The sequence below is a fragment of the Lysobacter sp. Soil_C_15 genome (assembly GCF_057657315.1).
Genome location: NZ_JBDGIR010000007.1, coordinates 171,769 through 227,256 on the forward strand (window position 1 = coordinate 171,769; position 55,488 = coordinate 227,256).

Here is a 55,488-nt window from a genome sequence, read left to right on the forward strand (position 1 = left end):
CCTGGGGCGCGCTGGTCGACGTGGCGGCCTATGCCGGCGTCGCCCTGCGCCGAGGCTGCAGCCTGCGCGAGGCGGCGACGCGCGATATCGAATGGGACGGCGAGGATCTGCCCGAGCTATGAGCGCGGCGACGACAGGCTCGGTGGATGAATTCAATCGCGCGTCGGCGGCGTTCGCGCAGTTGCACGTCGGCAGCGACTCGAAGCGCTATGTCGCCAATCTCGCCACCCGGGTCGAGATGGTGAATGTGGGCGAGCTGAGCCTGCCGGCGACGATCAACGAAGACGAGCCGGACAATGCCTGGGTCTGCTCGCCGCGCACCGCCTACGCCGATTACGCCGCCGAGGAAGCGATCCGCTACGCCCCGCGCTGGGCCGCGCCTCTGCTGCGCCGGCTGGGCCGGTTCGGCGCGCGCCGGCTGCAGCGAGCGCGGATCGACCGCGCGGTCGCGATCAACAACTGGCTGCTGTCGACCAACCTGTATCCGCCGCTGGCGGCGACGCCTTTGCCGCAGTTGCTCGATGCCGCACGCCAGCGCTGGCCGCAGCATGCGCTGTGGCTGCGCTCGCTCAACGAGCGCGAGCACGGCGACTGGCTGGCGCGGCTGCAAGCGCTGGGCTTCGAACTGATCGCCAGCCGCCAGGTGTATCTGTACCGCGACGTCGCCAGCCTGGCGCGGCGGCGCCACAACCTGGCGATGGACTTGCGCCTGACGGCCAAGCATCCGGGGCGCGCCGGCAACGGCGAGATCAGCGAGGCCGACTACGAACGCGTCGCCCACTTGTACCGGCGCCTGTACCTGGACAAGTATTCGGCCTGCAATCCGCACTATCGCGCCGAGTTCATGCGCCAATGGCACCGCCAGGGACTGCTGCATTTCGACGGCTTCCGCGACCGGGACGGGCAACTGCTGTGCGTGGCCGGGCAGTTCCGCCTCGGCGGCTGCCTGACCACGCCCATCGTCGGCTACGACACCGGCCGGCCGCAGCGCGAGGGGCTGTATCGGCTGGCCACCGCTTGCACCTTCGAGCACGCGCTGCGCAGCGGCGAGACGATCAACTTCAGCGCCGGCGCGGCGCACTTCAAGCGCCTGCGCGGCGGCGAGCCGGCGATCGAGTACAGCGCGGTGTATGCACGGCATCTGCCGCGCGCGACCCGACGCGCGATCGCCTTCCTGGCCGCGGCGACGCGGCACCTCGGCGTGCCGATCATGCGCCGGTTCGCGCTGTGAGCGGCGAGGGCGCGCGATGAGCGACTGGCACCCCAGCCATGCCTCGCGCTGGTTCGCCGCGCTGTGCGCCGAGCGGTTGCGGCGCACGCCGGTCGCGGTGCGCTTGCTCGACCGGCCGGTGGTGCTGGCGCGCACCGGCGATGGCCAGGCCTTCGCCCTGGAAGACCGCTGCCCGCACCGGCATGCGCCGTTGTCGGCCGGTTGCGCGACCGGCGAGGGGCTGGCCTGTCCGTACCACGGCTGGCGCTTCGACCGCGACGGCCGCCTGTGCGAGATCCCCGGCCTGCCGCCCGATGCCGGGTTGCCGGCGGTGCGCGTGCGCCGCATCGCCGTGCGCGAGCACGACGGCCTGATCTGGCTGCGCCTGGACGGCCGCGACGAGGGCGAGCTGGCGCCGTTGGTGCGCGAGTTCGGGCCCGGTTCGCGGCGCTTCCTGTGGCAAACCCGCTGGCCGGCGCACGTGGTCGATGCGGTCGAGAACTTCCTCGACCCGTTACATACGCATTGGATCCATCCCGGCCTGGTCCGGCGCGGCGGCGCGCGCAGCGAGGTGCTGGCGCGGTTCGCACCGAACGCGGACGGGTTCGAGGTGAGCTATCGCGGCCAGGCGCGGCAATCGGGCTTGTTGTACCGGCTGTTCGAGTCGCCGCGCGACAGCGAGCGCGCGCGTTTCGATGCGCCCGGCAGCGCGCAGATCGAGTACCGCTACCGCAACGGCGGCACGGTGCGGATCAGCCTGCATTTCAGCCCGGAAAGCGCGGCGTCCACGGCGGTGTTCGCCAGCCTGCACGTGGAGAACCGCTGGGCGCCGGCCTGGCTGGTGCGGCGGCTGGTGTGGCCGTTTCTGAAGCGGGTCAACGACCAGGACGCGCGCATGCTCGGTTTGCAGTCGGCCAATCTGCGCCGCTTTCCCGGCGTGCGCGGCGCCTCGACCGAGCTCGACCTGGTGCGGCCCTGGGTCGAAGCGTTCTGGAACGACGGCGCGGCGCCGCCGGCGGCGCCGCGCGAGGTGCGGATGCGGTTGTGACCGCGCCGCGGGTTCAGCGGCGCGGGACCTCCCGCAAACGCTGCAGCGCGGCCGGATCGATCGGTTCGCTGCGTTGGGGCGAGGTGTCTTCGTTCAGCGAGAACGGCTTGCCGTCGCCGAAGCGCAGCTCCGGCCAGCGCGGCGGCACCGCCTCGACCTTGCCGGCCCGCATCGCCGCTTCCAGCGCCTCGGTCCCGCGCTCGCGGGTGCCGATGAAGCTGCGCGCGGCCACGCCCCAGCGCCCGCCGTCGAGGGCGTAGAGGGCGCAGGTCGAGCCGTACTCCTGGATTTCGCACAGCAGGTATTCGCGCATGCCGTCGCGATCCAGGTCCGGCGCCATCAGCACGCAGCGCGCGTCCTCGCGCAGGCAATCGGGCGTGGACAGCTTGCGCTCCAGCACCGCTTGCAGCCAGACCGGTTCGACCGGGTCGACGCCGGGGGCGCGCGCGATCCTTCGCAAGGCGTTGGCGGCGGTGCGCGGCGCCTGTTCGCGCCGGTCTGCGGGGCTGTACCAGGGGCTGTCCATCGCGATCGCCTGGGCCAGCGCTTCGCGCGCGGCCGGGGCGGCGAACTTCGGCTCGCGACGCAACGCGAGCAAGGCCTGGTAGCCGCGGCGGCCGCTGTAGAAACGCAGATGCTTGAGGTCGAAATCGACGACCGTGGCGCGGCCGTCGCGCAGGCGCGCGAGCTGGTCGCCGACGCTGAGCCGGTGCGGGTCCAGCAGCAACGAATTGGCCGCGACCGCCAGCGCCAGCGCGATCAGCGAAACGATCACGTTGACCCGGGCGATGCCGTGCAGCCAGCCGCGTCGCGGGCGCAGCGCGGCCCAGGCGTAGCCGCAGGCGTAGGCGGCCAGCAGCACCGAGGCCAGCAGGGCCCAGAAGCGGTCGCCGGTCCAGCCGTACTGGACGATGCGCAGGCCGAGCGCATACAGGCCCAACCCGGCGTAGATCGGCAGGCTCAGCAACGCGGCGTCGACCACCCGGCGCAGCGCGCGCGGATAGGGCGGCTCGCCGCTGCCGTCCTGGAACACGGCATTGACGAACAGCACCAGCAGTGCGATCACGCACATCAGGATCAGCGTCGCCGCGCGCGTGCGCCATAGCGCCTCCAGGCCGGTGAACGGCAGGCTCAGCACGAACAGCACCGCGACCAGGGCCAGCAGCGGCAGCAGGCCCTTGAAGATCGCGAACAGCACCTGGCGCGCGATCTGCACCGGCTTTTGCTGGGTACGGCCGACCAGCAGGCCGAGGCCGGCCATCAAGCCGCTGACCGGCCAGGCGAAGCCCGGTTGCACGAACAGCTCGGCGAACATGCCGATGCCGATCAGCTTGAACAGCACCGCGCACAGGCCGAGCACGCCCCAGCAGATGGCGACGAAGACCCCGGTCAGGGCCAGGGTCAGCGCGTTCTGCCAGCCGTGCTCGAACAGCGCCTGATACGGCGCGCACCAGCGCCGGTGTTCGATCCGGCATTGCAGATAGGGCAGGGCGATGAACCAGGCGATGGCCAGGCTGACCGCGAACGGCGCCAGCACCGATTCGGTCTCGATCTGCGGCGCGCCGGTGGCGCTCCAGGCGGCCCAGGCCCCCAGCGCGCCGACCAGCAGGCTCAGGCCGACGGTCTGCTGCCAGAAGCGCGCATCGCGCAGGCCTTGCACGCTCAGCAGCATCGCCGTGGGCACCGCCAGCAGCAATGCGTACAGGGCGATCGGCAGACCGCTGCCATCGAGCGCGGCGGCGTAGCGGCCGGTGAGGTACAAGGCCAGGCCTTGCAGCACGGCGACGGCGACGATGAACCAGCGGGTGGCGCGGGGCAGTGCTGCGGGAGACGGATGCATCCTGGATCCTGGCGATGGCGCGGACGACGCACCGGTGCGCCGGCCTGGCGGCCGCTCGCGATGTCGTCCATGACGTGCGCGGCCATGGTAGATCAGTTCGGGCTGCGATCTTCGTTGCGCGGGGGCGGACGGGTTGGGGTGAGGGATGGTCGCTGGGCGGAAGCAGAGCAACCGCAAATCCCCCCTGGCCCCCTTTTCAACCGGGGAACGGCGTGTGGTCTCTGCAGGGAGGGGCGGTCTGCGGCGGGCGGTGCCGGTCGACCGCGATCGGGGCGGGAGCGGCTGGCGCGAAGCGGGAGGGTGCCTGGCCGGGTTCCTATTCCCCGCCGCCCGCATCGACCTGTTCGATCGCCAGGTCCTCGCGCCAGCGCTGGGTGTCCAGCGGCCGCTCGGCGACGGCGTCGCCGGGGCGGGTCTGCACCCACAGCATGCAGCAGCCGGCATAGGACTTCAGGTAGCTGCTGCGGAACGCGATCACCGTCGCCGCGTAGCAGGCGCGCGGCGTGCGCACGCGGGTGGTCGCGGCGAAGTCGAAGCTGTAGTGGCCGGCGCCGTGCCAGGGCCAGACGTCGTCTTCGGCGGGCGTGCCCGGCGGCGCCGGGCAGCGCGCCTCGGGGGCGGGCTGGCGCTGGCTGCCGTCGCGATTCAGGCGCACCTGCGCCAGGGCGCGATCGGCGGCGACGGCGAAATCCGGATCGGCGTCGAGCGCCGCCTGTTCGGCATCGTCGCGGCGCGCCTCCGCGCCGGCCGGCAGCACCCGGTGGCGGTAGCGGTAGCGCAACACCAGGGCCGGAGCGGTCGCGCCCGCGGGCGGCGCCGGCGACATGGCGCGTTGCAGGGTCAGGGTATCGCGCCCGTACACGCCGTCGCGGTAGGCGGCATAGCTGCGGCCGTCGATGCGCAGCCAGTACAGCGCCTGGTCGCCGCCGCGGCCGTTGATCGAAAAGCTCGCGCCGCGGTCGGCGTAGCCCGTCGCGGGATCGTTGCGCAGGGTCGAAATGTAGCTATACAGGCCGGTGCCGCCGACGTACTGATCGACGATCAGGTCGCGATGGCCGTCCTGGTCCAGGTCCAGAAAAGTCAGGCCGGCGCCGCCGTTCTCCGATTCGATCGCGATCGCGCCTGTCTTCCAGGCGGCGAGGAAGGCGCGCCACTCCGCATCGGACAGGCCCGGCGGGCGCTTGCGTTCCAGCGCGCCGGCCTCGTCGCCCGGTTCGACCCGCAGTTCGATCCCGCTGCGGTCGACGTAGCGCTCCAGCGCGCGATCGATCGGCATCGGCTCGTCGGCGGGCAGGGCGGCGATCTGCCCGGCCAGGCGTTCGAGCAGGCCGCGCGCATCGGCCGGAGGGGCGACGAGCGTCGGGCCGGCGACGGCGGCTGCGGCCACCCCGGCGGCGATCAGCGCGGCGGCGCGGGGGCCGCAGCTCATTCGGCTGCGGTCCGGCGCGGGGTCTTGGCCGAGGCGACGGTGGCGCCGCCGGCCAGGCGCTCGGCGCGGCGCCAATACGGGCCGATGGCTTCGATACGGCGATAGGCGGGGCAGCTGTCGCGGTGCGCGCCCGGCAGATAGCTCAGGCTCATCAGGAATTCGCCGGTGATCTCGCCGCCGGTGAAGCGGAAGCTGCGCTTGAACAGCTTGACCCAGCCGGCCTTGTCGCGCGGCCGGCCGTCGAGCAACTGGTGCGCGTCCAGCCACTGGGCGAAGCCGCCGTGGCTGGCGCGCAGGCCCTGCACCACCCCGGCGTTGTGGATCGCCGCGTCGACTTTGAGCCGGTTGCGGATGATGCCGGGGTCGTCGAGCAGACGCAGGCGGTCGGCTTCGCCGTAGGCGGCGACGCGGTCGACGTCGAAGCCGTGGTAGGCGCGGCGGAAGCCCTCGCGCTTGCGCAGGATGGTTTCCCAGCTCAGCCCGGCCTGGTTGATCTCCAGGATCAGGCGCTCGAACAGCTCGGTTTCGTCGCGCTGCGGGAAGCCGTACTCGCGATCGTGGTAATGGCCGTGGACCGGATGGCCCGGGGCGATGTCGCAATAGCCCGACATGGAAACCTCGTGGGGGAGCGCGGGCTTGGATTGTGGTGCGCCGCGCAAGCCGAATCCAGGGCCGTACCGCGGCGGCGGCCCGGGGCGGCGGCCGGGACGGCGCGGCCCACGGTCCGCCGGCGCGCCCGGATCGCCGAAACGTGCGCCGGCCAGCGCCGAATTCACCCCGGGCAGGCTAGAATGCGAGCCATGTCCGCCATGCCCACACCCCTCGCGAACCAGGTCCTGATCGCGCTGCCCGCGCTGGCCGACACCAATTTCTCGCGCAGCGTGGCCTTGATCTGCCAGCACGACACCGACGGCGCCATGGGCATCGTCGTCAACCGTCCGTCCGAGTACACCCTGGGCGAGGTGTTCGGCCAGATGGGCGTGGACGGCGGCGACGAGAAGCTGCGCGCGCAGATCGTCCTGGCCGGCGGCCCGGTGCATCCGGAGCGCGGTTTCGTTCTCCACGACGGCGGCACCCGCTGGGATTCGACTCTGGTGATCGGCAGCGACCTGTTCCTGACCACCTCGCGCGACATTCTCGAAGCGATGGCCAAGGGCGAGGGCCCGTCCAACGCGATCGTCGCCCTGGGCTGCGCCGGCTGGGGTTCGGGCCAGCTCGAGCACGAAATCACCGAGAACGACTGGCTGACCGCGCCGGCCGACGCCGAACTGCTGTTCCAACTGCCGCTGGACGCGCGCTGGCACGCCGCCGCCGGCCGCATCGGCGTCGATTTCGCCCACCTGGCCGACTACGCCGGGCACGCATGAGTTCGGCGGCGATTCGACGCGACGGCACCGTCCTGGGTTTCGATGTAGGCGCGCGGCGCATCGGCGTCGCGGTGGCCAGTGCGTTCGGCCACGGCGCGCGCGCGCTGGCGGTGATCGACGTGCACGGCGTCGGTCCGGACTGGAACGCGATCGACCGCCTGCACAAGGAATGGCGCCCCGACGGCCTGATCGTCGGCGACCCGATGACCCTGGAGGGCGGCGACCAGCCGGCCCGCGCCCGCGCCCACGCCTTCGCCCGCCAGTTGCGCGCCCGCTACCGCCTGCCGGTGGTGCTGGTCGACGAACGCTCCAGCTCGATCGAAGCCGCGCACCGCTTCGCCGCCGACCGCGCCGAGGGCCGCAAGCGCCGCCGCGACGCCGAGGCGCTGGACGCGGTGGCCGCCGCGGTCATCGTCGAACGCTGGCTGGCCGCTCCCGACGACGCCACCGATATCGAACACGTTTCCAACGCATGAACACGACCGCTCACGATTCCCCCGGCTCGCGCCACCTGCTGAGCCTGGCCGACGCCACGCGCGAATCGCTGGAGGCGCTGCTGATCCGCGCCCAGGCCTTCGCCGAAGGCCACTACGACAGCCGCGCCCTGGCCGGCATCGCGGTCTGCACCCTGTTCTTCGAGCCCTCGACCCGGACCCGGCTGAGCTTCCAGTTGGCGGCCCAGCAGCTCGGCGCGCACGTACTCAACTTCGACGCCTCGACCTCGTCGACCAGCAAGGGCGAAACCGCGCTCGACACGCTCAAGAACATCGAGGCGATGGGCGTGCGCGGCTTCGTGGTCCGCCATCGCGAGGACGGCGCGGTCGCCGCGCTGGCGCGGCAGGCGCGCGCGGGCAGCTGCCTGGTCAACGCCGGCGACGGCCGCAGCGCGCACCCGACCCAGGGCTTGCTCGACATGCTGACCCTGCGCCAAGCCAAGGGCCGCGATTTCTCCCGCCTGCGCGTGGCGATGGTCGGCGACGTCAAGCATTCGCGCGTCGCCCGCTCCGACCTGCAGGCCTTGCGCGCGCTCGGCGCCGGCGAAATCCGGGTCTGCGGCCCGGCCTCGCTGCTGCCCGACGACGGCACCCTGGACGGCTGCATCGTCACCGACGACCTCGACGCGGCGCTGGACGGCGTCGATGCGGCGATGATGCTGCGCCTGCAACGCGAGCGGATGGAAGAAGGGCTGGTGTCTTCGCTCGAGGACTACCATCGCGACTACGGCCTGACCGCGGCCCGACTCAAGCGCGCCGCCGCCGACGCGGTGGTCATGCACCCCGGCCCGATGAACCGCGGCGTGGAGATCACCGACGAGGTCGCCGACGGCCCGCAGTCGCTGATCCTGACCCAGGTCGCCAACGGCGTCGCCGTGCGCATGGCCGTGCTCGAAGCCCTGCTCAAGGGCTGAGCCGCGGCGCAGGATTTCGGTCGCGGCCGCGCCTCAGCGCGGCCGCGGCGTTTTTGCCCGAAGGAGAACGCAATGATCGTGAAAGACAGCAACGGCACCGCACTGGCCGACGGCGACTCGGTGCTGGTGATCAAGGACCTCAAGGTCAAGGGCACCTCGGTGACGCTCAAGCGCGGCACCTTGTGCAAGAACATCCGCCTGACCGACGACGAAGAACTGATCGAGTGCAACGTCGACAAGGTCAAGGGCCTGGTGCTGCGCACCGAGTTCGTCAAGAAGGCCTGAGCGGGCGGAGCTGGGGATTGGAGATCCGGGATTGCCCGCGCGCTGGCGCGGTGGCGTGAGCTTGCGCCGGACACGGTTCGCAATATCCGGGTCCGCTCTTGCGAATCCCGGGGCCCGAGTCCCGAATCACCCGTCCCGCCGCTGCAGCCACAGCCAGTCCCAGAACTCGGGCGTGGCGTAGGCGGGGTCCCAGGCGTTGTGTTCGGCGTCGGCGAATTCGGTGTAGCGGGCGCTGGAGCCCGCGCGATGCAGCGCTTCGACCATCTCGCGCGAGCGTTCCGGCCGCACGATGTCGTCGCGGGCGCCGTGGAAGATCCACAGCGGCGTCGAGGCCAGCCGCTGCGCCGCTTCGTCCAGCGTCGTCACCCCGCCGAGCGCGGCGATGCGGCGCGGATTCCAGCCGTGCGGCGGGTCGAAGCCGCCGCAGATCGGGGCGACCGCCGCGAACCGCTCGGGCCGCATCAGCGCCAGCTCGTAGCTCAGGAATCCGCCCATCGACAGGCCGGTCAGCAGGATGCGTTGCGGGTCGGGATCGAACTCGGCTTGGGCGTGGTCGAGGATCGCCAGCGCGGTGAACGCGTAATGGCCGGGGTCGTCGCGGTCGGCATGCATCTGCGGAAACACCGCGAGCGCCGGGAAATCGTCCATGCGCGCGCGGATCACCGGACCCAGTCCGACCTCGAGTTGGCGCCGGTTGTCGTCGCCGCGCTCGCCGGAACCGTGCAGGAACAGGATCAGCGGCGGCCGCTCGCCGCCGGCCCGGCGCGAGGGGACGAACACCTGATACCGATGCAGCGCGCCGTCGGCGAGCAGCAGTTCGCGTTCCAGGAAACAGCCGTGTTCGCGAAGATCGGGCATGGCGGCGGACTCGTGGGCGGCGGCGTCGAGCGCTTGGGTTCGCCGCTGCGGCGGGATACGGGCTGCGAGCATCATCGGCGCGTGCGGCCGGCCGATCCAGGACCTGCGTCGCGGCCTGCATCCATGAGGGGGCGCCGGAAAGGGGGCGTCCGCGTTGCGGCTGCCACGTTCGTCGAGGTAACACCGTTGTAGCCGCCACGCGGTCGCGACTTGCGTCGTTCCTACCCTGGTACGCGGCCTTGGGGTAGGAGCGGCGCAAGCCGCGACCCATCGCAGCGATGTACGCAGGCGCAGCACCAAGACCGGCCATGTGGTGGGTCGCGGCTCACGCCGCTGCTACAAGAAGCTGCGCCGCCCCTGTAGGAGCGGCGTGAGCCGCGACGGCGAAGCGGTGTGCGCCAGCGTCGCCTCGAAGCGTGCGCAGCCAGGACAGCACCAGCGCTTCGGCAGAACCCGATCGGCGCTGCTCGGCCGCCCGACGGCGATGCCGCGGTATCGGCGCAGGCGCATCGATCGGCCGCGTGAACGCGATCGCCTCAACGCAGCAAGATCAGCGTCGCCAGGCCGAGGAAGCTGAGGAAGCCCATGACGTCGGTGAGCGTGGTCAGGATCACGCCGCCGGCCAGGGCCGGGTCGAAGCCCAGGCGCTTGAGAGTCAGCGGCACCAGCACGCCGCCGGCGGCGGCGGTCAGCAGGTTGATGGTCAGTGCGGTGCCGATCACCAGCGACAGGCCGGGCTGGCGGAACCACAGCAGCACGATCAGGCCCAGGCCGACGCCGAGGCAGAGGCCGTTGATCAGGGCCACCGACAACTCCTTGCGCAGCAGGGTCCAGACGTTGGACGCGCCGATCTGGCCCAGGGCCAGGCCGCGGATCATCAGCGCCAGCACCTGGGTGCCGGCGTTGCCGCCCATGCCGGCGACGATCGGCATCAGCGCGGCCAGGGCGACCAGTTGGGCGATGGAGTCCTCGAACTGGCCGACCACGCTGGCGGCGAGGAAGGCGGTGCACAGGTTCACCGACAGCCAGATCAGGCGGCGCCGGAATGCGCGCCGGACCGGGCTGAACAGATCCTCGTCCTCGTCCAGGCCGGCCGCGCTCAGGGCCTGGTGCTCGGCCTCCTCGCGGATGATGTCGACCACGTCGTCGATGGTGATGCGGCCGAGCAGGATGTTGTTGTCGTCGACCACCGGCGCGCTGATCCAGTCGTGGTCGGAGAACTGCCGTGCGACTTCGCCGGCCGTCTCGCCGACGTCGATCGCCGGCTGCTCGTCGTCGACCAGCTTGTTGATCGCGGTGCCGGGCTCGTGGGTCAGCAGCGCGGCCAGGGCGATCCGGCCCAGGTACTGGTGGCGGCGGCTGACCACGTACAGATGATCGGTGTGCTCGGGCAGCTCGCCGCGCAGGCGCAGGTAGCGCAGCACGACCTCGATGGTGGTGTCGGCGCGCACCGTCACCACGTCGGGGTTCATCAGGCGGCCGGCGGTGTCCTCGGGATAGGACAGCACCTGCTCCAGGCGCTCGCGGTTCTCGCGGTCCATCGACTTGAGCACTTCGTCGATGACCGTATCGGGCAGATCCTCGACCAGGTCGGCGAGGTCGTCGATGTCGAGGTCTTCGACCGCGGCGACGATCTCGTCGGTGTCCATGTCCGCGAGCAGGCTTTCGCGCACCTCGTCGCCGACGTGGACCAGCACCTCGCCGTCGTCCTCGGGGTCGACCAGCCCCCACACCACCACGCGCTTGCCGGGCGGCAGCGATTCGAGCAGGTTGCCGATCTCGGCCGGCGAGAGGGTGTTGACCAGGCGCCGGACCGGGCCGAGGCGGCCGCTGTCGAGCGCATCGGACAGCAGGCGCAGCTGACGCGCGGTCTTGTCGTGGCGGACGGCTTCGGCCATGCGGTACTTCCTCGCAGGTGACGGACGCGGCCACGAAGCCGGCGAAAGTCAAACGTTCATGCGCGGATTATCGCCCCTCGTGCCGATAAAGCCCAGCCTTGAAGGCGGCCCGGAGCTCGCGCTCGCGTCGCCGGCCGGCGAACGCGGTCAGGCGTTCAGCCAGGCCTCGATGCCGGCGCGGTCGCGCGCGCGCATCAGCGCCGGCGCGCGCTTGCGCAGGCCGGCCAGGTCCAGGCCGCGGATCGCGCGGCGCACTTCCAGCAGGGTCGCCGGATGCAGGCTGAACTCTTCCAGCCCCAGCGCCAGCAGCAGCGGCGCGAAGGCCGCGTCGCCGGCCATTTCGCCGCATACCGCGACCGGCTTGCCGCGCGAACGGGCCAGCCGGATCACGTCGCGGATCACCCGCAGCACCGCCGGATGCAGCGGGGTGTACAGGTTGCCGAGCGCCTCGTTGTTGCGATCGACCGCGAGCAGGTACTGGACCAGGTCGTTGGTGCCGATCGACAGGAAGTCGACGTTGCCGATGAAGCCGGGCAGGGCGAGCGCCGCGGCCGGTACCTCGATCATCGCGCCGAGCGGAATCTGCTCGGCGACCTCGTGGCCCTGCTTGCGCAGGTCGGCGGCGACCTTCTGCATCAGCCGGCGCACGGTGCGCATTTCCTCGGCGCAGCTGACCATCGGCACCAGCACCCGGGTCGGGCCGTAGCCGGAGGCGCGCAGGATCGCGCGCAGCTGGGTCTCGAGCAGGCCGTCGCGCGCCATCGACAGGCGCACGCCGCGCACGCCCAGCGCCGGGTTGGGCTCGTCGCGCAGGGCCAGGCCGGTCTTGTCGGCCTTGTCCGCGCCCAGGTCGAGGGTGCGGATGGTGACGGTGCGGCCGGTCATGCCCAGCACGACGTCGCGATAGGCGCGGAACTGTTCGTCCTCGTCGGGCAGCTCGTTGCGCTGCAGGAACAGGAATTCGGTGCGGTACAGGCCGACCCCGGCCGCGCCCAGCGCATGCGCCTCGGCGACGTCGTCGCGCGATTCGGCGTTGGCGTAGAGCTTGATATCGACCCCGTCGGTGGTGCGGGTAGGCTCGCGGCGCAGCCGGTGCAATTGCTTGCGCTCGCGCGCCAGCTCGCGCGTCCGCGCGCGGTGCGCGCGCAGGTCGGCGGCGTCGGGCTCCAGGATCACCGCGCCGGTGCCGCCGTCGACCACCAGCGCATCGCCGTCGTTGATCTTCAGCAGCGCCTGGGCCGCGCCGACCACCAGCGGCAGGTGCAGGCTGCGGGCCAGGATCGCGCTGTGCGACAGCGCGCTGCCGGCCGCGGTCACGATCGCCATCACCCCCTGCGCCTGCAACTGGGCCAGCTCGGCCGGGGCGACGTTGTCGGTGACCAGGATCTCCCCGGCCACGCCCAGGGTGTCCTGGTCGCGCCGGTGCAGGGCGGCGTGGATGCGCCCGATCACCTGGTCGATGTCGTCGACGCGGCTGCGGAAGTAAGCGTCGTCCATCGCCTCGAACACCGAGGCGATGCGGTCGCGCTGCAGGCGCAGGGCGTAGTCGGCGGCGTAATGGCCGGTGCGGATCAGTTCGTCCAGGCCCTGCAGCAGTTCGGGGTCGTCCAGCAGCAGGGTGTGCAGGTCGAGGAATTCGCCGACTTCGTGGGCCAGGGCGCCGTGCAGGCGCTCGCGCAGTGCGTGCATCTGTTGGCGCACGCTGTCGATCGCGGCGTGCAGCCGGCGCAGTTCGGCCTCGACCTGGTCGTGGGCGATGCGCTCCTCGGCGACTTCCAGCGCATGCGGCAGGCGGACCCGGGCGCGCCCGAGCGCGCTGCCTCGCGAGGCGCCGTGTCCCTGGAATTCCTGCCGCATCCCGCGCCTCCTCAGCTGTCTTCGTCGAAACGGCGTTCGAACAGGGCGATCACGGCGTCGGCCGCGTTGCTTTCGTCCTCGCCTTCGACCCGCAGCTTGACCGCGGTGCCCTGGCCGGCGGCCAGCAGCATCACGCCCATGATGCTCTTGGCGTTGACCTCGCGGCCCTTGGCGGTGAGCGTGGCGTTGCTGCGGAAGGCCGACAGCACCTGGACCAGCTTGGCGGTGGCGCGGGCGTGCAGGCCGAGGCGATTGGAAACGGTGAGTTCGCGTTCGATCATGTCGGGGTCCTCAGGCAATGGTCAACGCGATTCGGGAAGCGGCGGCTGCGGCGGCGGCCGGCAACGCCTGGATGGACGAAGCGGAGTGCGATGGCGTCATGCGTTCAAGCGTCGTCCTGGATGACCCCGTTGCGGGCGCCGGCGGCGGCGACCACCGGCAGTTGGTCGAGTTCGAGTTCGGCGTAGTTCATTACCCGCAGCAGCATCGGCAGGTTCAGCGCCGCGACCCGCCGCACCGGCGTGCCCAGATGGGCCACGCGCGCGGCGAGGTTGCTCGGCGACGCGCCGTACAGATCGGTCAGCACCAGCACGCCGTCGCCGTCGTCGACCCGGCGCAGGGCGGCGCTGGCTTGCGGCAGCAGCGCGTCCAGGTCGGCGTCGAACGGCACTTCGAAGGCCTCGGTACGCAGCGGCAGCGGATTGAGCAGGCGGTTGGCCACCGCGACGAGCGCGCTGCCGATGCCGGTGTGAGTGATGAGAAGGACGCCTACGGACATGGCGTCAACTTAGCAGAGCGGGGTGACAGGCCGGAAGCGCCAAATGCGGCGAGCTGCGGCGAGTTGCGCCGAACCTCGGCCAAGCCCGCCGGGGCGGAGCCGGCCCGGCGCACCGCCGGCCCGGCTACCCGGCGCCGGCAGGCGGCGTGGCGTGGATCGCGAGGCGGTCTTGCGGCCGTCTCGCTGCGGGTCGGAAAGGCCGCTCAGGCGTTGGGCGGCGCGGCCGGGTCTTGCGCCGCAGGCGCGGCCGGTTCGGTCGGGGTCGGCACGGCTGGCGGGGTATCGCTGGGCGGCGCGTCGCTGGGCGGCATCTCGGCCGGCGGCGGCAGTTGCGCCGGTGCGGCGGCGTCGCCCGAGGTCGCCGCCGCGTCGGCCGGTGCGGTCGGCGTCGCGACCGGTTCGGTGGTCGCCGGCGCGGTCTCCGCCGAGACCGCCGGCGGTTCGGGCTCGGGCGGTTGGCAGGCGCTCAGGCCGGCGACGGCCAGCAGCGCGCTCAGCGCGGCGCCGAGACGGTAGGGGCGGGCGAACGGGATCGGGGGCATCGGTGGCTCCTGGCGAGGGCGAGCCCTGGCGAGCTCGGTGAAGACCCGCGCGGCCGGATCGGGCGCGCGGCCGCGATCGGCGCGCGCGGCGGCGCTTACTTGTCGCCGCTGCGCTGGCCGTGGCCGGCCTGGAATTCGGCGAGCGACAGACTGCCGTCGCCGTCGAGGTCGCGGCTGGCGAAGTTCGCCGTCAAGCGCGCATCCAGCGCGGCTTCGTCGCGGCTGATCTTGCCGTCGCCGTCGCCGTCGAGGTCGGCGAAGGCCGGCGGCACGGTGGTGTCGGCCGGCGGCGGCCGGCGCGCGTCGCCGCGCTGATCGTTGACCGGCGGTTCGGTGCGTTGCATTTCGTGCGCAGGCGGCGTGCGTTCCTGGGCGACGGCGGCCGGGGTCAGGACCAGCGCGCTCAGGCTGAGCAGCAGCGGCGCGCAGCGGCGGATCGGAAGAAGGGCGTTCATGTCGCGGCTCCGTAGCGGACGGATGCGCCGGCGCGGTGCTCCGGCACGGCTCGACGCTACGTGCGCGCGTGCAAGCGCCGCGCCACAAAGACGCGAAAATTTCGTGAGCGCGCGACGCCGTTCCGGACCCTGGCTCAGAACGCGTTCAGTCCGGCGCAACGCGGCGCCGGCCGCGGTTCAGTCGAGCTCTCGGTGATGCACGGCCACTTCGTTCCAGCCGCGCAGGCGCGCGTGCTCGGCCATGCGTTCGGCCAGGTACACCGAGCGATGGCGGCCGCCGGTGCAGCCGAAGGCGATGGTGGCGTAGCTGCGGGTGCTGTCGGCCTGCAGCCGCGGCAGCCAGGTGTCGAGGAACTGGCTGATCTGGCCGACGTAGAGATTCACGTCCTCCTGCGCCTCCAGATAATCGCGCACGCCGCCGTCGCGTCCGGACAGCGGCCGCAGGGCCGGATTCCAGTGCGGATTGGGCAGGCCGCGGGCGTCGAACACGAAATCCGCGTCGGCCGGCACGCCGCGCCGGTAGGCGAAGGATTCGAACAGCAGCGACATGCCGGCGTCGCTGCCGAGACCGAACTCGGTGATGACGTGGCGGCGCAATTGATGGATGTTGAACTCGCTGGTGTCGATCACCGTATCGGCGATCTGGCGCAGCGGCTTGAGCACCTGGCGCTCGAGCGAGATCGCGTCGGCCAGGGCCAGGCCGAACTGGCTCAGCGGGTGGCGCCGGCGGGTATCGGCATAGCGCTTGAGCAGGACCGAGTCGCCGGATTCGAAGAACACCAGGCGCGGGTCGGCGCCGAGCGCGCCGACCGCCGACAGCCACTCGGGGATGTTGGCCAGGTCGCTGTGGCGGTTGCGCACGTCGATGCTGACCGCGAGCTTGGTCGGCATGTCGTCTTCGGCGCGGATCACGTTCTGCACGAACTGCGGCAGCAGCTCGGCCGGCAGGTTGTCGACGCAGTAGAAGCCCAGGTCCTCGAGCGTGTGCAGGGCCACCGACTTGCCCGAGCCGGACATGCCGCTGACGATGACCAGGGTGAACAGACTCGGCTCCGGCGCGCCGGCGACGGGGTTGGATTCGGCCTCGGGGCTCACGATTCGCCACGCTCCAGGAAGTTGCTGTGCCGGGCGATGAACGCCGCGGCCGGGTCCAGGCCCTTCATGCGCAGGCTGTGCAAGCGCGTCGCCGCTTCGGTCAGCACGGCGAGGTTGCGGCCGGGCATGACCGGCAGGGTGATCATCGGCACGTCCAGGTCGAGCACGCGGCGGATGCCGGTGTCGCCGGTCAGGCGTTCGATGCCGGACGGCAGCGGTTCGCTCATCGGCCGGGTCAGGTGCACGATCAGGCGCAGGTACTTGTTGTTCTTGACCGCGGTGTCGCCGAACATCTGGCGGATGTTGAGCACGCCCAGGCCGCGCACTTCCAGCAGGTCCTGCAGCATGTCGGGGCAGGTGCCGTCGAGCACGTCGGGCGCGATCTGGGTGAACTCAGGCGCGTCGTCGGCGACCAGGCGATGGCCGCGGGTGACCAGCTCCAGCGCCAGCTCGCTCTTGCCCGAGCCCGATTCGCCGGTGATCAGCACGCCGATCGAATAGATCTCCATGAACACCCCGTGCAGGGTGATCTGCGGCGCCAGCGCGCGGGCCAGGTGATACTGCAGGTGATTGAGCAGCTCATGGCCGCGCCGCGGCGAGACCCACAGCGGGGTGTCGCTTTCCTCGGCGGCCAGGCGCAGGTCTTCGGGGCAGGGCTGATCCTTGCTGATCACCAGCGCCAGCGGGCGGAACTGGATGATCTTCTCGATGGTTTCCCAGCGCAGCCGCGAGTCCAGGCCGTCGAGCCAGGTCAGTTCCTCGGTGCCGAGGATCTGCACCTTGTTCGGATAGATCGCATTGAGATAACCGGCCAGCGAAGGCCGCCGGGCCACCGTATTGACCGCCTCGACCACCCGGCCGTCGCCGCGCTGGCCGGCGATCCAGCGCAGGTCGAGTCGGTCGCGCTGTTGTTCGAACAGGTCGCCTGCGCGGATGCTCTTGCTCATGGGGCCGCAGTGTACGAGCAAAGCGCCGCCGTGTCGCAGCCCGACCGCGGTCACGGATGTGCCGCGACCGGCGCCGCAACCGCGCGAACCGACTCAGGCCGCGCTGCGCCGGCAGTGATCGAGCAGGCGGTCGGCGAGTTCGGCGCGGTCCGGCGCACTGCGCAGTCGTTCGCGGAAACCGGCGTCGGCGAAGCGCTCGGCGAGCTCGGCCAACAGTTGCAGATGCTGCTGGATGTGGTGTTCCGGGATCGCCATCGCCAGCACCAGGTCGATCGGCTGGCCGTCGGCGGCGGCGAAATCGACCGGCGCGTTCAAGCGCAGGAACGCGGCGCGGCTGGTTTCGACCAGGTCGGTGCGCGCGTGCGGAATGGCCACGCCGTGGCCGATCGCGGTGCTGGCGAGCCGCTCGCGCTCGCCCAGGCGGGTGCGCAGGGCGAGCGCGGCGGGAGGGTGGCCGTCGGCGAGCAGACGGGCGGCCGAGTCGAGCACGGTATCGCGATCGCCGGGCTGGTCGAGGATCGCGACCCGATGCGCGCTCAGCAAATCGTAAAGCGGCATGACGGCGTGGATGGGTGACGCGGTGGGCGTTGCCTGTCTGGAAGCGTTATGGGCTCAGGCGATTTCGCCGTTGCGGGCCAGGCTTTCGCCGCGGTGATGATCGACCAGCTTGCTCTTGTGCTTCATCAGCAGGCGGTCGAGCTTGTCGGCGAGCAGATCGATCGCGGCATACATGTCGATCGCGGCGGCGTCGCAGTGCAGGGTGCGGCCGGCGAGCGAAACGGTGGCCTCGGCCCGGTGGTCGGGCTTGTCCAGACTGAGCTGGGTACGCACGTCGAAGGGTTGGTCGTAATGGCGTTGCAGACGGGCCAGCTTGCTTTCCACGTAGTCGCGCAGGGCGCTGGTGACTTCGATCTGCTGGCCGTAGGTTTCGATACGCATCGGGGACCTCCTTCACGTCGCGGATGAATGCAGACAGGCTCAGGATCGGATCGCGGAGCGATCGCTCCGGAGCCTGGCTCACGCCCTGGCCGGAGCCAGGATGTCCAGCATCTCACTCTGGGCCGCAGGCGCAAGGGGCCGGCCTAGCACCTTGGTCGTAGGTCGGGCGCCGGGCGTTGATTCGCAAGGGTTTTTTCCAGCGGGCGGGATTTGCCGGGTGTGGCGGCCTAGCCGATGCGGACCCGGTCCTGCGAGGACGGGATGCTCATCGCTTCGCGGTACTTGGCCACCGTGCGCCGCGCCACCGGCACGCCGGTGGCCTTGAGGGTTTCGGCCAGGCGCGCGTCGGACAAGGGTTTGCGCGGATTCTCCGCTTCGATCAGGCGCCGGATCATGGCCTGGATCGCGGTGCTGGAGGCCTCGCCGCCGGCGCCGGTGTCGATGCCGGAGGCGAAGAACGCGCGCAGCGGCAGGGTCCCGCGCGGGGTGCGCGCGTATTTGCGCGCGATCGCGCGCGAGACCGTGGATTCGTGCAGGCCGACTTCGTTGGCGACCTCGCGCAGGGTCAGCGGGCGCAGCGCGCTGTCGCCGAATTCTAGGAAGCCGGCCTGTTGCTTGAGCAGGCAGCGGGCGACCTTGAGCAGGGTGTCGCCGCGCGCTTCCAGGCTCTTGAGCAGCCAGCGCGCCTCCTGCAGGTGGCCGCGCAGGTAGCTGGCGTCGGAGGCGCTGGCGTGGCGGATCATGCTCTCGTAGCCGCGGTGGATGCTGATCCGCGGCCGCATCGATTCGGCCAGGGCGACCCGCCACAGGCCGTTCTGGCGCCAGATCACCACGTCCGGGGTCACATAGGTGTCGCTGGAGACGGCGCCCATCTGCGAGCCCGGGCGTGGGTCCAGCGAGCGCAGCAACTGCACCGCGACTTCGACATCGGCGACGTCGAGCTTCAGTTCGGCGGCGATCCCGGCCGGGCCGATCCGCGGCAGGCGCTCCAGCGGGCCGTTGGCGATCTGCTGGGCCAGCGCCTTGCCCGGGGTGTCGTCGGACAAGGTGCCTAGCTGCAGATTCAGGCACTCGGCCAGCGAGCGCGCGCCGGCGCCGACCGGATCGAAGCGCTGCACCTGGTGTAACACGGTGATCACTTCTTCCTCGCCCGGAGCCGGATTCAGCTCCGCAGCCAGCGAGGCGACGATCGAACTTATCGGCTCGCGCAGGTAGCCGTCGTCGTCGATGGCTTCGATCAGGGCCACGCCGATGCTGCGGTCGCGCGGCGACAGCGGACTCAGGTGCAACTGCCACAGCAGGTGGTCCTGCAGGGTTTCGGCGTTGGCGACCTGTTCGGCGGCGGGCGTTTCGTCGTCGTGGTCGGCCGGCCCGACCCGCTCGTACCAGGTTTCGCCGTCGTCCATGGTCCATTCCGGCTCGGGCGTCGGCGCCTCGGGGCCGTCCTCGGCGCCGGCCGCCGGGCGCGGTTCGTCCTCGCCGCCGGCGGAGGGCTCGGTCCAGTCGAGCAGGGGATTGCTCTCCACCGCCGTCGCCAGCTCGGCTTCCAGCTCCATAGCCGACAATTGCAGCAGGCGGATCGCCTGCCGCAGTTGCGGCGTCATTACCAGCTGTTGTCCGAGTGCGGCTTGGAGGCGGGGCTTCATGATCTTGGGCTGGTGCGATGGCGATCGGCCGAGTCGCACGCCTCGGGCGTCGTTTCGCGCCCGGCAACCGCTAGGTTACAGACGGAAAGTCTCGCCCAGGTAGACCCGGCGTACGTCCGGATTGGCCAGCAGCGCGTCCGGAGCCCCCTGCGCGAGCACGCCGCCGTCGTTCAGGATATACGCCCGGTCGCAAATGCCCAAGGTTTCGCGGACGTTGTGGTCGGTGATCAGCACGCCGATGCCGCGATTCTTGAGGTGGCGCACGATTCGCTGGATCTCGCCGACCGAAATCGGGTCGACGCCGGCGAAGGGTTCGTCGAGCAGCATCAGGCGCGGGCGCGCGGCCAGGGCGCGGGCGATCTCGACCCGGCGCCGCTCGCCGCCGGACAGGCTGGCGCCGAGCTGGTCGGCGACGTGGGTGACCTGCAGCTCGTCCATCAGGCTGGCCAGCTCGCGTTCGATCCCGGCCCTGTCCAGGTCCTCGCGCAGTTCCAGCACCAGGCGCAGGTTGTCGGCCACGCTGAGCTTGCGGAACACCGAGGGCTCCTGCGGCAGGTAGCCGACGCCGTACTTGGCCCGGGCGTACATCGGCTCGGCGGTGATGTCCTTGCCGTCGAGCACGATCTGGCCGGCGTCGGCAGGGACCAGGCCGACGATCATGTAGAAGCAGGTGGTCTTGCCGGCGCCGTTGGGGCCGAGCAGGCCGACCACTTCGCCGGCGTCCAGGGTCAGGCCGAAGTCGCGCACGACCTCGCGCGCGCGATAGGCCTTGCGCAGGCCCTGTGCGACCAGCATCAGCCGCCTCCCTTGGCCGGCTCGGCGGTCTTGTTCTTGGGCAGCATGCGGATGTTGACGCGGCCGCCGGTGCCGCCGCTCTCGACCTGGCCGGTCTTGGAGTTGTAGACGATGCGCTCGCTCTTGATGGTGTCGCCGTTCTTGTCGACGTAGGCGTTGCCGGTCAGGACGATGGTGTCCTTGGGTATGTCGTACTCGATCTTGTTGGCGCGGCCGTTGAACGGCGAGCCGTCGTCGAGCTCCTGCTTCAGCGTCGCCTGCGAGCCGGTCAGGGTGACGAAGCTGGGTTCGCCGCCGGCGCGCTTGATGTCGGCCTTGGCGGCATTGATGATCAAGGTACCTTGGGTGATCTTGACGTCGCCGGTGAGCACGCAGGGGCCGGAATCGTTGCTGATCGAGCAGTTGCTGCTGTTGGCGCCGGCGTCCATGGGTTGGCTGCGGTCCGACGAGCGTGCGAACGCGGCCGCCGGCGCCAGCGCGAGGGCGGCCAGGCACAGCAGGGCGGGCCAGTTAGCGGGCTTTCGCTTCATAGCGGACCTTGACGTTGGGGATGGTGATGTTCTTGGTTTCGAGATCGGCCTGCAGTCCCGAGCCGGTCATTATAGTGCCCGGCTGAATCAACCTGACCGGAACCGCCGAGGTGGCCTTGTTGGCGTCGGGGAACACGTTGAGTTCCTCAGTGGCGATGTTGATCGGCTTGCCGTCGGCGTTGGTGCTGTCGGCCTTGACCTGGCCGCGCAGGCGCAGCTCGTCGCCTTCGGCGCTGACCCAGCCGCGCTGCGAATGCACTTCCCAGGGCCCGCCGTTGCCGCCGGCGCGCGCCGGCACCAGGAACACCGGGGTGGCGATGTCCATGGTCTTCTGGTTCGGATCGCGCTCCAGCTTGGGCGCGCGCATGGTGAACGATTCCTTGCCCTGCTTGTCCAGCACCACCACTTCGAAGTCGTTGAGCACGTAGTCCGGGCGCGCTTCGCCGCCGGCGCTGCCGGGCTTGTCGCGTTGCGACCACAGCGCCCAGCCGCTGAGCGCGGCGGCCGCCATCAGGATCAGGATCAGCATCCCGCGCCAGCTCATCCCAGCGCCCCCGCCAACGCCTGCTCGGCGTGGCCCTGCGCGCCCAGCAGCAGGTCGCACAGCTCGCGCGCGGCGCCTTCGCCGCCGCGGGCGACGGTGCGCCAGTGCACCCGTTCGCGCACCCAGGGGTGGGCGTTGGCCGGCGCCACCGACAGGCCGACGTGCGGCAGCACGCGCAGGTCGGCGAGGTCGTCGCCCATGAAGGCGACCTGGTCCAGGCCCAGGCCCAGGCCGGCGGCGATCTCGCTCACGCAGGCCAGCTTGTCGGCGACGTCGCCGTGCGCGGTCGCGCCGAGCTCGGCCGCGCGCTGGGCGGCGATCGCGCCGCCGCGCGCGGTGACGAAGTGCACCGCGATGCCGAACCGGCGCAGCAAGGCCAGGCCCTGGCCGTCCTGGACGTGGAAGCACTTCGACTCGCGGCCTTCGCTGTCGTAGATCAGCCGGCCGTCGGTCAGGGTGCCGTCCACGTCGAAACAGGCCAGGCGCACGCGCGCGGCGCGTTCGCGGATTTCGGCGGGGTAGTCGTTGAGGTGGCTGTAGGGCACGGGTGCGGTTTTTTCGGGGTTTCGGGGTTTCGGGTTGCGGGACTCGGGACTCGGGACTCGAATTGGGGCGGGAGGGGTCTGGGGCGTTTATCTGGGAACAGGCGTTTTTCGGAATGCTTCGCTCGGCAGGAACCGGCGAATGCCGCATGCTGTTGCGAGTCCCGAGTCCCGAGTCCCGAAGCTCCCCCCAGGTCCGATTCTTAAACCACCCGGGCGCGCAACAGGTCGTGAATATTCAAGGCGCCGACCACGCGGCGTTCAGTGTCGACGACCAGCAGGCCGCTGATCTTGTGGGTTTCCATCAGCTGCGCGGCTTCGACCGCGAGCGCGTCGGCGCCGATGGTCTTGGGCGAGCGGGTCATGACTTCGGCGATCCGGGTCGAGCGCAGGTCGACGCCGGCGTCGTCCAGGGTGCGGCGCAGGTCGCCGTCGGTGTACAGGCCGATCAGGCGGTCCTCGGCGTCGACCACCGCGGTCATGCCCAGGCGCTTGTGGCTCATCTCGACCAGGGCCTCGCTGACGCTGGCGTCGGCGGACACCCGCGGCACGTCTTCGCCGGCGTGCATGATGTCGGTGATGTGCAGCAGCAGGCGCCGGCCGAGCGCGCCGGCCGGATGCGAGCGGGCGAAGTCGTCGGCGGTGAAGCCGCGCGCGTCGAGCAGGGCGACCGCGATCGCATCGCCCATCGCCAGCGAGGCGGTGGTGCTGGAAGTCGGCGCCAGGTCCAGCGGGCAGGCTTCGACCGGCACGCTGACGTCCAGGTGCACGTCGGATTCGCGCGCCAGGGTCGACTGCGGCCGGCCGGTCATCGCAATCAGGCGGTTGCCCTGGCGCTTGAGCACCGGCAGCAGCATCAACACCTCGTCGCTCTCGCCCGAGTAGGACAGGGCCAGGACCACGTCGGCGTCGGTGATCATGCCCAGGTCGCCGTGGCCGGCTTCGCCCGGATGGACGTAGAAGGCCGGAGTGCCGGTCGAGGCCAGGGTGGCGGCGATCTTGCGCGCGATATGGCCGGATTTGCCCATCCCGGTGCAGACCACCCGGCCGTGCGCGGCCAGGATCAGCTGGCAGGCGGCGGCGAAATCGCCGTCGATGCGCGCCGCCACCGCGTCCAGCGCCCGGCCCTCGATCTCGAACACGCGCCGGCCGCTGGCGGCCAGGCTGGCGTCGGCGACGCCGGCGGGCGGAAGCGGGCGGAGGTCGGGCGCGGGGCGGGCGTTGGGAGTCATGGGAAAGGCCGTTTCTGTGGTCGCCATTCCGGATCGCAGGGCTTTCCGCTAGGCTAATCCGTCAATTCTAAGCGGTTCGCCCGCCCAGCGCCGGCCCCAGCGGCCGCGGCCGCCGGGCGGCGGCCACCCCGCATTCAGCCGACCCGGCCGCGTATCGCTGCGGCCCGCCCGGCCGTCCCCACCACCAGAGGTTCCTGCCGTGAACGCCGACATCATCCGCACCCTGATCGAACAAGGCCTGCCCGGCGCGCAAGCGCAGGTGCGCGGCGACGACGGGGTCCACTTCGAAGCCACCGTGGTCGCCGAGGCCTTCCGCGGCAAACTGCCGCTGGCCCGTCACCGCCTGGTCTACGCGACCCTGGGCGAGCGCATGGGCGGCGAGATCCACGCCTTGGCGCTGAAGACGTTGACGCCCGAAGAGGCCGGGAATCGGGAATAGGGAATCGGGAGTCGGAGAGCGGTGGCGCGGCGATCTGCAAAGCCTGCGGACGCGCCGATCGGTTTCAGCGCTTCTTCGCACTTCATCGTGGCCTCACCCGTTTGCGGCAATCTGCTTTAGACCATTCCCCATTCCCTATTCCCGGCTCCCAAAATGCAAAAAATCGTGGTCGAAGGCGGCCAGCCGCTCAACGGCGAAGTCCAGATTTCCGGCGCCAAGAACGCCGTCCTGCCGATCCTGTGCGCGACCTTGCTGGCCGACGCTCCGGTGACGATCCGCAACGTGCCGCGGCTGCACGACGTGCTGACCACCGCCAAGCTGCTCGGCGAGCTCGGCGCCGGCGTGCATAGCGAGGGCGCGACGATCACCGTCGATCCGACCACGGTCAACAGCCATGTCGCGCCCTACGAACTGGTCAAGACCATGCGCGCCTCGGTGCTGGTGCTGGGGCCGCTGCTGGCCAAGTACGGGCAGGCCGAGGTTTCGCTGCCGGGCGGTTGCGCGATCGGTTCGCGCCCGGTCGACCAGCACATCAAGGGCCTGCAGGCGCTGGGCGCCGAGATCACGGTCGAGAACGGCTACATCAAGGCCCAGCGCAAGGGCCGGCTGAAGGGCGCGCGCTTCGTGTTCGACGTGGTCACCGTCACCGGCACCGAGAACGTGCTGATGGCGGCGGTACTGGCCGAAGGCACCAGCGTGATCGAGAACGCGGCGATGGAGCCGGAGGTGATCGACCTGGCCGACTGCCTCAACGCGCTCGGCGCCAAGATCGAGAACGCCGGCAGCGGCCGGATCGTGGTCCACGGCGTGGAGAAGCTGCACGGCGGCGGCCACGACGTGCTGCCGGACCGGATCGAGACCGGCACCTTCCTGGTCGCCGCGGCGATGACCGGCGGCCGCGTCACCGTCACCGGCAGCCGCGCCGACACCCTGGATGCGGTGCTGGACAAGCTGCGCGACGCCGGCGCGACGATCGAAGTCGACGGCGACCGCATCACCCTGGACATGGGCGGCCGCCGCGCGCGTGCGGTCGACTTGGTGACCGCGCCGTATCCGGCGTTCCCGACCGACATGCAGGCGCAGTTCATGGCGCTCAACTGCATCGCCGAGGGCGCCGGGGTGATCAACGAAACCATCTTCGAAAACCGCTTCATGCACGTCAACGAGCTGCTGCGCCTGGGCGCCGACATCCGCGTCGACGGCCACACCGCGGTAGTGCGCGGCGTGCCCAAGCTCAGCGGCGCGCCGGTGATGGCGACCGACCTGCGCGCCTCGGCTTCGCTGATCCTGGCCGGCCTGGTGGCGCAGGGCGAGACCACCATCGACCGCATCTACCACCTGGACCGCGGTTACGAGAACATCGAGGCCAAGCTGTCCAAGTTGGGGGCGAAGATCCGCCGGGTGTGAGCCAGGCGGCGGTTCGCTGTTCGGGTAATCCGCCCCTTCGCAAAGGGGGCGGCGGGTTGCGCCGATCGGTTTTGCGGTGGATCGGCTGGCGCGGCGATTTCGCGTCAGGTCGCGGTGATCGGGTGGAGCAAGAGCAAATCCCCCTGGCCCCTTCTTCAAAAGGGGGGGCAGCAACCACCAACGTCAACTGCGACGCAGCCGGATGACCGTCCTCGAAGCATCCGGGTAGAGACTCCAAGCATCCAGGCACAGGCTCGGTGCGTCCAGGCAGAGACCCGAAGCATCCAGGCAACGAAAAGCCCCGCCGCAGCGGGGCTTTTCGTTTGTGCGCATCGTTCATGCGCGCTTGCGGCGGCGCAGCGGGATCAACGCACCGACTGCACCCGCAGGTCGATCGCGTCGCTGCCGTTCTCGCGCTGCAGGATGCGCACCGGCACCGGCACGCTGGGCACCACCCAGGCGATGGTCTCCTTGTCGCCGTTCTTGCTCGAGACCTTGGTCGCCTGTTGCGACTTGCCGGCGACGTTGATCGCTTCCTTGCCGACCACGGTGTAGGTCAGCTGCTTGACCCGGCCGCTTTCGACCATGCGGTAGCTCATCGGCTTGCCGGCGGCGGCGTCGCGCACGATCGCTAGGTTGATCAGCAACGCGTCCAGGTCGCCGGTCTGCAGCTTGATCGGGCCGGCGCGGTCGGCCTTGACGTCGCCGGTCCAGGTGGCGACGCCGCGGGTCCAGTCGTAGCTCGCGGCGGTGTTCTTCTTCTTGGTCAGCACCTTGCTCGAGTCGCTGCCGCTGATCGGGCGCAACTTGCCGGCGTTGTCCTCGAAGGTGGTCGACTGGCGCAGTTCGGCCAGCGGGCTGGAAATCGACAGTTCGTACTTCCAGCGCTTGCCGTCGGCCGGGGCGACGGTCATGCGTCCGGCGCCCTGCATGCCCATGTAGCTGGCCGAGTAGTCGGCGCTGAACGGCTTGACCGCCAACGCGGGGGCGCTGACCGCGGTCAGCGCGACGGCGGCGAGCAGGCCGCGCAGCGTGGTGTTGCGGATCGTCATTCGTTGGCTCCTTTGTATTCGACCAGGCGCAGGTCGTAAGTGTCCTGGCCGTTCTCGCGTTGCAGGATGCGCACCGGCGTGGGAACGCCGTCGACCACCCAGATCGAGGTTTCCTCGTTGCCGCTCTGCACCCGGTTGACGCGCATCGCATTGAAACTCATGTCGTCGACCTTGACCCCTTCCAGCTCCTGCGCCACCACATATTGGTGCGGACGGGCGCGGCCGGAATCGACGAAGCGGTAACTCAGCGTCCTGCCGGGCTGGGCATCGCGCACCACCGCCAGATTGATCAGCAGGCCGCTCATGTCGCCGTCCTGCAGCGCGATGGGCTTGCGCCGATGGTCCTTGACGTCGCCGCTCCACTGCGCGCTGCGTTTGTTCCAGTCGTACACGCCGTTGACGACGCGCTTGGAGAACAGCAGCTTGCGCACCAGGGTCTGGCTCAGCGGCCGATACGCGTCGCCGACGGTGTCGAATCGCGTGCTCTGCTGCGCGGCCGCGCCGGCCAGGCTCATCATGCCGTGTTCGGCGCGGATGTCGAGGTCGATGCGCCAATGGCCGCCGTCGGGCTTGACCTGCATGGTCGCGTCGCCCAGCGCCTTGCCGCCGTTGAACACCTGGTAATGGGCGACGAACGGCTCCAGCGCGGCCGCGCCGGCGGGCGAGGCGGCGCCGAACAACGCGGCGGCGAACAAGGGCAGTAGCGACTTCATGACGACGCGGAGATCCTGGGCTCTCGTGGATGCTGCGCAAGCAGCGCATGTCGGACGACGCGCGCGATGCGGCCGGGCGCTGGGTCAGGCCGCGACGCCGGTGGCCGGATGGGTCAGATCGCCGGCGAAATCTAAACGCAGCGGCGTAAATAGCGGATGACCGTCGAGGGTGACGGTTGCACCTTGTTCAGCCAGGCGGCCGCTCACCGCCAGTCTCATTACCGCCAGCAACAGCGGATGTTCGACCGCGAGCACGCGTGCGGCCAGCGCATCGGCATCGTCTTCGGGCAGGACCGGCACCACCGCCTGCGCGATCACCGCGCCGGCGTCGAGTTCGGGAATGACGAAATGCACGCTGCAGCCGTGCTCGGCTTCGCCGTCGGCGAGCGCGCGCGCATGGGTGTGCAGGCCGCGGTATTTGGGCAGCAGCGAGGGGTGGATGTTGATCGTCCGGCCGCGGAAGCGTTCGACGAAGGCGTCGCCGAGGATGCGCATGTAGCCCGCGCACAGCACCCAGTCCGGGCGCGCGGCGGCGACCGCGTCGGCCAGATCGGCGTCGAAGGCCGCGCGGTCGGGGTAGGTCTTGGCCGCGGCCGACCAGCGCAGCGGCGGCGGCACGCGTTGCAGCGCGGCCGCGGTCGGCCTGTCGGAGAACACCCCGACCACCTCGCCGGCGAGATGGCCGGCGGCGATCGCGTCCAGCACCGCCTGCAGGTTGCTGCCGCGGCCCGAAACGAGGACGGCGATCCGGGGAAGCGGCTGGGTCATTGCGGCGGCGAGGCGGGAGCGGAGCCGCATTTTAGGCGATCCGGCCGGTTCGCGGCCGGCGCTTCGCCCTCCGCCCGGCCCGGACCGCGCCGGCGAAGCTGAACGCACGACTGTGACGCAGTCGCCGAAGACGGCATGCGGCCCCGTCCGGTCCGCCGCGGTCGCTTTCGCTGCGGCCGCGGATCGGCAAAGCTGCGGCCAGCGGACAGGGAGCGGAGCGTGGCTGAAGACAGGGGCAGCCCGTGGCGTCGGGCGGCAGTGTGGAGCGCGGTGCGGATCGCGGTTCTGATCGGCGGCGGGCTGCCGGCCTGGGCGCTGGCGCAGGCGGCCGATGGCGCGCCGGCGTGCAAGCCGGTCGACGCGCCCACGGTTCGCGCCGATCCGCAGGCCTGCCGGCGCCGCTATCTGCTGCAGGGCGTGCGCGAGGCCGACCTGCAGAGCCTGTACCGCGCCGCCGACGCCAAGCGCAGCGGCGGCGACTTCGATGGCGCCGCGGACGCGCTGGATTGCGCCGAAGCGGTCGCCGGCGCCGATGCCGGCTGGCCGGCCGATTACGAGCTGGTGCGCCGGCGCGGCGTGCTCGATTACTACCGCGAGTGCACGGTCGAGGCCTTGACCCGGTTCCGCCGCGCGCTGCAGTTGGCGCAACGCCACGAAGACCGCGCCGCACAGGCCAAGAGCTGGAACAACGTCGGCTCGGCGCTGCGCCGGCTCGGCGACTACCGCAGCGCCTTGCAGGCCTTTCTCAGCAGCCTGCAGGCGCAGCGCAACGCGCGCGAGCCTGCGCCGGGGCCGGTGCTCAACAACATCGCCGACATCTACCGCGACCTCGGCGACACCGCCAATGCCCAGCGCCATTACCAGCAGGCCCTGGACGAATTCCGCCGCATCGGCAACCGGATCGAAGCCGCGCACGTGCTGCAGAGCCAGGGCGCGCTGGCCCTGGAGGCCGGCGACCCGGCCGGCGCCGAGCGCCTGCTCGAACAGGCCTTGGCGGCCTATGTCGAGGCCGGCGAACGCACCTATCAGCTGCGCTTGTACGCCGAACTGGCGCGGGTGGCGCTGGCCGGCGACGACGCCGCCAAGGCGCGGCGCTGGAGCGAGCGCGGCCTGGCCCTGGCCGCGGCCGACGGCGCGCGGCCGCCGGCGCCGCTGCAGTTGCAGGCGGCGCGCGCGGCGCGTTCGCTGGGCGAGCCGCGCGCCGCGCTGACCCGGGTCAAGGACGCGCTGGCGCAGTTGCCGGCGCAGGACAGCGACCGGCCGGCCCTGCTGGCCGAATTGGCCGCCGACCACGAGGCTCTGGGCGAGTGGCCGCAGGCGCTGACCGCGCTGCGCGAGGCGGAAACCGCCGCGCGCCACCTGCGCGAGGCGCGCTACGACCGCGAAATGAAATGGATGCAGCTGCGCTTCGAAACCGCCGAGCGCGACCGCACCATCGCCGCATTGGCGGCCGAAAACCGCCTGCGCGCGGCCAGCCTGCGCCAGCGCACCCTGGCCTTGTGGCTGACCGCGGTGTCGGCGGTGGCGGTGGTGCTGGGCCTGATCGTGTTCTTCCTGCGCCGCCAGCAGCGCGCGCGGCTGGCCGAGGCGTCGCGGCAGGCGCGCCTGGCCGAGGAAGTGGATTACTACCGCCGCGCCGCGGCCGACCTGGGCGTCGACCGCACCCGGCTGCAGGCGGCGCTGGACAGCCGCGAGGACGCGGTGCTGATCCTCGACGCCGGCGGCCAGGTGGTCGCGGCCAACCGCAGCGCCGGTCGCTTACTCGGCGAAACCGGCGGCGGCGCCAGCGCGCTGCCCGGGCGCTCGTTCGGCGAACTGCTGGACGAACCGGCCGCCGGTGCGCTGGCGCAGGCCCTGGCACGGCTGGAGGAATCCTCGACCCCGCAGCGTTTCGAGTTCCGGCCGCGGGACGGCGAGCGGCTGCAGGCGCGGCTCAGCGAGACCGGGCAGGGCGAGGGCTCGGTGGTGCTGGGCCTGGATCCGCTGCCGGCGAGCGTCGAGGCCGCCATCGCCGAACCGGTGCCGGGGCCGGCGCCAATCCATGTCGAACCCGTCGAGGTCGAACACGACGCCGGCGACGAGGAAATGCGTTCCTCGTTCCGGCGCGCCCTGGTCGAGCTGATGCTGGCGGTAGTCGAAGCCTGGGAGCGCAGCACCGGCCAGGGCCGGCTGGAGTTGGCCGAGAAGAGCCGGATCTGGCGGGTCACGGTCGACGACGGCCGGCTGCGGGCGCGGGCGATGGAGCGCTACCTGAGCCTGGCCAAGCTGCCGCGCCAGCCGCGCTGGCGCGACGTACTGCGCTCAGGCTACTACGTGCTGGCCGAGTGCCCGCTGGAAGAGGCGGTGCGCAGCGAACTGCAGCGCCGTGTCGATGCGGTGCTGACTTATACCCGGCGGCATGCCTTGGTGTGAGGGGGCGGGACTCTGGGCTTTCGGGACCCGGGACCCGGGACTCGGGACTCGGGACTCGCGGTACGCGACTCTCGTGGTCTCGCTGCTTTCAGGGTGATGCCGAGCGATCGGTGATCGGTGCGCCTTGTGGTCGCCGCCGCGCCGGATTTCGATTCCGAGTCCCGAGTCCCGAGTCCCGAGTCCCGAGCCTCGGGCCCCGAATCCAGAATCCCGAATCCCAGCAGTCACTTACAGGCCAAACATACCCGCCGCGTCCCGATTCGATCCCGGCTCGTTCCTCGCCAGATGCGGTGGGCGGGGGTAGAAATGTGCCGGGACGACCACTGCCGACGCCACGGCTGAGGTCGATCCGAACGGAGCCGGACGGGCCTGCCAGGAGGGCGGGCGCCGACGGGACTTCAGGGTGATCGAATCGCTGCCGGGTTCGATCGTCTGCGGCCAGGACGGCCGCCAAGTCGACGGTCGCCGCGACCAGGGGACCCGCCTCGCGGCGGGAGAGGGGGGCGGCGGCCGTCGGCGACCGGCAACGAGCACGACAACGAAGAACGCGGTCGGTGCGCCGGCCGGTGCGGCCTTCGGGCCGTCACGGACACCGGCAGGGCGCCGGGCCGCGGTCTTCGAAGGTACAGGGACGTACCACCCGCGCCGCGACGGCAGGAAGCTGCTGCGGTCAGGTGTCCAACGACGCTGCGGGGAGTGGCCGGTCCGGCGGGGAGACACCGGACCCGGCAAGGCGGGCCATGGCGGAACGACGCCGCCATGGCCCGTCGATGGATGCGTTCGCCGACCCCGCCCGTGGCACGGGCCCGGCCGATGGGGCCAAGCAGACCAGACCGAGCAACGATCGAATGCGCCGGCCATGCTGCGCCGGCCCGCCCGCGGCGGCCGCTAGCGCGCGCCGCGGCTGCCGCGCGGCCAGGCCGCCAGCGCGCCCAGGCTGGCCAGGAACATATCGACGTGCGCATCCCAGACATCGCCCTGCTGGCCGTTGTAGGACTCCGCGTCCTCCGGCGACATGGTCAGCGCGATCGCCCATTCGATCCATTCGTAGATCAGGCTGGTGCACATGATCGCCGCGACCGCCAGGACGAAGGCCTGGCGCGGACTCAGCGCCGGCCAACGTTGGCGGAAGTACTCGCGCAGCGGCGGTGCGAAGCAGACCCCGTAGAGGAAATGGATCAGCCGGTCGAAGTGGTTGCGCTGGAAGCCGAACGCGCGGTCCAGCGACCAGCCGCCGGTCAGCCATTGGATCCAGCGGTCGTAGGGCACATAGGAATACAGCCAGCGCGCGGCGATGCAATGGGCCAGCATGAAGCCGCAGATCGCCAGGAAGTGGCCGTCGCGCAGCGGCCAGCGGCGGTCGTGGCGCCACAGCCAGAGCAGGCCGACCACGGTCAGCACGCTGTGCATGCCCTGTTCGAACGGGCTGGTCGGCGCGATCCAGGTCAGCGCGAATACCAGCAGGACCACGGCCAAAGCCGACTTCTTGACGAGGTTCATGCACACCGAAGGGACGAGGGAACCGAGCGAGCTTAATTCCCCGCGTTGCGTTTTGGGGCGCTGCGCGAACCGGCCCCCGGCGCAGCGGCAGCCGGCGCGAACGAAAACGGCGGGCCCAAGCCCGCCGTTCGTGGCGACCGATGGCCGGCGCCGATCAACCGATATGCACGCGCTCGCCGCCGGCGTGAGCGACGACTTCGCCGATGCGCCAGTGGGCCAGGCCCAGCCGCGCCAGGTCGGCCTCGGTCGCCGCGACCGCTTCGTCCGGCACCACCAGCACGAAGCCGATGCCGCAGTTGAAGGTGCGCCACATTTCCTCGCGCGGCACCGCGCCTTCGCGCTGCAGCCAGTCGAACACCGGCGGCAGGGCCCAGGTGGCGGTGCGGATATCCAGGCCGAGGCCGTCCGGAATCACCCGGATGATGTTCTCGGTCAGGCCGCCGCCGGTGATGTGGGCCATGGCGTGGATCGAATGCTCGCCGCCGTTGGCGCGCAGCAGCTCCAGCACCGGCTTCACGTACAGCGCGGTCGGCGCCATCAGCGCGTCGATCAGGCGCACGCCGCCGACGGCGACGTCGCCCGGCCGGCCGGCGCGGTCGAAGATCCGGCGGATCAGCGAATAGCCGTTGGAGTGCGGGCCGCTGGAGGCGATGCCGATCAGCACGTCGCCCTTGCGCACGCGCGCGCCGTCGAGCAGCTGCGACTTCTCCACCGCGCCGACGGTGAAACCGGCCAGGTCGTACTCGCCGGGCGGGTACATGTCGGGCATTTCCGCGGTCTCGCCGCCGATCAGCGCGCAGCCGGCCAGTTCGCAGCCCTTGGCGATGCCGCCGACCACGGCCACGGTGGTGTCGACGTCGAGCTTGCCGGTGGCGAAGTAGTCGAGGAAGAACAGCGGTTCGGCGCCCTGCACCAGCACGTCGTTGACGCACATGCCGACCAGGTCGATGCCGATGGTGTCGTGGCGGTTGAGTTGCTGGGCCAGCTTGAGCTTGGTGCCGACGCCGTCGGTGCCGGACACCAGCACCGGCTCGCGGTACTTGCCCGACAGGTCGAACAGGGCGCCGAAGCCGCCCAGCCCGCCCATCACCTCGGGACGGAAGCTGCGCTTGACCAAGGGCTTGATGCGTTCGACGACCTCGTTGCCGGCGTCGATGTCGACGCCCGCGTCGCGGTAGGTCAGCGGCTTGGGGGAGGTGTCGGAGGAGGAAGCGGTCACGGCGGCCCCGGGGTGGTCGCGGAGGGAAGCCGGCGATTTTAGCAGGTAGGGAGGGGAGAGAAGTGAGCGCAGAGCAGCCAGGAGCGAGCGAAAGCCGCGCCGTACAACGCTTTTGCTCGCTGCTCACCGCGCTGCGCTCGATCCTCGCCTGAGCCCATTCAGCCGCGCAATGGACTCCCCGCCCCGCCTGCGGCACCATTTCGAACCTTGAGCGCCGTCGTCCGGACCGGTTCCGGCGAGCGGTCTTCGGGCCGGGCCGGCGGCTCGCAACGCGGGCGGGAAGCCCGCTCCACAGACAGATAGGGACAGCGATGGGCTGGTCGATGGGTAAGGCAATCCGGGGTTGGACGATCGCAGCGCTGCTGCTGGCGAGCTTCGCCGCCGGCGCGCAGCGGGTCGAGGGCGATCGCGCCCAGGCCGAAGGCGCGTTCTCGGCCGAGGTCCAGGTCAACGGCCAGGGCGAAGCCGAGCGCAACGGCGCGATGGCGCGGGCCCTGGCCCAGGTGCTGGGCAAGATGTCCGGCGACCGCGGCGCGGCCGGCCGCCCCGGCGTCGGCCAGGAACTGCGCCGAGCCAAGGACTACGTCACCGGCTACGACTACCGCCAGGACGAAGGCGTTTCCGCGGTCACCGGCGCGCCGACCTTCCAGACCACCCTGGTAGTGAGTTTCGATCAGGCCAAGGTCGAAGCCCTGGCCTCGACCCTGGGCCTGCCGGTCTGGCCGCAGCCGCGGCCCAAGCCGGTGCTGTGGTTGGCGATCGACGACGGCAGCGGCCCGCGCCTGGTCGGCCTGGCGCAGGCCAATGCCGCGCGTTCGGCGCTGAACCGCGCGGTCGACCGCGGCTACCGCCTCGGCCTGCCCAGCGGCAGCGCCGCCGAACAGGCCACCGTCGGCGCGATCTGGCGCGGCGACAGCGCCGCCGTGGCCCGCGCTTCGGCCCGCTACAGCCCGCCGATGCAGCTGATCGGCAAGGTCTACCGGGTCAAGACCGGCGGCTGGAAGGGCGACTGGGTGTTCGTCGACGGCGGCAAGACCCTCAATAGCTGGTCGACCACCGACGCCGATGCGCGCCGGGTCATGGCCGGCGGCGCCGACGGCGCGGCCGACGCGCTGATGAAGCGTTACGCCAAGCGCAGCGTGGCCGGCCCGCCGGGCACCTACCGGGTGGTGTTCAGCGGCGTGCACAGCGCCGAGGGCTATATCCGCCTGTCCGGCTACCTGCAGGGCCTGCCGGTGGTGCGCAAGATGACCCCGGTGCGGGCCACGCCCGACAGCGTCGAGTTCGATCTCGAGCTGCTGTCCGGCCTGCCCGGCCTGAAGCGCATGGCCGATAGCGGCGGCACGATCGAAGCCCTGGAAGGCCTCGAAGGCCAGCCGACCGTCTACCGGCTGCGCTGACCGATGCATCGCGCGCCTATCGACGACATCGCCCTGTTCCTGCGCCGCCTGCAATGGGCGGCGCTCGGCGTGGGCGCCTGCTGGCTGCTGTGGGTGCTGGCCCCGGTGCTGACTCCGTTCGTGATCGCGGCCATGCTCGGCTGGCTCGGCGATCCGCTGGTCGACCGGATCGAACGCACCGGCCGCTCACGCAACACTTCGGTGACCCTGGTGTTCACCTTCATGGCGCTGCTGGTGGTGCTGGTGCTGGTGATCCTGGTGCCGCTGATCGAACGCCAGATCAGCACCCTGATCGTGTCGCTGCCGCGCTACCGCGAATGGTTCACCGCCACCGCGATCCCGTGGCTGGAGCAGCGCACCCGCCTGGAAATCAGCGACTGGCTGGACCTCAACCACCTGATCGAGCTGGTGCGCAGCAACTGGGAGCGCGCCGGCGGCTTCGCCACGACCCTGCTCGGCTACCTGTCGCGCTCGGGCTTCGCCCTGATCGGCCTGGTCGCCAACATCGCCCTGCTGCCGGTGCTGACCTTCTTCTTCCTGCGCGACTGGGACGTGCTGGTCGACCGCGTCGCCTCGCTGATCCCGCGCGACTACCTGGCCACGATCAGCCGCCTGGCCAAGGAGTCCGACGAGGTGCTCGGCGCGTTCCTGCGCGGCCAGTTCCTGGTCATGCTGGTGCTGGGCGTGATGTACGGCGTCGGCTTGTGGGGCGTGGGCCTGGACCTGGGCATCCTGATCGGCATCGTCGCCGGGCTGCTGACCTTCGTGCCCTACCTGGGCCCGGCCAGCGGCATCATCCTCGGCGTGATCGCCGCCCTGGTGCAGTACGGCGACTGGAAGCACGTGCTCGGCGTGCTGGCGGTGTTCGGCGTCGGCCAGGTGGTGGAAAGCTACTGGCTGACCCCGAAGCTGGTCGGCGACCGGATCGGCCTGCATCCGGTCGCGGTGATCTTCGCCGTGCTCGCCGGCGGCCAGTTGTTCGGCTTCCTCGGCATGCTGCTGGCGCTGCCGGTGGCCGCGGTCGCCAACGTGCTGCTGCGCTATGCGCAGGAGCGCTACACCCACAGCCGCCTGTACGCAGGCGAGCACCCCACCATCCTGATCGATCCGGCGCGCGCGCCGGTCGTGCCCAAGGCGGACGACGCCGGTCGTACGGAGCGCGAAGTCGAGTGAGTGTTCCGCAGTTGCCGCTGACCCTGCGATATCCGCCGGATCAGCGTTTGGAAACCTATGTGGACGCGCCGGAGGGAGCGATCGCGCAGTTGCGCGCGCTGGCCACGCATACCCACGAGACCGCCGGTTACGTCGATCCCAGCGGCGCCGACTGGGTCTATCTGGCCGGTCCGTCCGGGGTCGGCAAGACCCATCTGCTGCTCGGCGCCTGCGCCGAGGCCGACGCCGCCGGGCGTCGCGCCGCCTACCTGCCGCTGGCCGCTGCGGTCGGGCGCCTGCGCGAGGCCTTGCACGCCTTGGAAGGCAACGACCTGCTGGCGCTGGACGGGATCGAGGCCATCGCCGGCCGGCGCGAGGACGAGATCGCCCTGTTCGATACCCACAACCGCGCCCGCCAGGCCGGCATCGCTCTGATCTACGCCGCGCGCGAAAACCCCGACGAGCTCGCCCTGACCCTGCCGGACCTGCGCTCGCGCCTGTCGCAATGCACGCGCATGGTCCTGACGCCGCTCAACGACGAAGGCCGGGCGCAGGTGCTGCGCCAGCGCGCGCAGCGGCGCGGCCTGGCGCTGGAAGAGGCGGCGCTGGAGTGGTTGCTCAAGCGTACCGACCGCGACCTGGGCGGACTCACCCAGACCCTGGACAAGCTCGACCGCGCTTCGCTGGCTGCGCAACGCCGGATCACCGTCCCGTTCCTGCGCCAGACCCTGGGCGCGGATTGAGCGCGCTTCCGGCGGCTGCTGAGGGGTAGTAGCGGCGCCCCACGGGGATTTCCTTCGGGCACAAGCCGCGACCGCGGGACGCGCGGCAGAAACAGGGCCCGATGCCGTCGATCGAAGCCCCGGGCCATCGCCGGTAGGAGCGGCGTCAGCCGCGACAGCCGCAGCGGTGTTTGCGAGCGCTGTGGCCGAAGATCGTTGAGGACGGCGTTGGCTTGCGCCGGATGGCCTGGCTTCGGGCAGTGGCGTGGCATCGCACCGCTTCGGTTGGTCGCGGCTGACGCCGCTCCTACAGGAAACCGCTGCGCTCAGTCTCGTCCATCGCCTGGCGCAACCGCCGCGCGCAAAGCCTCGTCCTCGATCGCGCCACCCCAGCCGTTGCCGTGGATCAGCTCGTGCAGCGGCAGGCGCGAACGCCAGCCCTGCGCTTCCAGTTCGGGGCGCGGCAGGAACTCGCTGACATAGCCCAGGCACAGATAGGCCAGCGGGAACACGCCCTCGGGCAGGTTCAGCGCGCGCGCCAGTTCGCCCGGTTCGAGGATGCTGACCCAGCCCACGCCGATGCCTTCGGCGCGCGCGGCCAGCCACAGGTTCTGCACCGCCAGGCAGGCGCTGAACAGATCCGCGTCGAGCAGGGTGTTGCGCCCCAGCACGTGCGGCCCGCCGCGCTGGCGGTCGCAGGTGATGCACAGGTTGACCGGGCTGTCGACGATGCCTTCCAGCTTCAGCCGCCGGTACAGCGTCGCGCGCTCGTCGCGGTAGTTCGCCGCCGCCTCGGCGTTGGCCTCGTCGTACAGCGCCTTGATCCGCCGCTTGAGCGCGGGATCGTCGACCAGGACGAAGTCCCAGGGCTGCATGAAGCCCACCGACGGCGCGTGGTGCGCGGCGCGCAGCAGGCGCGCCAGCACCTCGGCCGGAATCGGATCGGGACGGAACTGCGAACGCACGTCGCGGCGTTCGAAGATCGCCCGGTACAGGCCGCGGCGTTCGTCGTCGGAGAAGCGGTGGTCGGCGATCATGCTGGCAATCGGTCCTGGTTCAACCCAGCAGGGCGGCGTACACGGCCAGGTCGGCCTCGGCATAGCAACAGAACACGACTTCCTCGACGCCGGCGCCGGCATGCGCGCGCGCCGTGTCGATCGCGATCCGCGCCGCGGCGGGCAGCGGATAGCCGTAGATTCCGGTGCCGATGCAGGGAAACGCGATGCGGCGCAGGCCATGGCGTTCGGCCAGGGCCAGCGCATTGCGATAACAATCGGCGAGCAATTCGGATTCGCCCTGGTCGCCGCCGCGCCAGACCGGGCCGACGGTGTGGATGACGTAGGCCGCGGGCAAACGGTAACCGCGGGTGAGCTTGGCCTGGCCGGTCTTGCAACCGCCGAGCAGGCGGCATTCGGCGACCAAGTCCGGGCCGGCGACGCGATGGATCGCGCCGTCGACGCCGCCGCCGCCGAGCAGGGACGGATTGGCGGCGTTGACGATCGCGTCCACGCCCAGCGTGGCGATGTCGGCGCGGATCGCGTGCAGGCGCATGCTCAGTCTCGCGCCGGCCAGTCGATGAATTCCGGCGCCACCGCGTCGGTCAGCCAGACGCCGTTTTCGGATCGGAAGAAGCTCAGGCCGCGCGCGTGCATGTCGCCGGCGCGAATCGACAGCACCAGGGCCTTGCCGTGGCGGCGGCCGACCTCGACCGCGGTGTCCGCATCGGCCGACAGGTGCACGTGCTGGCGGCTGCGCTTGATCAGGCCCAGGTTGCGGATCGACTTGGCGAAGCGGGTCGCGGTGCCGTGGTAGAGCACGGCCGGCGGCGCCAGCGCGGTCAGCGCCAGGTCGATCTCGATCGAGTGGCCCTGGTTGGCGCGGATGCGGGTGCCGTCGGCGCTGATCGCGAAGCGCTGCTTGTCGTTGTCGCGCACCACTTGCTCGATCAACGCGCGCGTCACCGGCTTGCCGTCGGCATTGGCCAGGCGGATCAGTTCGTCGAGGTCGGCCCAGCCGTTGCCGTCGAGGCTCAGGCCGATCGCTTCGGGTTGGTGGCGCAGCACCAGGCTGAGGAACTTGCTGGTCTTGCTGAGGTTGACGGCGGTCATGGGATTCCGGTTCGCAGGGAGGAGAGGCTGCGGTGGTTCAGGCCGCGCGATATCGATTTCGATGGTTGCGTTCAGTCGCGCGTCGCGGCGCTCAGGGCAGCGTCCAGTCGCTGCAGGCGCTCGGGCGTGCCGACGTCGGTCCAGCGGCCGCCATGGTGCGAGCCGCTCAAGCGGCCGGCGTCGGCGGCGGCGCGCAGCAACGGCACGGTGCTGAAACGCGGCGGGTCCAGCCCGGCGCCGGCGGCGTCGCCGAGGATCTCGCGCCAACGCTCGAACAGCGAAGCGCGATACAGGCCGATGCCGGAATAGGTCAGTTTGGCTGCGCCTTCGTTGCCGATGCGGCCGTCGTCGCCGAGATGGAAATCGCCGTGCGGATGCTGGGCCGGATTGTCGACCAGCACCAGGTGCGCATCGCCGTCGAGCGCGCGCGGCAACGCGGCGAACTCGTAGTCGGTCCAGATGTCGCCGTTGGCGACCAGGAACGGCGCATCGGCGGCGGCGTCCTCCTGCAGCAGCGACAGCGCATGCAGCATGCCGCCGCCGGTTTCCAGCGGCGTCGCGCCTTCGTAGGAGTAGCGCAGGCGCAGGCCCCAGCGCGCGCCGTCGCCGAGCGTGGCCGGAAACTGTTCGGCCAGCCACGAGGTATTGACCACGACCTCCTCGACGCCGAGCGCGGCGAGCTTGTCCAGGTGCCATTCGATCAGGCGCTTGCCGCCCACGCTCAGCAAGGGCTTGGGCGTGTGCAGGGTCAGCGGGCGCATGCGCTCGCCCAGGCCGGCGGCGAAGATCAGCGCCTTCATGCCGGCGCGCCGTCGACAGCAGCGTTCCGGGCCAGGGCCGGACGCACGTAGCGTTCGACGATCTCGGCCAGCGGCGCCAGTTCCGGATAGCGCGGCAGCACCAGGTCGAGATAGGCCAAAAAGCGCGGTGCGTCGGCCAGGTACTTGGGCTTGCCGTCGCGATGGTGCAGGCGCGCGAACAGGCCGAGGATCTTGATGTGGCGCTGCAGGCCGGCGAAGTCGGCGTCGCGGCGGAAGCGCGCATAGTCGGGCAGGGCGATGCCGGCGGCGACCGCGCGCGCGTGATAGCGCGCCAGCCAGGCTTCGACGCGCGGCTCCGGCCAGCTGACGAAGGCGTCGCGGAACAGGCTGATCGGGTCGTAGGCGATCGGGCCGCGCAAGGCGCCCTGGAAGTCGATCACCGCCAGGCCGCGCTCCACCGGCATCAGATTGCGCGGCATGAAGTCGCGGTGGATGAACGCCTGCGGCTGCGCCAGCACGTTGTCGAGAATGCGCCGGTAGGCCAGGTCCAGCCGCTCCAGGTCGCCGCAGTCCAGGCTCAGGCCGAGGTGGCGGCCGAGAAACCACTCGTCGAACAGGCGCAGCTCGCGGCTGAGGAAGGCCTCGTCGTAGGGCGGCAGGTCGTCCGGGCAGGGCAGGGCCTGGATCTTCAGCAACTGATCGAAGGCCTGCTCGAACAGCGCGTCGGGATCGGCTTCGCCGGCCTCGACCGCCTGCAGGAAGGTGCGCTGGCCCAGGTCTTCCAGCAGCAGGAAGCCAAGCTGCGGATCGGCCCGGAACACCTGCGGCACGCGCACCCCGCCGGCGGCCAGCACCTCGTGCAGGCGCAGCCAGGGGCGCGGATCCTCCAGCTCGGGCGGCGAGTCCATCACGATCACGCTGGCGCCGTCGCCGGTACTGCCGCGCCAATAGCTGCGGAAGCCGGCGTCGAACGAGGCGCGGACCAGATCGAGGCGATCGTCGCCGGTCGCGGCGCGGGCCCAGGCCAGGCGGGCGGCGTCGCGGTCGGAAGGGGACGGCTGGGTCATGCAGGCTCCATGCGGCGAAGGCCGCAGGCGCACAGGGTAGCCGCCCGCGCCGCGTTGGCAACCTCGCGCGTTCAGGGGCAGCAGCGGCGCGGGCTGCGACCGCGCGTCCATCGGCGCGGACACTGCGGTCGGAGCGCAGCGCCGGCGCAGGCGTCGGTTCGCCGTCTTCATGAAACCGCGCGGCAGTCCATCGGCCCAAAAGGTGTAGGGCGAAGCCCACGTCGCCGTCGTCCGGATGCAGTCGCCACCGCTGCTTCCGGCCTAGGACGCCGTGGGCCCCGCCCTACGGGTGCCCGGTGTGCAGGCCGCGGCCTGCGCAGTTGCGGGATGGAGCCGGCGCGGCGCCGTTCCGTTGCGGCGGCACGTGCGCATCGAAACGCCGCGCCCGGCCCCATCCCGCGGGTCGAACGAGGTCAGGCGGCGGCCGTCTCGCGCGCCTCCAGCGACGCCAACCACTCGTCGTCGGAGCCTTCGGCAACGCCTTCGAACAGGAACGTGGACAGGTAGCGCTCGCCGGTGTCGGGCAGCATCGCCAGCAGCACCGAACCTTCCGGCGCGTGCTCGGCGACCTGCAAGGCGGCGGCGACGGTGGCGCCGGCGGAGATGCCGACGAACAGGCCTTCTTCGGCGGCGAGCCGGCGCGCGGTGTCGCGCGCGCTGAGGTCGTCGACCGGACGGATCTCGTCGGCGATGCCGCGATCGAGCACGCCGGGCACGAAATCCGGGGTCCAGCCCTGGATCTTGTGCGGCTGCCAGTCCTTGCCGCTGAGCAGCGAGGCGCCGGCCGGTTCGGAGGTGACGATCTTCAAGTCGGGGCGGGCCAGCTTGAGCACCTGGCCGGCGCCGCTGAGGGTGCCGCCGGTGCCCCAGCCGGTGACGAAATAGTCCAACCGCTTGCCGGCGAAATCGCGCAGGATTTCCGGGCCGGTGGTGCTGCGGTGGTAGGCCGGGTTGGCCGGGTTGTCGAACTGGCGGGCCAGGAACCAGCCGTGCTGCTCGGCCAGTTCGGCGGCCTTGCGCACCATGCCGCTGCCGCGCTCGGCGGCCGGGGTCAGGATCACCTTGGCGCCGTAGGCGCGCATGAGCTTGCGCCGCTCGACCGAGAAGGTTTCGGTCATCACCGCGACGAAGGGATAGCCGCGCGCGGCGGCGACCATGGCCAGGGCGATGCCGGTGTTGCCCGAGGTCGCTTCGACGATCGTCTGGCCGGGCTTGAGCGCGCCGCTGCGTTCGGCGTCGAGCACGATCGCCAGCGCCAGACGGTCCTTGACCGAGCCGCCGGGATTGAACGATTCGACCTTGGCGTACAGCGATACGTGCTTGGGCGCGATGCGGTGGAGCTTGACGATCGGCGTGTTGCCGACGGTGTCGAGGATGCTGTCGTACAAAGGCATGAGGGGCTCCCGTGGCGTGGGTTCGGATGCGGTGAAGGGCTCAGGCGGCCGCGGCGTAGTTCGCGCCGGCCGGCTCCGCGGCGCCGTCGCCTAGCGGGGCGCGGCCGAACCAGTGCAGGCGTTCGGACAGGGCGGCGACTTCGCCGACGATCAGCAGCGCCGGCGAGCGCACCTGGTGCTGCGCGGCGCGCTCGGCGAGGTTGGCCAAGGTGCCGACGACCACGCGCTGGTTCGTGCGCGAGCCGTTTTCGATCAGCGCGAACGGCGTGTCGGCGGCGCGGCCGTGTTCGATCAACTTGTCGCGCAGCACGTCCAGGCCCGACACGCCCATGTACACCGCGAGCGTCTGCCGTTCCAGCGCCAGCGCGCGCCAGTCCAGCGGCTCGGCCGAGTCCTTGAGGTGGGCGGTGACCAGGCGCAGCGACTGCGCGTGCTCGCGGTGGGTCAGCGGAATGCCGGCGTAGGCGGCGCAGGCCAGGGCCGCGGTGACGCCGGGCACGACTTCGAAATCGATGCCGTGTTCGCGCAGCGTTTCCAGTTCTTCGCCGCCGCGGCCGAACACGAACGGATCGCCGCCCTTGAGCCGGACCACGCGCTTGCCGGCGCGGGCATGCTCGAGCATCAGCGCGTGGATGCGCTGCTGGGTGGACTGGTGATCGGTGGGGTGGGTGAGTTCGATCGCGGCGCAAGCGGCCTGCTTGCCGACATCGATCAGTTCGGCGTCGCGTCGCGCGAGCTTGAGCACCTCGGCGCTGACCAGGCGGTCGTGCAGGATCACGTCGGCCTCGTTGAGCACGCGCAGGCCGCGCAGGGTCAGCAGGCCCGGATCGCCGGGGCCGGCGCCGACCAGGGCGACCGAGCCGCGGCCGGCACCGCGGCCGGCGTCGTCGGCCAGCGCGCTGTCGAACGCCCGCTGCGCTTCGGCCTGGCGGCCCTGGCGCAGCAGCGCCTGCAGCGGCCCGGCGAGCAGGCGGTCGAAGAAGCGCCGGCGCGCGCCGAGTTCCGGCAGGCGCGCGCGGATGCGTTCGCGCTGCGCGGCGAGCAGTTCGGCCAGCGCGCCCAGCGATTCGTCGTAGCGGGTTTCCAGGGTTTCGCGCAAGTGGCGGGCGAGCATCGGCGCGCCGCCGCCGCTGGAGATGGCGATCTGCACCGGGCCGCGTTCGACCCGCGCCGGCACGTGGAAGCTGGAGGCCTCGACGTCGTCGACCACGTTGACCCAGATCCGCCGCGCTGCGCCGGCCTCGGCCACGGCGCGGTTGACCGCGGCGTCGTCGGTGGCGGCGATCGCCAGCCACGTCCCGTCCAGCCACTCGTCGACGAAGCGGCCTGGACGGTGTTCGATGCGGCCCTCGGCGGCCCAGGCGGCCAGGGCCGGGATCAGTTCGGGAGCGCCCAGGCGGACCCGCGCGCCGGCTTCGAGCAGGGCGCCGGCCTTGCGCAGCGCCACTGCGCCGCCGCCGACCACGAGCACCTCGCGTCCATGCAGATCGGCGAACAGGGGAAACAGGGCGCGGGTCATGGCGGCGACGGACGGCGGAGGTAAGAGGACCGATACGACGCTACGACCCCGCGCCGGCGACGGGAAATGACGGCGCCGCCTTTGCACATGCCGCGGCGTAATGAGCCGCGCTACCCATTACTTGCGTTCAGAAACCAAAACTGGACAAGCTGTTGCCGCGCTGGCTAATCTAGAAATCCTTCCATCCGAATAGAGCGATAGATCACGTGGACGCGATCCGCCCGAGCAGCCTCCGACCGCGCCGTCCCACCCGTTCCGGGACCGGCTGTTGTCGCCGCCTGCGCCGCCGCGCCGCCGATCCCTCCCTCTTACGGACCGCCACGCCATGACCCTGACCCAATTGCGCTACCTGGTCGCGATCGCCGATTCGGGCTTGAACATCACCCTGGCCGCCGAACGCGTCCATGCGACCCAGCCCGGTTTGTCCAAGCAGCTCAAGCAGCTCGAGGATGAGCTGGGCTTCCTGCTGTTCGTGCGCAAGGGCCGCAGCCTGGAGGCGATCGCCCCGGCCGGCGAGCGGGTGCTGGAGCACGCCCGGCGGATCCTGGAGGAAGCCGCCAACATCCGCGCCTACGCGGCCAACGAGCGCGGCCAGCACGCCGGCCGGCTGGTGCTGTCGACCACCCACACCCAGGCGCGCTTCGTGCTGCCGCCGGTGATCGCCCAGGTCAAGCGCAACTTTCCCCAGGTCAGCGTGCACCTGCAGGCGGCCTCGGACGGCGAAGTGCTGTCGAACCTGTCGCACGGCAACGCCGACCTGGCGGTGATCAGCACCGCCGGCGCCGCTCCCGAGGGCGGGCTGGCGGTGCCGCTGTTCCGCTGGCGCCGGGTGGTGCTGGTGCCGCGCGCGCACGGCCTGGCCAAGCTGGGTCGGCCGCCGACCCTGGCCGAGCTCGCGGCCGAGCCGCTGATCAGCTACGAATCCTCGACCCGGCCGGAGTCGTCGCTGCGTCGCGCCTTCGTCGCCGGCGGACACGAACCGCTGCTGGCGATGACCGCGCGCGACGCCGACCTGATCAAGACCTACGTGCGCGCCGGCCTTGGCGTCGGCCTGCTGGCGGAAATGGCGGTCACCGCGCGCGACGAAGACCTGCGCGCGCTGGCCGCGCCGGATGCGCTGCCCGAGTGCGTGACCTGGGCGGTGATCCCGCGCGCGCGGGTGTTGCGCGATTACGCGCTGGAGCTGATCCACGGCCTGGCGCCGCAGGTCGACCGGCGCGATCTGCGCCGGGTGCTGGAAGGCAACCTGGAACCGCACTGGCCGGTGGCGCCGACCTGGACCGAGCTGACCCAGTCGATCGGGACTTGATGCGGCGGTAACGACAACAGCAACAGCAACAGCAACAGCAAATCCCCCTGGCCCCCTTTTTCAAAGGGGGGAGTGCTTCGGATGGGGGCGTTGATGTGTGGGTGTCTGCACCGCCTCGACGTGCCACTCGTGTCGGTAGCCGCTGACGCAGGCACACCGTTGCGGGCGATGCATCGCATCGCCGACTTCTTCTTGAGGCCCGTGCCGTTCCCCCCTTTGAAAAAGGGGGGCAGGGGGGATTTGCTTCTGCGTTTGCTCGCGCTTCCGTCCGTACCGCAGCTTCAAGCCGAAGCGCGAATCAAGCCGCCTGCGGCTCCGCCGGTTCGCTGTCGAAATGCAGGCCGCACTCGCGCTTGAGGCCGAAGAAGCGGGTGTCCTCTTCGCGCATTCCCGGCTCCAGCGGCCGGGTGGTGTGGGTGTCGCCGATCGAGACGTAGCCCTGGTGCCACAGCGGGTGGTAGGGCAAATCGTGCGCGTGCAGGTAATCCCAGATGTCGCGATCGCTCCAGTCGGCCAGCGGGTGCAGTTTCCAGCGGCCGTCGCGCAGTTGCAGGAAATCGATTCCGGCGCGGCTGCCGGACTGGCTGCGGCGCAGGCCGGCGATCCAGGTGCGCACGCCCAACTCGGACAGCGCGCGCTGCATCGGCTCGACCTTGCGCATGCGGTTGTAGCGCTCGATCCCCTCCACGCCCTGTTCCCACAGCCGGCCGAAGCGCGCCTCCATCCAGGCCACGCCGATCTGCGGCCGGTAGACCTTGAGGTTGAGCCGCAGGCGCTCGCCGAGTTCGTCGATGAAGCGGTAGGTTTCCGGGAACAGGTAGCCGGTGTCGACCACGATCACCGGGATGTCCGGCGCCTGACGGGTGACCATATGCAGCGACACCGCCGACTGCGCGCCGAAGCTCGACGACAGCGCGTGTTCGCCGGCGGTGTTCTCCAGTGCCCAGGCGACGCGTTGCTCGGCGTTGCGGCTGCCCAGCCAGGCGTTGAGTTCGGCCAACGCGCGCGGCGACTCGGCGGCGGTGACGGGATCGATCGGAGCGCTCATGCGGCGGCCTCTGCAATCAGGGCGACGGGAATGCCGGTGGGTGTGGGATAGGGAATCGCGACCGCGCCGCTGCGCACCAGGTAGTCGCCGAAGCCTTCGCCGGCGCCGCCTTCGCGCGCGTAGCCGGCCAGCAGCGGATCCAGTGCGGCAAGGATCTCGGACTCGGCGATGTTCTCGCGGTACAGGGTGTTCAGGCGCTGGCCGCGATGGTCGGCGCCGAGCATCAGGTTGTAACGGCCGGGCGCCTTGCCGACCAGGGCGATCTCGCCCAGATAGGGACGCGAGCAACCGTTCGGGCAGCCGCTGATGCGCAGGTTGATCGCGGCCTGGGGAATGCCGTGGCGATCGAGCAAGGCCTCGACCTGGGTCACGAAGTCCGCCAGGTAGCGTTCGGCCTCGGCCATCGCCAGGGCGCAGGTCGGCAGCGCCACGCAGGCGATGGCGTTGCGGCGCAGGGCGCTGGCGGCGCGGTAGCCGTCCAGGCCGTGCGCGGCGACCAGCGCGTCGACCTGGCTGCGCAGCGCCGACGGCACTCCGGCGACCACCAGGTTCTGGTTCGGGGTCATGCGGAACTGCACGCCGTCGTGGGCCAGCAGCAGGCGCGCGATCTCGCGCAGGCCGCTGAGGTGGGTCACCTGCTCGCCGCGCCCGTCCAGCGCGCCGTCGACGATGCGTCCGGCCGGGATGCGCAGGGTCAGGTGGCCGCGGCCGTCCTCGCCCTCGACCCAGCCGAAGCGGTCGCCGTTATGGCGGAAGGCGAACGGGCGCGCCGGAAGGAGAGGGAAACCGGCGCGCCGTTCGACTTCCGCCTTGAACCAGTCCAGGCCGCGATCGTCGATGGTGTACTTCAGCCGCGCGCGCTTGCGCACGGCGCGGTTGCCGAAATCGCGCTGGGCGGTGACCACCGCCACGCCGATCGGAATCACCTGTTCGGGCGTCACGAAACCGATCACGTCGCCCAGGCGCGGATAGGTCTCCGGATCGCCGTGGGTCGCGCCCATGCCGCCGCCGACGGTGACGTTGTAGCCCCGCAACTGGCCGTCCTCGATCACCGCGATGTAGCCCAGGTCCTGGGCGAACACGTCGACGTCGTTGTAGGGCGGAATCGCGAAGCCGATCTTGAACTTGCGCGGCAGGTAGACCTCGCCGTAGATCGGCTCGTCCTCCTGGCCGCTGCCGCCGACGCGCTCTTCGTCGAGCCAGATCTCGTAGTAGGCGCGGGTGTTCGGCAGCAGATGCTCGGACAACGCCGCGGCCTGGGCGAACACCTCGGCGTGGCTGGCCGACAGCTGCGGGTTGGCGGCCACCGCGACGTTGCGGTTGACGTCGCCGCAGGCGGCCAGGGTGTCGATCAGCGCGGCGTTGATCGCCTGCATGGTCGGCTTGAGTTCGGTCTTGATCACGCCGTGGAACTGGAACGCCTGGCGGGTGGTCACGCGCAGGCCGCGCTCGGCGTAGGTGGTGGCGATGGCGTCGAGCTTGAGCCACTGCTCCGGCGAGACCACGCCGCCCGGGGTGCGGGTGCGGATCATGAAGCTGTAGGCCGGTTCCAGGCGCGCCTGGCGGCGCTCCTCGCGCAGGTCGCGATCGTCCTGCTGGTAGCTGCCGTGGTACTTGATCAGGGTCTGGTCGTCGTCGGCGAGCGCGCCGGTGACCGGGTTGGCCAGGCTTTCCAGCAGGCTGCCGCGCAGCCGCGCGCTGGCGCGCTTGATGTCCTCGACCGAATGCGCGCTCATGCCGCGGCTCCGGCGGCGCGCGCCGCGAACGGCCGCCTGTCCGGCGAACGCAGGCCGGACAGATGCAGCCCGAACGGAACGCGACCCGCGAGCGCCGGCGCGCTCTTGCCGGCGCGCTCGACCGTGTCGGTGATGCTCCCGCGTTCCATCCGGGCCGCCGGGGCAACCCGCGATCCGTTGCGATCAGTAGACACGAAGCCGAATCCGGCGGCCTGCGACGTGCGGCCCGATTCGATCGATTGGCGATGGCCGACAGCGCGCATCAGTACACGTCCCGGGCGTAGCGGCCCTGTTGTTGCAGTTGGTTGAGATAGTCTTCGGCGTCTTCCGCGCTCTTGCCGCCGTGCTCGGCGATCGCCGCCAGCAGCGCGGCGTGCACGTCCTTGGCCATCCGCGTGGCGTCGCCGCACACGTACAGGTGGGCGCCGTTCTGCAGCCAGTCGTAAAGCTCGCGGCCGCGTTCGCGCAGACGGTGCTGGACGTAGACCTTGTGGCTCTGGTCGCGCGAGAAGGCCAAGTCCAGGCGGTGCAGTTGGCCGGACTTGAGCGCGGCCTGCCACTCGGTCTGGTAGAGGAAGTCGGTACGGAAATGCGGATTGCCGAACAGCAGCCAGTTGCGGCCGCCGGCGCCGTCGGCGGCGCGTTCCTGGACGAAGCCGCGGAACGGGGCGACGCCGGTGCCGGGACCGATCATGATCACGTCGCGCGCGCCGTCGGCAGGCAGGCGGAAGCGCTCGTTGTGCTCGACGAACACCGGCAGGCGCTCGCCCTCGGCGGCGCTGGCCAGTTGGTGCGAGGCCGCGCCCCAGCGGGTGCCGGCGGCGGTTTCGTACTGCAGGTGAGCGACGGTGAGGTGGACTTCGTCGCCGACCAGCTTCTGGCTGGAGGCGATCGAGTACAGCCGCGGGGTCAACGGGCGCAGCGCGGCGACCAGTTCGTCGGCGCTCCAGTGGCCATCGTAGCGCTGCAGCAGGTCGATCACCTGGCTGCCCGCCAGCAGCTCGGTCAGCGCGGCGGATTGGTCGGGAGCGAGCAGGCGATTGAGTTCGTCGCTGCGCGCATGCGCGGCGTGGCTGGCGACGAACGGCCGCGCCAGCTTGGTCAGTTCGCGCTTCTCGCTCAGCCACTGGCGCAGCGGCAGTTCCTGGCCGGCGTGGACGACCGCGGCGTCGCCGTCCAGGTCGAGCGTCTGCAGCACCGCTTCGACCAACGGCGCCGGGTTGCGCGGCCACAGGCCGAGCGCGTCGCCGGGCTGGTAATGCAGGCCGGAGCCCTCCAGCGACAGTTCGATATGGCGCACGTCCTTGTCGGAACGGTAGCGGCCGGCGACCGCCTGGGTCAGGCGCTGGTTGCCGATCAGCTCGGCCGCGAACGGCGCGTCGCGATGGTGCGCCGGCGCGCTCGGCAGCGGCCGCAGCGGGGTCACCGTCGCCAAGTGCGCGGCGGCCGGCTTGAGGGTTTCCTTGGCCTGGGCCAGGGCCTGCTGCAGCCATGGCGTGGCTACCGTCTCCAGGTCCAGGTCGGCGTCGCCGCGGGCCAACAGGCGGTTGGCGCCGAGTTCGGCCAGGCGCGCGTCGAGCTTGTGGCCGACCGCGCAGAATTGCGGATAGCTGGAGTCGCCGAGGCCGAGTACGGCATAGCCGAGCTGCTTGAGTTCGGGCGCGCGCTTGCCGGCGATGAACTCGACCAGGCCGCGGGCGTCGTCGGACGGGTCGCCGTCGCCCTGGGTGCTGACCACCAGGTACAGCAGGCGCTCGTTCTTGAGTTCGCGGGTCGGATAGGCATCGGCGCGCAGCAGGCGCACGTTGAGCCCGGCCGCCTCGGCCTGGCCGGCGAGCTGCTCGGCCAGGCGCTTGGCGTTGCCGGTCTGGCTGCCGTAGACGATGCTAAGGCGTTCGCCGCTGCGGGCGTCGGCGACCGGCGCCTGTACCGCCGCGGCGAGGCCGCCGCCGGCGCGGGCCAGGCCGGCGGCATAGCCGGACAGCCACCACAGGCTGTCTTTGTCCAAACCGTCGGTGAGACGGGCGAGCGAGTCGAGCCGGTCCGCAGGCAGCGGAGTGGCGAGCAGGGCGGGAGCGGACAGGGCGGCGGCGGGCACGGCGGTCGGCTTCTGGCTTTGGGAGTCAGCAGGCTACGAGGCGGTCCCCCGGGGGCGGAAAGGATGCTCGGTTATGCGTTCATGACCTGCGCTCATTTCTCCGCGATTCCGGGGGGATTTCTAATGGCCCCGGGGTCGAGGCCCCGGACCGGCCGTGCCGGACCGGCCCGACCCCGTCTCCGCCGGCGCAGCCGGCACCCGCTGCGCCGCGCCGGCGACCGACCTCGCTGTCAACGCGCACAATCTCCGCCGGCCGCCGCCGCCGAGCACCACGAGTCCGCTTGCATGAGTGCGTTACCCGAACCGAGCCCGCTGTTCGACACCGCCGCCGACCCGACCGCGCCGCCGCGACTGGCGGCGCGCGCGCTGAGCCATCTCGACCGGCTCGAGGCCGAAAGCATCCACATCCTGCGCGAGGTCGCCGCGGAGTTCCGCAATCCGGTGATGCTGTACTCGGTCGGCAAGGACAGTTCGGTGCTGCTGCACCTGCTGCTCAAGGCGTTCTATCCGGCGCGGCCGCCGATCCCCCTGCTGCACGTCGACACCGGCTGGAAGTTCGGCGAAATGATCGCGTTCCGCGACCGCCGCGCCGCCGAAACCGGGGTCGACCTGCGCGTCCACATCAACCCCGACGGCCTGGCCCAGGGCGTCGGCCCGATCAGCCACGGCGCCGCCGTGCACACCGACGTGATGAAGACCCAGGGCCTGAAGCAGGCGCTGGACTGGAACCGCTTCGACGCCGCGATCGGCGGCGCGCGCCGCGACGAAGAGAAGTCGCGGGCCAAGGAACGGATCTTCTCGTTCCGCAACCCGCAGCACCGCTGGGACCCGAAGAACCAGCGACCGGAGCTGTGGAGCCTGTACAACACCCGCATCCACGGCGGCGAAAGCGTGCGCGTGTTTCCGATCTCGAACTGGACCGAGCTCGACGTGTGGCTGTACATCTACCGCGAGCGCATTCCGGTGCCGTCGCTGTATTTCGCCGCGCAGCGCCCGGTGGTGGAGCGCGACGGCAGCCTGATCCTGGTCGACGACGAGCGCCTGCCGTTGCGCGACGGCGAAGTGCCGCAGCAGCGCAAGGTGCGTTTCCGCACCCTGGGCTGCTATCCGCTGACCGGCGCGATCGAGTCCGAGGCCGACACGCTGGAGGCGATCATCGCCGAGATGCTGGTCGCGACCACCTCCGAACGCCAGGGCCGGGTCATCGACCACGATCCGTCGGCGTCGATGGAGCGCAAGAAACAGGAAGGGTATTTCTGATGAAGCCGGGATTCGGGATTGGGGATTCGGGGTTGGTCGATGCGGAGCGCGGCGACGTGGAAGCGGAATCGGTAGGCGGGGAGGTCCTGGCTTTCGCCGATCCCGAATCCCGAATCCCCGACCCCGTCGCCGACGAAGTCGCCGACTACCTGCGCCAGCACGAGCGCAAGAGCCTGCTGCGCTTCATCACCTGCGGCAGCGTCGACGACGGCAAGAGCACCCTGATCGGGCGCCTGCTGCACGACACCAAGCGGCTGTTCGACGACCAACTGGCCGCGCTCAGCGCCGACAGCCGGCGTCACGGCACCCGCAACGGCGAGATCGACTTCGCCCTGCTGGTCGACGGCCTCGCCGCCGAGCGCGAGCAGGGCATCACCATCGACGTGGCCTACCGCTTCTTCGACAGCGCGCGGCGCAAGTTCATCGTCGCCGACTGCCCCGGACACGAGCAGTACACCCGCAACATGGCCACCGGCGCCTCCACCGCCGACCTGGCCGTGGTCCTGGTCGACGCGCGCAAGGGCCTGCTGACCCAGACCCGCCGGCACAGCTACATCGTGTCCCTGCTCGGGATCCGCCACGTGCTGCTGGCGGTCAACAAGATGGATCTGGTCGGTTTCGACCGCGAAGTGTTCGAACGCATCGCCGGCGAATACGGCCAGCTCGCCGCCCAGCTCGGCATCGAGCACGTGCAGGCGGTGCCGCTGTCGGCGCTGGAGGGCGACAACCTGATCCAGCGCTCGCCGGCCACGCCGTGGTACGACGGCCCGAGCGTGCTCGAGCATCTGGAAACCGTCGACACCGCGCGCGCGCAGGCCGAGCTCGGCCTGCGCCTGCCGGTGCAGTGGGTCAACCGCCCGCACCAGGATTTCCGCGGCTTCGCCGGAACCATCGCCGCCGGCGAGGTGCGTCCGGGCGACGAGATCGTGGCCCTGCCGTCGGGCCGCCGCTCGCGGGTGCAGCGCATCGTCACCGCCGACGGCGACCTGTATTACGCCCGCGCCGGCCAGGCGGTCACCCTGACCCTGGAAGACGAACTCGACATCAGCCGCGGCGACGTCATCGCCGCCGGCGACCGGCCGGCGGAAGTGGCCGACCAGTTCGCCGCGCACCTGCTGTGGATGGACGGCAACGCCTTGCTGCCCGGCCGTTCCTATTGGCTGAAGATCGGCGCGCGCACGGTCGGCGCCAGCGTCACCGAGATCAAGCACAAGATCGACGTCAACAGCCAGGCCCAGCTCGCCGCCAAGCACCTGGAGCTCAACGAAGTCGCGGCGGTCAACCTGGGCCTGGACCAGCCGATCGCGTTCGAGGCCTACCGCGACAACCGCGAGCTCGGCAGCTTCATCCTGATCGACCGCCAGAGCAACGCCACCGTCGCCGCCGGCACCCTGGATTTCGCCCTGCGCCGCGCCGGCAACCTGCACTGGCACCCGGTCGACGTCGACAAGGCCGCGCGCGCTCGCAGCAAGCACCAGAAACCGCGCTGCGTCTGGTTCACCGGCCTGTCCGGCTCGGGCAAGTCGACCATCGCCAACCTGGTCGACAAACAACTGCACGCGCTCGGCCACCACACCTTCGTGCTCGACGGCGACAACGTCCGCCACGGCCTCAACAAGGACCTGGGTTTCACCGACGAGGACCGGGTCGAGAACATCCGCCGCGTCGCCGAAGTCGCCAAACTGATGACCGACGCCGGCCTGATCGTGCTGGTCAGCTTCATCTCGCCGTTCCGCGCCGAGCGCCGGCTGGCGCGCGAGCTGTTCGAGGACGGCGAATTCGTCGAGGTGTTCGTCGACACCCCGCTGCAGGAAGCCGAGCGGCGCGACGTCAAAGGCCTGTACGCCAAGGCCCGCGCCGGCCGCATTCCCAACTTCACCGGCATCGATTCGCCCTATGAAGTCCCCGAAGCCCCGGAGCTGCGTCTGCCGACTTTGGAGCAGGACGCGCAGGCGCTGGCGCAGCGCGTGATCGACTATTTGCGGTGAAGCCGGGATTGAAGATTAGGGGTTAAGGATTAGGGATTCGAGAAGCTGTGCGGTCGGAGCGGGTGCATCCGGACTCGGCTTACAGCTTCCCATCAAAAAAAGCGGGCCCGAGAGGGTCTGCTTCTTGCCGGTAGGATGGAATCAAGCCGAGCGACCGGCGACTTGGCCGCAGCGCCGTTGCTTGTCAGCATTGCCGAGTCCCGAGTCCCGAGTCCCGAGTCCCGAATCACCAATCCCCGCCTTATTTCGCCGCCTTGGCCCGAATGATCTCGTACAGGAACAACAGCACGATCGCGCAGATCACCGACACGATCAGGCCGATCAGCCCGCCGCCGGCGTAGAGCAGGCTGCCGATATAGGCGCCGGCGATGCCGAGCAGGATGGTCAGGATCCAGCCCATCGGATCGGCGCCGGGCTTGAAGAAGCGCGCGAGCACGCCGATGACCGCGCCGATGATGATGGTGTACACGATGCCGCCGAGCATGGCTGGCCTCCTTTGGATGGGTGGCTGACGCGGCTGGATCATGTGGCGGCGGTTGTCGCCGGCGCGTGATGCTGCTCTCGGGACTCGGGACTCGGGACTCGGGACTCGGGACTCGGGACTCGGGTTTCGGGTTTCGGGGCTCGGCTGAGCTCGGGCCGACGGGCGCCATGTCGAATCTACAGGCGCAAAAAAAAAGCGGACCCGCGAAGGTCCGCTTTCTTGCCAGCAGGGAGGAACCAGCAAAGCGACCGGCTACCTGGCCGCGGCGCACTGCTTCAGCCTTCCCGAATCCCGAGTCCCGAGTCCCGGCTCTGACTCCCGAGTCCCAAACTCAGCAGCAACCGTGATCGCCATGCCGATCGCCGCTGTCGGCGACCGCGGCCACGCCGGTGGTTTCGCCGCGCTGGCCGGCCAGGTGGTGCTCGGCGACCACGCGCGCGACGCAGGCGGTGACCCGCTTGCCCATCGGGATATGCAGGAACTCGTTCGGGCCGTGCGCGTTGGAGTGCGGGCCGAGCACGCCGGTGATCATGAACTGCGCGCCCGGGAACTTCTCGCCGAGCATGCCCATGAACGGGATCGAGCCGCCTTCGCCCATGTACATCGCCGGCTGGCCGAAGAACTCGCGGCTGGAGGCGTCGATGGCCTGCGACAGCCACGACGACATCGCCGGCGCGTTCCAGCCGCTGGACGACTTTTCCAGTTCCAGCGAGACCTGGGCGCCGTTCGGCGGATCGCGCAGCAGCACTTCCTTGAGCAGTTCGCCGGCGCGCTTGCCGTCCAGGGTCGGCGGCAGGCGCAGCGACAGCTTGACCGAGGTGTGCGGGCGCAGCACGTTGCCGGCCGAAGCCAGCGGCGGCATGCCGTCGACGCCGGTCACCGACAGCGCCGGGCGCCAGGTGCGGTTGAGCACCAGCTCGGTCAGGTCGTCGGCCATCGGCTTCATGCCGGGCAGGAACGGGAACTTGTCGTAGACCGCCGTGCCCAGCACCTTGGCCGCCCGGCGCGCCTGTTCGACGCGCTCTTCCGGCACGTCCACGTACAGGCCGTCGACCAGGATCTTGCCGTTGGTCTCGTCCTCCAGCCGCGACAGCAGCTGGCGCAGCAGGCGGAAGCTCGACGGCACCACGCCGGAGGCGTCGCCGGAGTGCACGCCTTCGCTGAGCACCTTGACCGTGAAGTTGCCGCCGGCCAGGCCGCGCAGCGAGGTGGTGCACCACAGCTGGTCGTAGTTGCCGCAGCCCGAATCCAGGCAGACCACCAGCGAGGGCTTGCCGATCCGCTCGGCCAGGTGGTCGACGTAGGCCGGCAGGTCGTAGCTGCCGGACTCCTCGCAGGCCTCGATCAGGATCACGCAGCGCGCGTGCGGGACCTTCTGGTCCTGCAGGGCCAGGATCGCCGCCAGCGAGCCGAAGATCGCGTAGCCGTCGTCGGCGCCGCCGCGGCCGAACAGCTTGTCGCCCTTCAGCACCGGGGTCCACGGGCCCAGGCCGTCGTCCCAGCCGGTCATTTCCGGCTGTTTGTCCAGGTGCCCGTACAGCAGCACGCAATCGGAGTCGCTGCCGCCGTGGGCGGCCGGGATGTCGATGAAGATCAACGGGGTACGGCCTTCCAGGCGCACCACCTCGACCTGCATGCCCGGGATCGGCTGCGCCTTGGCCCAGGTCTCCATCAGCCGGACGGCGTCGTCCATATACCCGTGCTGGACCCAATCGGCGTCGAACATCGGCGACTTGTTGGGAATGCGGATGTATTCGACCAGTTGCGGGACGATCTCGTCGTCCCACTTCTGGCCGACGTAGCGGTCGACCTGGCTGGCGTCCATCGAGGAGCCTCTTGAGCGGGGAAGGGGGGCAGTTTACGCCTCCCGGGCCGTGTAGGACTTTTCCTACCCTGCGCTGCGGCTCCGCCCGACTTCATGGGGGCCGGGCCGGCGATAACCTGTGCGGGTCGAGACATGGAGACTGTCTCCACCGGCGGAACACAAGGACTCAAGGACGTACGGCCGCCGGCCCGGAAAGGAATCCACTCTCAGGAGCACAACCATGAAGTCGTTTGCCCTCATTGCCCAGTCGCTGGTCCTGTCGCTGCTGCTCGCCGGCAGTGCCATCGCCTCGGAGAAGGTCAACATCAACAGCGCCGACGCGGCCACGCTGGATCGCGTGTTGCTCAACGTCGGCGCGTCCAAGGCCGAAGCCATCGTCGCCTACCGCAAGGCCAATGGGGCCTTCCGCAGCGCCGAGCAGTTGGCCTTGGTGAAGGGGATCGGTCTGAAGACGGTCGAAAAGAACCGGGACCGGATCGTGGTCGGCGGCGCCACCCAGGGCCGCCCGATCAACACTGCGGGCGCGATCGCCGCCCCGCGTGCCGCCAGCAAGCGTTGAATGAGTCTGCCGGCGCCGTAAGGACGCGGTACCGGCAGCTGATCGGGCAAGGATGCTCGAAGGATTCGGGGGGAGGTCCCTGGACACGGAAGTACGCTGCCCCGCCGCGGACGGATCCGCGGTGGGGCACACCCTTGTTCGGGACTCGGGACTCGGGACTCGGGACTCGGGATTCGGGATTCGGGATGTTCGCGTTTGGGTTCCGGATGGGATGGGTCGGTGCGGCAGCGGCCCGGCGCTGTCCTTGTAGGGGCGGCGTCCCACAGGGATTTCCTTCGGTCATAAGCCGCGACAGGGGACGCG

The 55,488-nt window shown here is 70.7% G+C and carries 54 protein-coding genes and 1 pseudogene (1 of these 55 only partly in view); 17 read left to right on the forward strand and 38 right to left on the reverse strand.

Features of this window, described 5'->3' with window-relative positions:
* The 3 genes in view from AC3A57_RS16985 to AC3A57_RS16995 are tightly spaced (at most 20 nt apart) and all read left to right on the forward strand, a layout consistent with a single transcriptional unit that may run on beyond the window.
* Positions 1-122, forward strand: partial view of an ATP-grasp domain-containing protein gene (locus AC3A57_RS16985; RefSeq protein WP_487580006.1) — the final stretch only. It extends 1,036 nt beyond the left edge of the window; 122 of the gene's 1,158 nt are visible here — the last part of the coding sequence; its start codon lies off the left edge, out of view; the stop codon is at positions 120-122.
* A gap of 20 nt (positions 123-142) precedes the next feature.
* Positions 143-1,231 (forward strand): hypothetical protein, encoded by a 1,089-nt coding sequence (locus AC3A57_RS16990; RefSeq protein WP_487580007.1) that lies wholly within the window; start codon positions 143-145, stop codon positions 1,229-1,231.
* A 16-nt stretch (positions 1,232-1,247) separates the two neighbouring features.
* The gene (locus AC3A57_RS16995; RefSeq protein WP_487580008.1) at positions 1,248-2,258 is read left to right on the forward strand and encodes a Rieske 2Fe-2S domain-containing protein; all 1,011 of its coding nucleotides are present in this window, start codon (positions 1,248-1,250) and stop codon (positions 2,256-2,258) included.
* A 13-nt stretch (positions 2,259-2,271) separates the two neighbouring features.
* Here the strand turns inward: AC3A57_RS16995 and AC3A57_RS17000 are convergent, their stop codons facing one another.
* The 3 genes from AC3A57_RS17000 to AC3A57_RS17010 form a co-directional block, all read right to left on the reverse strand.
* A complete protein-coding gene (locus AC3A57_RS17000) occupies positions 2,272-4,098 on the reverse strand; it encodes a DUF4153 domain-containing protein (protein WP_487580009.1) in 1,827 nt (608 codons plus the stop codon).
* Positions 4,099-4,414: 316 nt separating this feature from the next.
* The gene (locus tag AC3A57_RS17005) at positions 4,415-5,527 is read right to left on the reverse strand and encodes a hypothetical protein (RefSeq protein WP_487580010.1); all 1,113 of its coding nucleotides are present in this window, start codon (positions 5,525-5,527) and stop codon (positions 4,415-4,417) included.
* Positions 5,524-6,138, reverse strand: coding sequence for a DNA-3-methyladenine glycosylase I (locus AC3A57_RS17010; protein ID WP_487580011.1), 615 nt, complete (start codon positions 6,136-6,138; stop codon positions 5,524-5,526). The genes AC3A57_RS17005 and AC3A57_RS17010 overlap by 4 nt, the downstream gene beginning before the upstream one ends.
* A gap of 189 nt (positions 6,139-6,327) precedes the next feature.
* On the opposite strand from AC3A57_RS17010, the gene AC3A57_RS17015 reads away from it, so the two are divergent.
* From AC3A57_RS17015 to AC3A57_RS17030, 4 genes and pseudogenes are all read left to right on the forward strand, one after another.
* The gene (locus tag AC3A57_RS17015; protein ID WP_487580012.1) at positions 6,328-6,894 is read left to right on the forward strand and encodes a YqgE/AlgH family protein; all 567 of its coding nucleotides are present in this window, start codon (positions 6,328-6,330) and stop codon (positions 6,892-6,894) included.
* The gene (ruvX, locus tag AC3A57_RS17020; protein WP_221669533.1) at positions 6,891-7,370 is read left to right on the forward strand and encodes a Holliday junction resolvase RuvX; all 480 of its coding nucleotides are present in this window, start codon (positions 6,891-6,893) and stop codon (positions 7,368-7,370) included. Before AC3A57_RS17015 ends, ruvX begins: the two co-directional genes overlap by 4 nt.
* Complete coding sequence (locus tag AC3A57_RS17025; RefSeq protein WP_487580013.1) at positions 7,367-8,302, forward strand: aspartate carbamoyltransferase catalytic subunit; 936 nt, start codon at positions 7,367-7,369, stop codon at positions 8,300-8,302. The genes ruvX and AC3A57_RS17025 overlap by 4 nt, the downstream gene beginning before the upstream one ends.
* A gap of 66 nt (positions 8,303-8,368) precedes the next feature.
* Positions 8,369-8,587: pseudogene (locus AC3A57_RS17030) on the forward strand (alkylphosphonate utilization protein); the annotation flags it as partial.
* Positions 8,588-8,713: 126 nt separating this feature from the next.
* On the opposite strand, the gene AC3A57_RS17035 reads toward AC3A57_RS17030, so the two are convergent.
* From AC3A57_RS17035 to AC3A57_RS17115, 17 genes are all read right to left on the reverse strand, one after another.
* Positions 8,714-9,445 (reverse strand): carboxylesterase family protein, encoded by a 732-nt coding sequence (locus AC3A57_RS17035; RefSeq protein ID WP_487580014.1) that lies wholly within the window; start codon positions 9,443-9,445, stop codon positions 8,714-8,716.
* 536 nt (positions 9,446-9,981) lie between these two features.
* On the reverse strand, positions 9,982-11,343 hold the full coding sequence (mgtE, locus tag AC3A57_RS17040; RefSeq protein ID WP_487580015.1) for a magnesium transporter: 1,362 nt from the start codon (positions 11,341-11,343) through the stop codon (positions 9,982-9,984).
* A gap of 147 nt (positions 11,344-11,490) precedes the next feature.
* Positions 11,491-13,200 (reverse strand): phosphoenolpyruvate--protein phosphotransferase, encoded by a 1,710-nt coding sequence (ptsP, locus tag AC3A57_RS17045; protein ID WP_487580016.1) that lies wholly within the window; start codon positions 13,198-13,200, stop codon positions 11,491-11,493.
* Between the two features lie 11 nt (positions 13,201-13,211).
* On the reverse strand, positions 13,212-13,481 hold the full coding sequence (locus AC3A57_RS17050) for an HPr family phosphocarrier protein (protein WP_221669528.1): 270 nt from the start codon (positions 13,479-13,481) through the stop codon (positions 13,212-13,214).
* A 104-nt stretch (positions 13,482-13,585) separates the two neighbouring features.
* Complete coding sequence (locus tag AC3A57_RS17055) at positions 13,586-13,978, reverse strand: PTS sugar transporter subunit IIA (protein ID WP_221669527.1); 393 nt, start codon at positions 13,976-13,978, stop codon at positions 13,586-13,588.
* A gap of 203 nt (positions 13,979-14,181) precedes the next feature.
* Positions 14,182-14,520, reverse strand: a complete 339-nt coding sequence (locus AC3A57_RS17060; RefSeq protein ID WP_487580017.1) for a hypothetical protein — start codon at positions 14,518-14,520, stop codon at positions 14,182-14,184.
* Between the two features lie 95 nt (positions 14,521-14,615).
* Positions 14,616-14,975, reverse strand: coding sequence for an EF-hand domain-containing protein (locus AC3A57_RS17065; RefSeq protein ID WP_487580018.1), 360 nt, complete (start codon positions 14,973-14,975; stop codon positions 14,616-14,618).
* A 177-nt stretch (positions 14,976-15,152) separates the two neighbouring features.
* Positions 15,153-16,019 (reverse strand): RNase adapter RapZ, encoded by an 867-nt coding sequence (gene rapZ / locus AC3A57_RS17070; protein WP_487580094.1) that lies wholly within the window; start codon positions 16,017-16,019, stop codon positions 15,153-15,155.
* A gap of 47 nt (positions 16,020-16,066) precedes the next feature.
* Complete coding sequence (gene hprK, locus AC3A57_RS17075; RefSeq protein ID WP_487580019.1) at positions 16,067-17,017, reverse strand: HPr(Ser) kinase/phosphatase; 951 nt, start codon at positions 17,015-17,017, stop codon at positions 16,067-16,069.
* A gap of 93 nt (positions 17,018-17,110) precedes the next feature.
* The gene (locus AC3A57_RS17080; protein ID WP_487580020.1) at positions 17,111-17,575 is read right to left on the reverse strand and encodes a PTS sugar transporter subunit IIA; all 465 of its coding nucleotides are present in this window, start codon (positions 17,573-17,575) and stop codon (positions 17,111-17,113) included.
* 54 nt (positions 17,576-17,629) lie between these two features.
* Complete coding sequence (gene hpf / locus AC3A57_RS17085) at positions 17,630-17,956, reverse strand: ribosome hibernation-promoting factor, HPF/YfiA family (RefSeq protein WP_487580021.1); 327 nt, start codon at positions 17,954-17,956, stop codon at positions 17,630-17,632.
* Between the two features lie 227 nt (positions 17,957-18,183).
* Entirely contained in the window at positions 18,184-19,602 is a 1,419-nt protein-coding gene (locus AC3A57_RS17090; RefSeq protein ID WP_487580022.1) for an RNA polymerase factor sigma-54, read from the reverse strand.
* Positions 19,603-19,677: 75 nt separating this feature from the next.
* On the reverse strand, positions 19,678-20,397 hold the full coding sequence (gene lptB / locus AC3A57_RS17095; RefSeq protein ID WP_487580023.1) for an LPS export ABC transporter ATP-binding protein: 720 nt from the start codon (positions 20,395-20,397) through the stop codon (positions 19,678-19,680).
* A complete protein-coding gene (gene lptA / locus AC3A57_RS17100) occupies positions 20,397-20,927 on the reverse strand; it encodes a lipopolysaccharide transport periplasmic protein LptA (protein WP_487580024.1) in 531 nt (176 codons plus the stop codon). The genes lptB and lptA overlap by 1 nt, the downstream gene beginning before the upstream one ends.
* Positions 20,908-21,456, reverse strand: coding sequence for an LPS export ABC transporter periplasmic protein LptC (gene lptC, locus AC3A57_RS17105; protein ID WP_487580025.1), 549 nt, complete (start codon positions 21,454-21,456; stop codon positions 20,908-20,910). The genes lptA and lptC overlap by 20 nt, the downstream gene beginning before the upstream one ends.
* Before the next feature lie 11 nt (positions 21,457-21,467).
* Positions 21,468-22,016, reverse strand: a complete 549-nt coding sequence (locus AC3A57_RS17110) for a KdsC family phosphatase (protein WP_221669518.1) — start codon at positions 22,014-22,016, stop codon at positions 21,468-21,470.
* A 200-nt stretch (positions 22,017-22,216) separates the two neighbouring features.
* Positions 22,217-23,245, reverse strand: coding sequence for a KpsF/GutQ family sugar-phosphate isomerase (locus tag AC3A57_RS17115; protein ID WP_221669517.1), 1,029 nt, complete (start codon positions 23,243-23,245; stop codon positions 22,217-22,219).
* 199 nt (positions 23,246-23,444) lie between these two features.
* On the opposite strand from AC3A57_RS17115, the gene AC3A57_RS17120 reads away from it, so the two are divergent.
* Positions 23,445-23,684, forward strand: coding sequence for a BolA family protein (locus AC3A57_RS17120; RefSeq protein WP_221669516.1), 240 nt, complete (start codon positions 23,445-23,447; stop codon positions 23,682-23,684).
* Positions 23,685-23,837: 153 nt separating this feature from the next.
* Positions 23,838-25,091, forward strand: coding sequence for a UDP-N-acetylglucosamine 1-carboxyvinyltransferase (gene murA / locus AC3A57_RS17125; protein ID WP_221669515.1), 1,254 nt, complete (start codon positions 23,838-23,840; stop codon positions 25,089-25,091).
* Between the two features lie 365 nt (positions 25,092-25,456).
* On the opposite strand, the gene AC3A57_RS17130 is transcribed toward murA, so the two are convergent.
* The 3 genes from AC3A57_RS17130 to purN all read right to left on the reverse strand — a co-directional run bounded on the left by AC3A57_RS17130 (position 25,457) and on the right by purN (position 27,624).
* Entirely contained in the window at positions 25,457-26,143 is a 687-nt protein-coding gene (locus AC3A57_RS17130) for a DUF3108 domain-containing protein (RefSeq protein WP_487580026.1), read from the reverse strand.
* Positions 26,140-26,856, reverse strand: coding sequence for a DUF3108 domain-containing protein (locus AC3A57_RS17135; protein ID WP_487580027.1), 717 nt, complete (start codon positions 26,854-26,856; stop codon positions 26,140-26,142). Before AC3A57_RS17135 ends, AC3A57_RS17130 begins: the two co-directional genes overlap by 4 nt.
* An 84-nt stretch (positions 26,857-26,940) precedes the next feature.
* Entirely contained in the window at positions 26,941-27,624 is a 684-nt protein-coding gene (purN, locus tag AC3A57_RS17140; protein WP_487580028.1) for a phosphoribosylglycinamide formyltransferase, read from the reverse strand.
* A gap of 219 nt (positions 27,625-27,843) precedes the next feature.
* Between purN and AC3A57_RS17145 the strand changes: the two genes are divergently transcribed.
* Positions 27,844-30,036 carry a tetratricopeptide repeat protein gene (locus AC3A57_RS17145; protein ID WP_487580029.1) on the forward strand — a complete coding sequence of 731 codons (2,193 nt, stop codon included), beginning with the start codon at positions 27,844-27,846 and terminating at the stop codon, positions 30,034-30,036.
* Between the two features lie 888 nt (positions 30,037-30,924).
* Here AC3A57_RS17145 and AC3A57_RS17150 read toward each other — a convergent pair.
* The gene (locus AC3A57_RS17150; protein WP_487580030.1) at positions 30,925-31,536 is read right to left on the reverse strand and encodes a DUF2238 domain-containing protein; all 612 of its coding nucleotides are present in this window, start codon (positions 31,534-31,536) and stop codon (positions 30,925-30,927) included.
* Positions 31,537-31,690: 154 nt separating this feature from the next.
* Positions 31,691-32,755, reverse strand: a complete 1,065-nt coding sequence (purM, locus tag AC3A57_RS17155) for a phosphoribosylformylglycinamidine cyclo-ligase (RefSeq protein ID WP_487580031.1) — start codon at positions 32,753-32,755, stop codon at positions 31,691-31,693.
* A gap of 323 nt (positions 32,756-33,078) precedes the next feature.
* Between purM and AC3A57_RS17160 the strand changes: the two genes are divergently transcribed.
* The 3 genes from AC3A57_RS17160 to hda are packed head-to-tail and all read left to right on the forward strand — an operon-like array spanning position 33,079 to position 36,050.
* Complete coding sequence (locus AC3A57_RS17160) at positions 33,079-34,155, forward strand: DUF2066 domain-containing protein (RefSeq protein ID WP_487580032.1); 1,077 nt, start codon at positions 33,079-33,081, stop codon at positions 34,153-34,155.
* A 3-nt stretch (positions 34,156-34,158) separates the two neighbouring features.
* Positions 34,159-35,328, forward strand: a complete 1,170-nt coding sequence (locus AC3A57_RS17165) for an AI-2E family transporter (RefSeq protein WP_487580033.1) — start codon at positions 34,159-34,161, stop codon at positions 35,326-35,328.
* A complete protein-coding gene (hda, locus tag AC3A57_RS17170) occupies positions 35,325-36,050 on the forward strand; it encodes a DnaA regulatory inactivator Hda (protein WP_221669506.1) in 726 nt (241 codons plus the stop codon). Before AC3A57_RS17165 ends, hda begins: the two co-directional genes overlap by 4 nt.
* Positions 36,051-36,355: 305 nt before the next feature.
* On the opposite strand, the gene bluB is transcribed toward hda, so the two are convergent.
* The 7 genes from bluB to cysG form a co-directional block, all read right to left on the reverse strand.
* Complete coding sequence (gene bluB, locus AC3A57_RS17175; protein ID WP_487580034.1) at positions 36,356-37,066, reverse strand: 5,6-dimethylbenzimidazole synthase; 711 nt, start codon at positions 37,064-37,066, stop codon at positions 36,356-36,358.
* A gap of 19 nt (positions 37,067-37,085) precedes the next feature.
* A complete protein-coding gene (locus AC3A57_RS17180; RefSeq protein WP_487580035.1) occupies positions 37,086-37,580 on the reverse strand; it encodes an O-acetyl-ADP-ribose deacetylase in 495 nt (164 codons plus the stop codon).
* A gap of 2 nt (positions 37,581-37,582) precedes the next feature.
* A complete protein-coding gene (locus tag AC3A57_RS17185; RefSeq protein ID WP_487580036.1) occupies positions 37,583-38,137 on the reverse strand; it encodes an RNA 2'-phosphotransferase in 555 nt (184 codons plus the stop codon).
* Positions 38,138-38,208: 71 nt separating this feature from the next.
* On the reverse strand, positions 38,209-38,937 hold the full coding sequence (gene murU, locus AC3A57_RS17190) for an N-acetylmuramate alpha-1-phosphate uridylyltransferase MurU (RefSeq protein WP_487580037.1): 729 nt from the start codon (positions 38,935-38,937) through the stop codon (positions 38,209-38,211).
* Positions 38,934-39,965, reverse strand: coding sequence for an aminoglycoside phosphotransferase family protein (locus tag AC3A57_RS17195; RefSeq protein ID WP_487580038.1), 1,032 nt, complete (start codon positions 39,963-39,965; stop codon positions 38,934-38,936). Before AC3A57_RS17195 ends, murU begins: the two co-directional genes overlap by 4 nt.
* Positions 39,966-40,378: 413 nt before the next feature.
* Positions 40,379-41,359 (reverse strand): cysteine synthase A, encoded by a 981-nt coding sequence (gene cysK / locus AC3A57_RS17200; protein WP_487580039.1) that lies wholly within the window; start codon positions 41,357-41,359, stop codon positions 40,379-40,381.
* Positions 41,360-41,399: 40 nt separating this feature from the next.
* Positions 41,400-42,878 carry a siroheme synthase CysG gene (gene cysG, locus AC3A57_RS17205; protein WP_487580040.1) on the reverse strand — a complete coding sequence of 493 codons (1,479 nt, stop codon included), beginning with the start codon at positions 42,876-42,878 and terminating at the stop codon, positions 41,400-41,402.
* A 325-nt stretch (positions 42,879-43,203) separates the two neighbouring features.
* Here cysG and AC3A57_RS17210 point away from each other — a divergent pair, with 325 nt between their 5' ends.
* Entirely contained in the window at positions 43,204-44,187 is a 984-nt protein-coding gene (locus tag AC3A57_RS17210; protein WP_487580041.1) for a LysR family transcriptional regulator, read from the forward strand.
* 298 nt (positions 44,188-44,485) lie between these two features.
* Here AC3A57_RS17210 and AC3A57_RS17215 read toward each other — a convergent pair whose 3' ends face one another.
* Genes AC3A57_RS17215 through AC3A57_RS17230 form a run of 4 tightly spaced genes read right to left on the reverse strand, consistent with a single transcriptional unit; the run spans position 44,486 to position 49,069 of the window.
* Positions 44,486-45,235 (reverse strand): phosphoadenylyl-sulfate reductase, encoded by a 750-nt coding sequence (locus AC3A57_RS17215; RefSeq protein WP_487580042.1) that lies wholly within the window; start codon positions 45,233-45,235, stop codon positions 44,486-44,488.
* Positions 45,232-46,971, reverse strand: a complete 1,740-nt coding sequence (gene cysI / locus AC3A57_RS17220) for an assimilatory sulfite reductase (NADPH) hemoprotein subunit (RefSeq protein WP_487580043.1) — start codon at positions 46,969-46,971, stop codon at positions 45,232-45,234. Before cysI ends, AC3A57_RS17215 begins: the two co-directional genes overlap by 4 nt.
* Positions 46,968-47,234, reverse strand: coding sequence for a hypothetical protein (locus tag AC3A57_RS17225; RefSeq protein ID WP_487580044.1), 267 nt, complete (start codon positions 47,232-47,234; stop codon positions 46,968-46,970). The genes cysI and AC3A57_RS17225 overlap by 4 nt, the downstream gene beginning before the upstream one ends.
* Positions 47,234-49,069: an assimilatory sulfite reductase (NADPH) flavoprotein subunit gene (locus AC3A57_RS17230; protein WP_487580045.1), complete on the reverse strand. Its 1,836-nt coding sequence runs from the start codon at positions 49,067-49,069 to the stop codon at positions 47,234-47,236. Before AC3A57_RS17230 ends, AC3A57_RS17225 begins: the two co-directional genes overlap by 1 nt.
* Positions 49,070-49,420: 351 nt before the next feature.
* Here AC3A57_RS17230 and cysD point away from each other — a divergent pair, with 351 nt between their 5' ends.
* Together cysD and cysN are read left to right on the forward strand one after the other, a co-directional pair.
* Positions 49,421-50,329 (forward strand): sulfate adenylyltransferase subunit CysD, encoded by a 909-nt coding sequence (gene cysD / locus AC3A57_RS17235; RefSeq protein WP_487580095.1) that lies wholly within the window; start codon positions 49,421-49,423, stop codon positions 50,327-50,329.
* Positions 50,329-52,317: a sulfate adenylyltransferase subunit CysN gene (cysN, locus tag AC3A57_RS17240; protein WP_487580046.1), complete on the forward strand. Its 1,989-nt coding sequence runs from the start codon at positions 50,329-50,331 to the stop codon at positions 52,315-52,317. The genes cysD and cysN overlap by 1 nt, the downstream gene beginning before the upstream one ends.
* Positions 52,318-52,558: 241 nt before the next feature.
* Here cysN and AC3A57_RS17245 read toward each other — a convergent pair whose 3' ends face one another.
* Together AC3A57_RS17245 and AC3A57_RS17250 are read right to left on the reverse strand one after the other, a co-directional pair.
* Positions 52,559-52,801, reverse strand: coding sequence for a GlsB/YeaQ/YmgE family stress response membrane protein (locus AC3A57_RS17245; RefSeq protein ID WP_064749268.1), 243 nt, complete (start codon positions 52,799-52,801; stop codon positions 52,559-52,561).
* Positions 52,802-53,132: 331 nt separating this feature from the next.
* Positions 53,133-54,626, reverse strand: a complete 1,494-nt coding sequence (locus AC3A57_RS17250) for a M20 family metallopeptidase (RefSeq protein WP_487580047.1) — start codon at positions 54,624-54,626, stop codon at positions 53,133-53,135.
* Between the two features lie 220 nt (positions 54,627-54,846).
* Between AC3A57_RS17250 and AC3A57_RS17255 the strand changes: the two genes are divergently transcribed.
* Positions 54,847-55,185, forward strand: a complete 339-nt coding sequence (locus tag AC3A57_RS17255) for a ComEA family DNA-binding protein (RefSeq protein ID WP_064749266.1) — start codon at positions 54,847-54,849, stop codon at positions 55,183-55,185.
* Positions 55,186-55,488 lie beyond the last annotated feature (303 nt).

Coding starts and splice junctions, on each gene's coding strand:
- AC3A57_RS16995 (WP_487580008.1), top strand. CDS start 1,248: ATGAGCGACTGGCACCCCAGCCATGCCTCGCGCTGGTTCGCCGCGCTG.
- AC3A57_RS17000 (WP_487580009.1), bottom strand. CDS start 4,098: ATGCATCCGTCTCCCGCAGCACTGCCCCGCGCCACCCGCTGGTTCATC.
- AC3A57_RS17005 (WP_487580010.1), bottom strand. CDS start 5,527: ATGAGCTGCGGCCCCCGCGCCGCCGCGCTGATCGCCGCCGGGGTGGCC.
- AC3A57_RS17010 (WP_487580011.1), bottom strand. CDS start 6,138: ATGTCGGGCTATTGCGACATCGCCCCGGGCCATCCGGTCCACGGCCAT.
- AC3A57_RS17015 (WP_487580012.1), top strand. CDS start 6,328: ATGTCCGCCATGCCCACACCCCTCGCGAACCAGGTCCTGATCGCGCTG.
- ruvX (WP_221669533.1), top strand. CDS start 6,891: ATGAGTTCGGCGGCGATTCGACGCGACGGCACCGTCCTGGGTTTCGAT.
- AC3A57_RS17025 (WP_487580013.1), top strand. CDS start 7,367: ATGAACACGACCGCTCACGATTCCCCCGGCTCGCGCCACCTGCTGAGC.
- AC3A57_RS17035 (WP_487580014.1), bottom strand. CDS start 9,445: ATGCCCGATCTTCGCGAACACGGCTGTTTCCTGGAACGCGAACTGCTG.
- mgtE (WP_487580015.1), bottom strand. CDS start 11,343: ATGGCCGAAGCCGTCCGCCACGACAAGACCGCGCGTCAGCTGCGCCTG.
- ptsP (WP_487580016.1), bottom strand. CDS start 13,200: ATGCGGCAGGAATTCCAGGGACACGGCGCCTCGCGAGGCAGCGCGCTC.
- AC3A57_RS17050 (WP_221669528.1), bottom strand. CDS start 13,481: ATGATCGAACGCGAACTCACCGTTTCCAATCGCCTCGGCCTGCACGCC.
- AC3A57_RS17055 (WP_221669527.1), bottom strand. CDS start 13,978: ATGTCCGTAGGCGTCCTTCTCATCACTCACACCGGCATCGGCAGCGCG.
- AC3A57_RS17060 (WP_487580017.1), bottom strand. CDS start 14,520: ATGCCCCCGATCCCGTTCGCCCGCCCCTACCGTCTCGGCGCCGCGCTG.
- AC3A57_RS17065 (WP_487580018.1), bottom strand. CDS start 14,975: ATGAACGCCCTTCTTCCGATCCGCCGCTGCGCGCCGCTGCTGCTCAGC.
- hprK (WP_487580019.1), bottom strand. CDS start 17,017: ATGAGCAAGAGCATCCGCGCAGGCGACCTGTTCGAACAACAGCGCGAC.
- AC3A57_RS17080 (WP_487580020.1), bottom strand. CDS start 17,575: ATGCCGCTTTACGATTTGCTGAGCGCGCATCGGGTCGCGATCCTCGAC.
- hpf (WP_487580021.1), bottom strand. CDS start 17,956: ATGCGTATCGAAACCTACGGCCAGCAGATCGAAGTCACCAGCGCCCTG.
- AC3A57_RS17090 (WP_487580022.1), bottom strand. CDS start 19,602: ATGAAGCCCCGCCTCCAAGCCGCACTCGGACAACAGCTGGTAATGACG.
- lptB (WP_487580023.1), bottom strand. CDS start 20,397: ATGCTGGTCGCACAGGGCCTGCGCAAGGCCTATCGCGCGCGCGAGGTC.
- lptA (WP_487580024.1), bottom strand. CDS start 20,927: ATGAAGCGAAAGCCCGCTAACTGGCCCGCCCTGCTGTGCCTGGCCGCC.
- lptC (WP_487580025.1), bottom strand. CDS start 21,456: ATGCTGATCCTGATCCTGATGGCGGCCGCCGCGCTCAGCGGCTGGGCG.
- AC3A57_RS17115 (WP_221669517.1), bottom strand. CDS start 23,245: ATGACTCCCAACGCCCGCCCCGCGCCCGACCTCCGCCCGCTTCCGCCC.
- murA (WP_221669515.1), top strand. CDS start 23,838: ATGCAAAAAATCGTGGTCGAAGGCGGCCAGCCGCTCAACGGCGAAGTC.
- AC3A57_RS17130 (WP_487580026.1), bottom strand. CDS start 26,143: ATGACGATCCGCAACACCACGCTGCGCGGCCTGCTCGCCGCCGTCGCG.
- AC3A57_RS17135 (WP_487580027.1), bottom strand. CDS start 26,856: ATGAAGTCGCTACTGCCCTTGTTCGCCGCCGCGTTGTTCGGCGCCGCC.
- purN (WP_487580028.1), bottom strand. CDS start 27,624: ATGACCCAGCCGCTTCCCCGGATCGCCGTCCTCGTTTCGGGCCGCGGC.
- AC3A57_RS17150 (WP_487580030.1), bottom strand. CDS start 31,536: ATGAACCTCGTCAAGAAGTCGGCTTTGGCCGTGGTCCTGCTGGTATTC.
- AC3A57_RS17160 (WP_487580032.1), top strand. CDS start 33,079: ATGGGTAAGGCAATCCGGGGTTGGACGATCGCAGCGCTGCTGCTGGCG.
- AC3A57_RS17165 (WP_487580033.1), top strand. CDS start 34,159: ATGCATCGCGCGCCTATCGACGACATCGCCCTGTTCCTGCGCCGCCTG.
- bluB (WP_487580034.1), bottom strand. CDS start 37,066: ATGATCGCCGACCACCGCTTCTCCGACGACGAACGCCGCGGCCTGTAC.
- AC3A57_RS17180 (WP_487580035.1), bottom strand. CDS start 37,580: ATGCGCCTGCACGCGATCCGCGCCGACATCGCCACGCTGGGCGTGGAC.
- AC3A57_RS17185 (WP_487580036.1), bottom strand. CDS start 38,137: ATGACCGCCGTCAACCTCAGCAAGACCAGCAAGTTCCTCAGCCTGGTG.
- murU (WP_487580037.1), bottom strand. CDS start 38,937: ATGAAGGCGCTGATCTTCGCCGCCGGCCTGGGCGAGCGCATGCGCCCG.
- AC3A57_RS17195 (WP_487580038.1), bottom strand. CDS start 39,965: ATGACCCAGCCGTCCCCTTCCGACCGCGACGCCGCCCGCCTGGCCTGG.
- cysK (WP_487580039.1), bottom strand. CDS start 41,359: ATGCCTTTGTACGACAGCATCCTCGACACCGTCGGCAACACGCCGATC.
- cysG (WP_487580040.1), bottom strand. CDS start 42,878: ATGACCCGCGCCCTGTTTCCCCTGTTCGCCGATCTGCATGGACGCGAG.
- AC3A57_RS17210 (WP_487580041.1), top strand. CDS start 43,204: ATGACCCTGACCCAATTGCGCTACCTGGTCGCGATCGCCGATTCGGGC.
- AC3A57_RS17215 (WP_487580042.1), bottom strand. CDS start 45,235: ATGAGCGCTCCGATCGATCCCGTCACCGCCGCCGAGTCGCCGCGCGCG.
- cysI (WP_487580043.1), bottom strand. CDS start 46,971: ATGAGCGCGCATTCGGTCGAGGACATCAAGCGCGCCAGCGCGCGGCTG.
- AC3A57_RS17225 (WP_487580044.1), bottom strand. CDS start 47,234: ATGCGCGCTGTCGGCCATCGCCAATCGATCGAATCGGGCCGCACGTCG.
- cysN (WP_487580046.1), top strand. CDS start 50,329: ATGAAGCCGGGATTCGGGATTGGGGATTCGGGGTTGGTCGATGCGGAG.
- AC3A57_RS17245 (WP_064749268.1), bottom strand. CDS start 52,801: ATGCTCGGCGGCATCGTGTACACCATCATCATCGGCGCGGTCATCGGC.
- AC3A57_RS17250 (WP_487580047.1), bottom strand. CDS start 54,626: ATGGACGCCAGCCAGGTCGACCGCTACGTCGGCCAGAAGTGGGACGAC.
- AC3A57_RS17255 (WP_064749266.1), top strand. CDS start 54,847: ATGAAGTCGTTTGCCCTCATTGCCCAGTCGCTGGTCCTGTCGCTGCTG.